52 protein-coding genes (2 of these 52 cut by a window edge) are annotated in these 57671 nt (G+C 69.6%); 23 read left to right on the top strand and 29 right to left on the bottom strand.

The window, feature by feature from the left end; genetic code table 11:
• The 7 genes from IEW87_RS07410 to IEW87_RS07380 form a co-directional block, all read right to left on the bottom strand.
• Positions 1–501: the beginning of an acyltransferase family protein gene (locus IEW87_RS07410; RefSeq protein ID WP_188711628.1), read on the bottom strand. Its footprint begins 1554 nt before the window's first position; 501 of the gene's 2055 nt are visible here — the first part of the coding sequence; its start codon is at positions 499–501; its stop codon lies beyond the left edge, outside the window.
• On the bottom strand, positions 482–1225 hold the full coding sequence (locus IEW87_RS07405; protein ID WP_188711627.1) for an ABC transporter ATP-binding protein: 744 nt from the start codon (positions 1223–1225) through the stop codon (positions 482–484). The genes IEW87_RS07410 and IEW87_RS07405 overlap by 20 nt, the downstream gene beginning before the upstream one ends.
• Complete coding sequence (locus IEW87_RS07400) at positions 1225–2016, bottom strand: ABC transporter permease (RefSeq protein WP_188711626.1); 792 nt, start codon at positions 2014–2016, stop codon at positions 1225–1227. The genes IEW87_RS07405 and IEW87_RS07400 overlap by 1 nt, the downstream gene beginning before the upstream one ends.
• Positions 2013–3929, bottom strand: coding sequence for a hypothetical protein (locus tag IEW87_RS07395; protein WP_188711625.1), 1917 nt, complete (start codon positions 3927–3929; stop codon positions 2013–2015). Before IEW87_RS07395 ends, IEW87_RS07400 begins: the two co-directional genes overlap by 4 nt.
• 16 nt (positions 3930–3945) lie before the next feature.
• Entirely contained in the window at positions 3946–5088 is a 1143-nt protein-coding gene (glf, locus tag IEW87_RS07390; protein WP_188711624.1) for a UDP-galactopyranose mutase, read from the bottom strand.
• Positions 5089–5158: 70 nt separating this feature from the next.
• A complete protein-coding gene (locus IEW87_RS07385; RefSeq protein WP_188711623.1) occupies positions 5159–7462 on the bottom strand; it encodes an LGFP repeat-containing protein in 2304 nt (767 codons plus the stop codon).
• 111 nt (positions 7463–7573) lie between these two features.
• Positions 7574–8815 carry a polysaccharide pyruvyl transferase family protein gene (locus tag IEW87_RS07380; RefSeq protein ID WP_188711622.1) on the bottom strand — a complete coding sequence of 414 codons (1242 nt, stop codon included), beginning with the start codon at positions 8813–8815 and terminating at the stop codon, positions 7574–7576.
• Between the two features lie 131 nt (positions 8816–8946).
• Between IEW87_RS07380 and IEW87_RS07375 the strand changes: the two genes are divergently transcribed.
• A complete protein-coding gene (locus IEW87_RS07375; protein WP_188711621.1) occupies positions 8947–10017 on the top strand; it encodes a glycosyltransferase in 1071 nt (356 codons plus the stop codon).
• Between the two features lie 6 nt (positions 10018–10023).
• On the opposite strand, the gene IEW87_RS07370 is transcribed toward IEW87_RS07375, so the two are convergent.
• The gene (locus IEW87_RS07370; RefSeq protein WP_188711620.1) at positions 10024–11724 is read right to left on the bottom strand and encodes a glycosyltransferase; all 1701 of its coding nucleotides are present in this window, start codon (positions 11722–11724) and stop codon (positions 10024–10026) included.
• Positions 11725–11810: 86 nt separating this feature from the next.
• Between IEW87_RS07370 and IEW87_RS07365 the strand changes: the two genes are divergently transcribed.
• Both IEW87_RS07365 and IEW87_RS07360 read left to right on the top strand, forming a co-directional pair.
• Complete coding sequence (locus tag IEW87_RS07365; protein ID WP_188711619.1) at positions 11811–13112, top strand: UDP-glucose dehydrogenase family protein; 1302 nt, start codon at positions 11811–11813, stop codon at positions 13110–13112.
• Entirely contained in the window at positions 13109–14017 is a 909-nt protein-coding gene (locus IEW87_RS07360; protein ID WP_188711618.1) for a glycosyltransferase family 2 protein, read from the top strand. Before IEW87_RS07365 ends, IEW87_RS07360 begins: the two co-directional genes overlap by 4 nt.
• A gap of 13 nt (positions 14018–14030) precedes the next feature.
• Here IEW87_RS07360 and IEW87_RS07355 read toward each other — a convergent pair whose 3' ends face one another.
• The 13 genes from IEW87_RS07355 to IEW87_RS07295 form a co-directional block, all read right to left on the bottom strand.
• Positions 14031–14792: an ABC transporter ATP-binding protein gene (locus IEW87_RS07355; protein ID WP_188711617.1), complete on the bottom strand. Its 762-nt coding sequence runs from the start codon at positions 14790–14792 to the stop codon at positions 14031–14033.
• Positions 14792–15676, bottom strand: coding sequence for an ABC transporter permease (locus IEW87_RS07350; RefSeq protein WP_229731007.1), 885 nt, complete (start codon positions 15674–15676; stop codon positions 14792–14794). Before IEW87_RS07350 ends, IEW87_RS07355 begins: the two co-directional genes overlap by 1 nt.
• Before the next feature lie 79 nt (positions 15677–15755).
• A complete protein-coding gene (locus tag IEW87_RS07345; RefSeq protein ID WP_229731006.1) occupies positions 15756–17198 on the bottom strand; it encodes an LCP family protein in 1443 nt (480 codons plus the stop codon).
• Entirely contained in the window at positions 17195–17665 is a 471-nt protein-coding gene (gene purE / locus IEW87_RS07340) for a 5-(carboxyamino)imidazole ribonucleotide mutase (RefSeq protein WP_188712695.1), read from the bottom strand. The genes IEW87_RS07345 and purE overlap by 4 nt, the downstream gene beginning before the upstream one ends.
• A gap of 115 nt (positions 17666–17780) precedes the next feature.
• A complete protein-coding gene (locus tag IEW87_RS07335) occupies positions 17781–18902 on the bottom strand; it encodes a 5-(carboxyamino)imidazole ribonucleotide synthase (protein WP_188711616.1) in 1122 nt (373 codons plus the stop codon).
• A 12-nt stretch (positions 18903–18914) separates the two neighbouring features.
• Positions 18915–19430 (bottom strand): PH domain-containing protein, encoded by a 516-nt coding sequence (locus IEW87_RS07330; RefSeq protein ID WP_188711615.1) that lies wholly within the window; start codon positions 19428–19430, stop codon positions 18915–18917.
• A gap of 177 nt (positions 19431–19607) precedes the next feature.
• Positions 19608–20357: a biotin--[acetyl-CoA-carboxylase] ligase gene (locus IEW87_RS07325; RefSeq protein WP_188711614.1), complete on the bottom strand. Its 750-nt coding sequence runs from the start codon at positions 20355–20357 to the stop codon at positions 19608–19610.
• 91 nt (positions 20358–20448) lie between these two features.
• Positions 20449–20652, bottom strand: a complete 204-nt coding sequence (locus tag IEW87_RS07320) for an acyl-CoA carboxylase subunit epsilon (protein WP_188711613.1) — start codon at positions 20650–20652, stop codon at positions 20449–20451.
• Complete coding sequence (locus IEW87_RS07315; protein ID WP_188711612.1) at positions 20649–22244, bottom strand: acyl-CoA carboxylase subunit beta; 1596 nt, start codon at positions 22242–22244, stop codon at positions 20649–20651. Before IEW87_RS07315 ends, IEW87_RS07320 begins: the two co-directional genes overlap by 4 nt.
• Before the next feature lie 281 nt (positions 22245–22525).
• Positions 22526–23524, bottom strand: coding sequence for a hypothetical protein (locus tag IEW87_RS07310; protein WP_188711611.1), 999 nt, complete (start codon positions 23522–23524; stop codon positions 22526–22528).
• Complete coding sequence (locus IEW87_RS07305; protein WP_188711610.1) at positions 23525–24775, bottom strand: sensor histidine kinase; 1251 nt, start codon at positions 24773–24775, stop codon at positions 23525–23527.
• Positions 24768–25421 (bottom strand): response regulator transcription factor, encoded by a 654-nt coding sequence (locus IEW87_RS07300; RefSeq protein ID WP_188711609.1) that lies wholly within the window; start codon positions 25419–25421, stop codon positions 24768–24770. The genes IEW87_RS07305 and IEW87_RS07300 overlap by 8 nt, the downstream gene beginning before the upstream one ends.
• A 5-nt stretch (positions 25422–25426) precedes the next feature.
• Positions 25427–26650, bottom strand: a complete 1224-nt coding sequence (locus IEW87_RS07295) for a class I SAM-dependent RNA methyltransferase (RefSeq protein ID WP_188711608.1) — start codon at positions 26648–26650, stop codon at positions 25427–25429.
• 81 nt (positions 26651–26731) lie between these two features.
• On the opposite strand from IEW87_RS07295, the gene IEW87_RS07290 reads away from it, so the two are divergent.
• Together IEW87_RS07290 and IEW87_RS07285 are read left to right on the top strand one after the other, a co-directional pair.
• Complete coding sequence (locus IEW87_RS07290; RefSeq protein WP_188711607.1) at positions 26732–27367, top strand: Maf family protein; 636 nt, start codon at positions 26732–26734, stop codon at positions 27365–27367.
• A gap of 78 nt (positions 27368–27445) precedes the next feature.
• Positions 27446–29215 (top strand): acetyl/propionyl/methylcrotonyl-CoA carboxylase subunit alpha, encoded by a 1770-nt coding sequence (locus IEW87_RS07285; protein WP_188711606.1) that lies wholly within the window; start codon positions 27446–27448, stop codon positions 29213–29215.
• Positions 29216–29227: 12 nt separating this feature from the next.
• Here IEW87_RS07285 and IEW87_RS07280 read toward each other — a convergent pair whose 3' ends face one another.
• Complete coding sequence (locus IEW87_RS07280) at positions 29228–30658, bottom strand: NAD(P)H-quinone dehydrogenase (protein ID WP_188711605.1); 1431 nt, start codon at positions 30656–30658, stop codon at positions 29228–29230.
• Positions 30659–30707: 49 nt separating this feature from the next.
• Between IEW87_RS07280 and IEW87_RS07275 the strand changes: the two genes are divergently transcribed.
• Positions 30708–31538 carry a purine-nucleoside phosphorylase gene (locus IEW87_RS07275; RefSeq protein ID WP_188711604.1) on the top strand — a complete coding sequence of 277 codons (831 nt, stop codon included), beginning with the start codon at positions 30708–30710 and terminating at the stop codon, positions 31536–31538.
• On the top strand, positions 31535–33190 hold the full coding sequence (locus tag IEW87_RS07270) for a phospho-sugar mutase (RefSeq protein ID WP_188711603.1): 1656 nt from the start codon (positions 31535–31537) through the stop codon (positions 33188–33190). The genes IEW87_RS07275 and IEW87_RS07270 overlap by 4 nt, the downstream gene beginning before the upstream one ends.
• 14 nt (positions 33191–33204) lie before the next feature.
• Here the strand turns inward: IEW87_RS07270 and IEW87_RS07265 are convergent, their stop codons facing one another.
• The 3 genes from IEW87_RS07265 to IEW87_RS07255 are packed head-to-tail and all read right to left on the bottom strand — an operon-like array spanning position 33205 to position 36409.
• Complete coding sequence (locus IEW87_RS07265; RefSeq protein ID WP_188711602.1) at positions 33205–34092, bottom strand: DUF1700 domain-containing protein; 888 nt, start codon at positions 34090–34092, stop codon at positions 33205–33207.
• Positions 34089–34427: a PadR family transcriptional regulator gene (locus IEW87_RS07260; RefSeq protein WP_188711601.1), complete on the bottom strand. Its 339-nt coding sequence runs from the start codon at positions 34425–34427 to the stop codon at positions 34089–34091. The genes IEW87_RS07265 and IEW87_RS07260 overlap by 4 nt, the downstream gene beginning before the upstream one ends.
• Before the next feature lie 59 nt (positions 34428–34486).
• Positions 34487–36409 carry a BglG family transcription antiterminator gene (locus IEW87_RS07255; RefSeq protein WP_188711600.1) on the bottom strand — a complete coding sequence of 641 codons (1923 nt, stop codon included), beginning with the start codon at positions 36407–36409 and terminating at the stop codon, positions 34487–34489.
• Positions 36410–36516: 107 nt separating this feature from the next.
• On the opposite strand from IEW87_RS07255, the gene IEW87_RS07250 reads away from it, so the two are divergent.
• The 7 genes from IEW87_RS07250 to IEW87_RS07220 are packed head-to-tail and all read left to right on the top strand — an operon-like array spanning position 36517 to position 43564.
• On the top strand, positions 36517–36840 hold the full coding sequence (locus IEW87_RS07250; protein WP_188711599.1) for a PTS sugar transporter subunit IIB: 324 nt from the start codon (positions 36517–36519) through the stop codon (positions 36838–36840).
• A 13-nt stretch (positions 36841–36853) separates the two neighbouring features.
• Positions 36854–37120 carry an HPr family phosphocarrier protein gene (locus IEW87_RS07245; RefSeq protein WP_188711598.1) on the top strand — a complete coding sequence of 89 codons (267 nt, stop codon included), beginning with the start codon at positions 36854–36856 and terminating at the stop codon, positions 37118–37120.
• Between the two features lie 2 nt (positions 37121–37122).
• Positions 37123–38772, top strand: coding sequence for a phosphoenolpyruvate--protein phosphotransferase (gene ptsP / locus IEW87_RS07240; RefSeq protein WP_188711597.1), 1650 nt, complete (start codon positions 37123–37125; stop codon positions 38770–38772).
• Between the two features lie 34 nt (positions 38773–38806).
• The gene (locus tag IEW87_RS07235) at positions 38807–40810 is read left to right on the top strand and encodes a PTS mannitol transporter subunit IICBA (protein WP_188711596.1); all 2004 of its coding nucleotides are present in this window, start codon (positions 38807–38809) and stop codon (positions 40808–40810) included.
• Complete coding sequence (locus tag IEW87_RS07230) at positions 40810–41952, top strand: mannitol-1-phosphate 5-dehydrogenase (protein WP_188711595.1); 1143 nt, start codon at positions 40810–40812, stop codon at positions 41950–41952. The genes IEW87_RS07235 and IEW87_RS07230 overlap by 1 nt, the downstream gene beginning before the upstream one ends.
• A 34-nt stretch (positions 41953–41986) precedes the next feature.
• Positions 41987–42814 (top strand): hypothetical protein, encoded by an 828-nt coding sequence (locus IEW87_RS07225; RefSeq protein ID WP_188711594.1) that lies wholly within the window; start codon positions 41987–41989, stop codon positions 42812–42814.
• A 42-nt stretch (positions 42815–42856) separates the two neighbouring features.
• Complete coding sequence (locus IEW87_RS07220; protein ID WP_188711593.1) at positions 42857–43564, top strand: IclR family transcriptional regulator; 708 nt, start codon at positions 42857–42859, stop codon at positions 43562–43564.
• 12 nt (positions 43565–43576) lie between these two features.
• Here IEW87_RS07220 and IEW87_RS07215 read toward each other — a convergent pair whose 3' ends face one another.
• Positions 43577–45439: an FAD-binding monooxygenase gene (locus IEW87_RS07215; RefSeq protein WP_188712694.1), complete on the bottom strand. Its 1863-nt coding sequence runs from the start codon at positions 45437–45439 to the stop codon at positions 43577–43579.
• Positions 45440–45688: 249 nt separating this feature from the next.
• Here IEW87_RS07215 and IEW87_RS07210 point away from each other — a divergent pair, with 249 nt between their 5' ends.
• Positions 45689–47338: a thiamine pyrophosphate-binding protein gene (locus IEW87_RS07210; RefSeq protein ID WP_188711592.1), complete on the top strand. Its 1650-nt coding sequence runs from the start codon at positions 45689–45691 to the stop codon at positions 47336–47338.
• Here the strand turns inward: IEW87_RS07210 and IEW87_RS07205 are convergent.
• A complete protein-coding gene (locus IEW87_RS07205) occupies positions 47335–48720 on the bottom strand; it encodes an MFS transporter (protein ID WP_188711591.1) in 1386 nt (461 codons plus the stop codon). The two genes, IEW87_RS07210 and IEW87_RS07205, sit on opposite strands and share 4 nt — an antisense overlap.
• Before the next feature lie 169 nt (positions 48721–48889).
• Between IEW87_RS07205 and IEW87_RS07200 the strand changes: the two genes are divergently transcribed.
• The 6 genes from IEW87_RS07200 to IEW87_RS07175 are packed head-to-tail and all read left to right on the top strand — an operon-like array spanning position 48890 to position 55338.
• On the top strand, positions 48890–50374 hold the full coding sequence (locus tag IEW87_RS07200; RefSeq protein WP_188711590.1) for a fumarylacetoacetate hydrolase family protein: 1485 nt from the start codon (positions 48890–48892) through the stop codon (positions 50372–50374).
• A complete protein-coding gene (locus IEW87_RS07195) occupies positions 50371–51051 on the top strand; it encodes a GntR family transcriptional regulator (RefSeq protein ID WP_188711589.1) in 681 nt (226 codons plus the stop codon). The genes IEW87_RS07200 and IEW87_RS07195 overlap by 4 nt, the downstream gene beginning before the upstream one ends.
• A 17-nt stretch (positions 51052–51068) precedes the next feature.
• A complete protein-coding gene (gene hpaE, locus IEW87_RS07190; protein ID WP_188711588.1) occupies positions 51069–52577 on the top strand; it encodes a 5-carboxymethyl-2-hydroxymuconate semialdehyde dehydrogenase in 1509 nt (502 codons plus the stop codon).
• Between the two features lie 24 nt (positions 52578–52601).
• Complete coding sequence (gene hpaD, locus IEW87_RS07185) at positions 52602–53759, top strand: 3,4-dihydroxyphenylacetate 2,3-dioxygenase (RefSeq protein WP_188711587.1); 1158 nt, start codon at positions 52602–52604, stop codon at positions 53757–53759.
• 5 nt (positions 53760–53764) lie between these two features.
• Entirely contained in the window at positions 53765–54550 is a 786-nt protein-coding gene (gene hpaH, locus IEW87_RS07180) for a 2-oxo-hept-4-ene-1,7-dioate hydratase (protein ID WP_188711586.1), read from the top strand.
• The gene (locus IEW87_RS07175; protein WP_188711585.1) at positions 54535–55338 is read left to right on the top strand and encodes an HpcH/HpaI aldolase family protein; all 804 of its coding nucleotides are present in this window, start codon (positions 54535–54537) and stop codon (positions 55336–55338) included. The genes hpaH and IEW87_RS07175 overlap by 16 nt, the downstream gene beginning before the upstream one ends.
• A 15-nt stretch (positions 55339–55353) precedes the next feature.
• Here the strand turns inward: IEW87_RS07175 and IEW87_RS07170 are convergent, their stop codons facing one another.
• Positions 55354–56544, bottom strand: coding sequence for a multidrug effflux MFS transporter (locus tag IEW87_RS07170; RefSeq protein WP_268234594.1), 1191 nt, complete (start codon positions 56542–56544; stop codon positions 55354–55356).
• Between the two features lie 150 nt (positions 56545–56694).
• Between IEW87_RS07170 and IEW87_RS07165 the strand changes: the two genes are divergently transcribed.
• Both IEW87_RS07165 and IEW87_RS07160 read left to right on the top strand, forming a co-directional pair.
• Positions 56695–57315 (top strand): helix-turn-helix domain-containing protein, encoded by a 621-nt coding sequence (locus IEW87_RS07165; protein ID WP_188711583.1) that lies wholly within the window; start codon positions 56695–56697, stop codon positions 57313–57315.
• Positions 57312–57533, top strand: a complete 222-nt coding sequence (locus tag IEW87_RS07160) for a hypothetical protein (RefSeq protein ID WP_188711582.1) — start codon at positions 57312–57314, stop codon at positions 57531–57533. Before IEW87_RS07165 ends, IEW87_RS07160 begins: the two co-directional genes overlap by 4 nt.
• Before the next feature lie 3 nt (positions 57534–57536).
• Here IEW87_RS07160 and IEW87_RS07155 read toward each other — a convergent pair whose 3' ends face one another.
• Positions 57537–57671, bottom strand: partial view of an adenosine deaminase gene (locus IEW87_RS07155; protein WP_188711581.1) — the 3' end only. Its footprint extends 999 nt past the window's final position; the window shows 135 of its 1134 coding nt (coding positions 1000–1134); its start codon lies off the right edge, out of view — the gene reads right to left on this strand; the stop codon is at positions 57537–57539.

Here is a 57671-nt window from a genome sequence, read left to right as displayed (position 1 = left end):
GACCACGAGCGGGAAGAGGAAGAAGAACTGCGCCTGCACGGACAGCGACCAGAAGTGCTGCAGCGGGCTCGTTTCCGGCCCGGCCGCGCCGTAGGCGAGTTGGGAGGAAATCAGCTGCCAGTTCTCGACGTAGAGAGCCGTCGAGATGACCTCGATGAGGTTCTGCTCTCGCGTCCACGGCGACAGCACCGTGTAGGACAGCGCCGTGACCGCCAGCAGGACGAGTGTCGCGGGCGGAGCGAGCCGGGCGAAGGTGCGCCCCCACCGCGCAACGATGCCGAGCGGCCGTTCGGTCTGCAAAGCGCGCCCGAGCGAGAGGACGAGCAGGAAGCCCGAGACGGTGAGGAAGACGTCGACGCCTCCGGACACGCGACCGTGCCCGAACAGGTGGAAGATGACGACGAGCGTGAGCGCGATGCCGCGAAGTCCGTCGATTTCGCCGATGCGCGTGGGTCGCGCCGGCGCGGGCGTCATCGTCCGTTCACGAACGTTCGTTGTCACCGTTGTATTCTTCCAGCACCTCGCTGATCGGAGCATCCAGGGCAAGCCGGTGATCACGGATGTAGAGCCCGCGCGTGCAGAACCGCTTCAGGTCGGCCTCTCGGTGGCTCACGAAGAACAGCGTGCGGCCGCCGGCGAGCAGCTCATCGATGCGCGCGTAGCACTTCTCGCGGAACGCCTTGTCGCCGACGGCGAGCACCTCGTCGACAAGCAGGATCGGGTGGTCGAGCTGCGAGACGACCGAGAACGCGAGGCGCACCTTCATTCCGTTCGACAGATGGCGGTACGGAGTGTCCTGGAAGTCCTCGAGTTCGGCGAACTCGATGATCTCGTCGTAGCGATCCGTGACCTGACGCCGGCTCATGCCGTGCAGGCCCGCCGTGAGGCGCACGTTCTCGCGCACCGTCAGGTCTCCGACGAATCCGCCCGTGATCTCGATCAGCGGAGCGACGCCGCCGGAGACCTCGACCGTGCCTTCGTCCGGGAGCAGCACCCCGGCGACGAGCTTCAGCAGCGTGGACTTGCCCTGTCCGTTGCGGCCGACGACGCCGATCGACTCGCCGGGACGGACGGTGAACGACACATCGCGCAGCGCCCAGAACTCGCCCTTGGGCGTGCGCCGTCGCGCGCTCGAGAAGATCGCCTTGATCGACCGGCGTCCGCGCCGGTTGCGGCGGAAGCGCACGCCGAGCCCTGTCACCGAGATCGCGTTCTCCCCCGCCATCACAGCTCCTTCAACAGCGGGCGCTCGAGCGCCCGGAAGATCACGAGGCCGACGCCCAGCAGCACGACGCACCAGACGATGCTCACCACGACCGAGGTCGTGTCCCACAGCTGCGGGAAGAAGGCGGCACGGAACATCGTGAAGATGCCCGCGAGCGGGTTAAGGACGCCGAGGAACCCGAAGCCATTCGGCAGGTCGGGGACGGAGTAGATGATCGGCGTGGCGTAGAACAGTGCGCGCAGGATGAGGCGCGTCGTCCGCTCGAGGTCGCTGTACAGCACACACAGCGGCCCGATGATCAGTCCGAGCCCGACGAGCAGGATCGCCTGCAGGATGACAGCGACCGGGAACCACAGGATTCCCCACCCGAACGACGTGCCGCCTACGAAGATCGCGAACATCGCGAGCACGGGCAGCGAGAACATGAACTCGGTGCCCTTCGACAGCACGATGCGGCCGACCCAGATGGAGCGCGGGATCGACGTCGATCGCACGAGCTTCGCATCCTTGTTGAAGGCCCGAGTGAAGTCGGTCACCGCGGCGTTGAACCACACCCACGGCAGCAGGCCCGCGATGAGGAACACGATGTACGGATCGGCGCCGACATCGCGGTGGAAGATCTGCGTGAACACGAACCAGTAGATCGCGCTCATCACGAGCGGATCGAGCACGCTCCACAGGTATCCGAGCCAGCTCGTCGCATAGCGCACCCGCAGGTCGCGCGACGACAGCAGCCAGAGAGAGTGCAGGTAGCGCCGGGGCGTCCCGGGAGCGCCGACGGTTTCGGTCACGGCGCTTCCTCCTCCGGCCGCGACTTCGAGGCCACACGGCGCAACGCGCGCCCGGCTCGGCCGCGCGCCCGGCGCGCGACCTCCTTCGCGAGCTCGACCGCCGGCACGTCATCGACGCGGGCTCGCTCGTCCGGCCGGTCCTCCTGTTCACCCGCGTGAGCGCGCTTCACACCCTCCTCGGCGATTGCGCGTGCGGCCCGCACGGCCGCATCGAGCGGCACATCGGCGCTCGCGTTGTGCCGGGCGTCGTCGGTTGATTTGCTCGCCGTGCGGAGAGCGTCGAGGTCGCCGATGACGCGCACCCCCGTCGCTTCGATCTCGTCCGCGTGCCGCGCGCTCTCGACGTCGGCGAGCTCCGCCGCCCACCGCGGCAACGTGAGCTTGCGCTCGTCCGCGCCCGGCGTACGGGTGAGGAGCTCGCGGGACAGCGCGATCGGGAGGCGTCCATGGCGCTTCTCGAGCGCCGAGTCCGGGTCCGCGTAGGCGCGGTTGAGCGCGAGCATCAGCGCCGTCTCCTCGACGGTCATGCTGCGGTTCGCCACCGCTCCGGATTCCTCTGCGCCAAGCATCCCGCGCTCGAGCCCGAGCATGTCCTCGAAGGCGTCGGTCTGCTGGTCGCGGTGATCCGGATCCACGACGACCACCGTCACGCGATCACGCCCGAGGATCCGCGCCCAGCGCTCGACGATGCGTCCCTGCTGGGATCGCCGGTGGAACGCCGCGATCTGTCGCTGCGTGAAGCCGTCCGGCGCCTGCTCGTCTGTCAGCGCGTACGATGCCCAGTCCTCGAACTCGTGCAGCATCGTCGACTTGAGGAACTCCTGCCACGTCGAGGCGAGGATCGTGCCGTACTGCCGCACCGAGATCACCGCGTGCAGCGATTCGCCCAGCTCGTCGCGGAAGCGCCGTACCTGATCGTCATCGCTCTCACAGACCCACTCGTGCGAGATCCACACGCGGCGCGAATCGTCCGCCTCGACCCGCGCCAGGAGGTCGTTCCAGTGCTCCATCTCGGGCACGCCTCCGACTTCCGCGATGCGCCGCCCCATGAGGGCCGCGGTAGGAATGAGATGATCGTGCCGCTTCGTGAGCGTGCGCGGGTACAACACGCCGGCGCGCGCGAGTTCGTCCCGCTTGCGCACCGCCGTGCGCTGCAGGGCGGTAGTGCCGGTCTTCGGCAGACCGATGTGGAGCAGCCGTGCGCGTTCCGGCAGGAGCGGCGAAGTCGTGTTCGGCCGCGGCCGGAGCTCGGCCGCGAGCCCGCGTCGCGCGTCGCGCTCAGCGAGCGGTTCCGCACACGCGTAATCGAGCAGGTCGCGCGCGACGAACTCAGCGCGCAGCCGCTCGCCGTCCGCGACCTTCTCGAAGGGACTCGTCGCCGCATCCTGGCGCTGAATGCGGTCGCGACCACCCTGCGCGGCGACCGTCGCCATGATGCCGTCCGCGCGGAGCGTCTCGCTCAGCGCCGACAGGAGCTCGCTCTTGTCGCGGTTCACGTCTGCGTCGTACGACAGGATCCGATACGGCCTGTCCGTCGCTTCGAGAACGTCGGCCATGCGCTCGAACCAGCGGTCGAGGTCGACGGCCCACTCCAGGAACGCGTCGACGTCGATCTCCGGCCGCACCTCGCTCGTGTCGGTGTGGGTCCCGCTCTCGCCGCTGACGTTCTTCTGCACGGAGATATACGCGTCGAGGCGGGAACGCACGAGCACGTACGCCAGCCGGTGCGGCGACGCGACGACGTTCTCGAGCGTGCCGTAGACTCCGTTCGCGCTGAAGACCTCATAGAGTCCCCGCACCTCCGAGAGGTGGTCGAGGCACTCGCAGAAGAAGTTCGTTCCGGAACGCGGCGCCGAGATCACGACGATCTCGGGCAGCCGCGACGCGTCACTCACCTCGGTTGCGTCCGTCATGCCGTCTTCCCCGGTCTCAGACGAGCTTGTTGTTCCACATCGACAGCGCGGACCCGATCGCCATGTGCATGTCGAGGTACTGGTAGGTGCCGAGCCGGCCGCCGAAGTGCACGTCCTTTTCGTTCTTCTGCAGTTCGCGATAGGCGAGGAGCCCGGTGCGGTCCTCCGACGTGTTCACCGGGTAGTACGGTTCGTCGTCGCGCGAGGCAAAGCGGGAGAACTCCCGCATGATCACCGTCTTGTCGTTCGGGTAGCGGTCGGCCCGCTCCGGGTGGAAGTGCCGGAACTCGTGGATCCGCGTGTACGGGATGTCGGCGTCCGGGTAGTTCATGACGCTCGTGCCCTGGAAGTCGCCGACCTCGAGGACCTCTTCTTCGAAGTCGAGCGTGCGCCAGCTGAGTGCGCCCTCGGAGTAGTCGAAGTAGCGGTCGACAGGGCCCGTGTAGATGACGGGGAGCTGACCGACGACGTCCTTCTTGTTGAACGGCTGAGCCGTGTCGAAGAAGTCGGTGTCGAGGCGCACGTCGATGTTCGGGTGATCGGCCATCCGCTCGAGCCAGGCCGTATAGCCGTCCGTCGGAAGACCCTCGTGCGTGTCGTTGAAGTAGCGGTTGTCGTAGGTGTAGCGGACGGGGAGACGGCTGACGATGTCGCCCGAGAGCTTCGTCGGGTCGGTCTGCCACTGCTTCGCCGTGTAGTCGCGGAAGAACGCCTCGAAGAGCGGCCGGCCGACGAGAGCGATGCCCTTCTCTTCGAAGTTCTGCGCGCTGGCGACGTCGAATTCGCCGGCCTGGTCCTTCACGAGCGCGCGTGCCTCATCGGGCGAATAGGCAGCCTGGAAGAACTGGTTGATCGTGCCGAGGTTCACCGGCAGCGGGTACACGACGCCCTTGTGGTTCGAGTACACCTTGTGCACGTAGTTCGTGAACGTCGTGAAACGGTTGACGTATTCCCACACCGTCTCGTTCGACGTGTGGAACAGGTGCGCGCCGTAGCGGTGCACCTCGATCCCCGTCTCCGGCTCGGCCTCGCTGTAAGCATTGCCGCCGATGTGGTGACGGCGTTCGATGACGGTGACTCGGCGGCCCGCGTTCGCGGCTCGTTCGGCGATCGTGAGGCCGAAGAATCCCGAGCCGACGACAAGAAGATCGGTGTCCATACGGCTCATTGTTTCATCGAGCGGCCGTCAATCCTGACAGGCGGGCGCGAATGTCACAGGAAGATCACGGTCACCAGTAGCGGACGGAGACGCCGGCGCCGCGCTCCCACCGGATGCTGCCGCCCTGGAACCACTGCACGCAGCGGTCGCCCGAGGCCGAGCAGTTGCCGTCGCCGGTCGGGTAGCCGAGGCGGCCGGTCTGCCAGCCGCGCTCCCGCCACGCCGTCATGATCGCGCCGGACGTCGCGTGGGCGCCGGTCTTCGGCGACCAGTGGATCCGGCCACCCTCGAACCGCTGCGCACAGCCGCCGCCCTCAAGGACGCATCGCTTCTCGGACGTCGGGTAGCCGAGGCGACCCGCCTGCCAGCCGTTGTTCCGCCACGCGTCGACGAACGGTCCGGTCGTCGCGTGCGCGCCGGTCTTCGGCGACCAGTGAATCCGGCCCCCCTCGAACCGCTGTGCACAGCCGCCGCGCTCGAGACCGCAGCGCTCGTTGTTCGTCGGGTAGCCGAGGTCCCCCGTCTGCCATCCCGCAGCGCGCCACGCGCGCAGGATCGCCCCCTTGGTGATGTTGGCGCCCGTGGCCGAGGTCCAGTGGATTCGTCCGTTCTGGAACTTCTGTGCGCAACCGCCGTTCTCCAGCGTGCAGCGGCGGTCGGAGATCGGCTGCCCGAGGGGGCCGCCTCCGGAGCCCGAGCGCTCCCAGGTCGTGTAAATCGACCCGGTCGTCTGAAACGTCCCGCGGTTCTTGAGCCAGTGCACCTTGCCGCCCTCGAAGGGCTGCGTGCAGACCGACATGCCTGCGTTGCACCACCGCTCACCGGAGGGGTAGCCCAGCGCGCCCGTCTGCCACCCAGCGGCCCGCCACTTGCGCATGATCGAGTTCGTCGTCGCGTGCGCACCCGTCGAGCTTGTCCAGTGGATCCGACCGTCCTCGAACCGCTGTGCGCAGCCGCCGCCGTCCAGGCCACAGCGCGGATCCGACGTCGGGTACCCGAGCCGGCCGTTCTGCGACGACAGTGCCTTCCACCGAGCAGCGATGGCTCCCGAGACGTAGTGCGCCCCCGTCTGCTTCGACCAGACGATCATGCCGCCGTCAAAGGTCTGATAGCAGCCGTTGTAGCGCTGCAGGCCACACTTCTGTGTCGCCGTCGGCTCACCCAGCAATCCCGACTGGCCGTCGAGAGCACGCCACTTCTGCCCGATCTGACCGGGAACCGGGATATTCGGCGAGGGAGCGGACGGTTCGCCGCCGCGCGTGCCGCCGAACCAGTCGGTGTAGTAGTTGTAGAAGTTGCGGTTACCGTAGGCCGAGCACGAGTCGCCGATGCCGTAGCCGGCGTTGAGAGCGGCGCGATTCGGCTGGTACGGCGTGTAGTAGTACATCGCCGCCGTCGCCTTGTTCTCGATGCGCACGGCACCGGATCCGCAGGACGCGTTCGGGTGCCAGCGCACCTGCGAGGTCTTACCGACCGGGTACCAGCTGAAGTACGAGTCCTTCGTATAGCGCTGCAGCTGGTAGGCGGCCATGTACATCTGGTTCTGGAACCCGAAGTAGCGCTCGTCGCACGCGGCGTCGTCCGGGCACGCGTACCCCATCGCGATGTCGTAGCGGAAGTCGCTCGGCCAGGTGTGCGTGACGAGTCCCTGTTCCTTCTGGAGCATGACCACGAGCACCTTCTCGCTGACGTTGCACGCCTTCGAGACCTTCGAGATGATCTGGGCGGCGGTGTCGTTCGCCGCGCCGCGGTACGTCCCCGAGCAGTACGCGTTCGGCGCCTTCGTGAGGGTCTTCATCGAGAAGTCCTTCAGGCACGTGTAGTCCGAATCGCACTTCGGCACCTTCTTGTCGAAGAAGTACTGCATCTGCTTCGCCGACATCGTGCCCGACGTGTACATCTTCGCGTCGCTGATGATGTTGCCCGGGCGGAAGCCCTTGAGGGTGGCCGGCTGGTACGCGTCGATCGTCGCCGAATAGCCGCCGGGATCGGCCTCGTCGACCGTGTTGGACCCGACGTAGTCCCCGTTCTCGGGCGTCGGGATCCGCGCGATCTCGTCATCGAGCGTCTCCGCCGTGTCCTCGGGAGCCGCTGTCTCCTCGGGAGCCGCTGTCTCCTCGGGTGCCGCCGTCTCGTCCGGCGCGGGCGTCTCGGTCGGTTCCGCCGTCGGTGCGGGCGTCGCAGCGGGAGCGGCGTCCGGATCCGGAGCCTCCGTCGGCTGAGCCGTGACCTCGGGAGTCGGTGTCGGCGTCGGCGTCGTATCCGCGAAGGCAGTCGTCGGCAGCATCGCCATGATCACGCCCGCGATGACGGCGAACGCGAACGCGATCCGTCCCCTCCGGGCAGACTCGTAGCCGATTCTGATGCGACGCATGATGCTTAGTGTGACAGATGTGACTGGTTTGCAACACCCGAAGTTCGACTCTTCCGGCGCGTCGCGCGCCGCGTTGCGCCATCAATTAGGTAACGAGAAACTGATCCGAGTTCAGTCGCGACGTCGGAACATGCGCCTGCGACGCCGTGATCGCTCGATCGGGGCGGCGGGCAGGTCGAGCGACGCGAGATAGGCGAATCCGTCCGCCTCCGTCCGCTCGTCCCGAGCGATCGCACGGGCGAGAGACACCTTGCCCGTGGCCGCCACGCGCGCGACCACGGGCACGTCATGCATATTGGCCGACGCGCGTCTCAGCGCGCGCGAAACTCGCCGGTCGGTCTCGCCGTGGGGCGCGCACTCGATGAGGTATCGCACCGTCATCGTTCCGATCTCGTCTGCGGCCGGCCGCGCCTCCGACGAACACCTTTCCAGCAGGTGCGTCAACGCGGCGGGCTGATCGGCAACGAGCTCCTCGACGCGGAGCAGCGCCTGCGCCGCGCTGGCCGAAACATCCTGACCCACCGACCGCGTCACCGCGTCGCGCACAGCGGCCGAGGCGTGCCGAAGGCTCTCGTAGTCGCGCGAGTCCTCCGGGCCGCGCGCGATCCCACCGCGCCACAGATCCCGCGGGAACGCCGCGTCGATCGCGTCGAGGTCCACGATCGGAGGCGGCACGGGACCGAGTTCCAGCGCCTCCTCGTGCGTGGCAGCGAATCGCACGTCGGCGCGCCCCGTCCCGGCGTAGTAGTCGAGATACTTCAGTGGGTGCTCGGCCGCAGGGACGAGCGGCCGCGACGGGATGCCGTATGCGTCGGCAAGTACGAGCGCGTGCAGGGAACTGGCCACGACGAAACCGCTCCCGGCGATGCGCGCCGCGATCTCGCGGGGCTCGCCGACAGGGCTGAGGACATCCTCACCCGGCACGCGATCGAGCTCGTTGAGGTTCGGGACGACGGTCAATCCGCCGGCCCCGTTCGCGGTCACCTCCGGGAACAACCGCGGAAACAGAAGGGCCGGATCTCCGTACACCTCGGGGGCGCGCACACCGTGCCCGAGGAGCACCGCGCGGGTCAACGGCCCGCGCACGGAGCGCACGTCCAGTGGGTATCGCACGCGCTGAAGCACCTTGCCGTTGATTCCCGCGCCCCACACGACATCGCCGGGCGAGGCGAACTGCAGCACGCTTCCGACCGAGAGCAGGCGCGCCGAGCCCTCCTGTCGCGGAGCCGCGCTGAGCAGCGCGCGCACGAGCAACGGTCCGATCTCGTCGCCGAAGTTCCTCGGCGCATCCGGCGCGTCTGGCGTCCAATGCGGCACGCGAACGCCGTCGATCAACTCGTCGGGAAAGGCCACGAAGCTTCTCCTGGGGTCATCATGAGCGGCAGGGTGAGAAACCCGCACACCCCAGGGCCATCATCGCGACAGCTGCGCGGGCGCCGCAAGGCGCGCGCCGGTTTCCCTCCCGAGCCTCCTATCATGTGGGCATGCGTTCCGGCCCCCAGCTGCTCGTCTTTCCCGCCTATCTGAACAACGCGTTTCTCAACCTTCTCCAACTGGCTCCGGCAGCTGGCGGCTTCCAGATCCGCGGTGCGCACACGTACGACGACCTCATGCGCGGACTCGCCGACCTGGGGCGCGGCGACATCGTGCACCTGCACTGGACGACGCCGATCGCGCAGCAGGCCCAGTCGTACGCCGATGCGCTCAGCCGCGTGCGCCGCCTGGATCGCGCGCTCCGAGGCGTCCGTTCGCGCGGCGGGAAGCTCGTGTGGACCGTGCACAACCGGCTGCCCCATGAGCTCACGTTCCGCGAGCTCGAGATTCGGCTGCTGCGCGTCATCGCCGACTCGGCCGACGCCGTCCACATCATGGCACCGCACACGCCCGAGGCGATCGGCGACGTCGTCTCGCTCGACCCGCGACGCATCCGGCAGATCCCGCACCCCAGCTACGAGGGGGTGTACGACACGTCGGTCACGCGGAGCGATGCGCGTGCCTCGTTCGGCCTGACGGACGGCGACACCGCGGCGCTGTTCCTCGGACAGATCCGGCCGTACAAGGGCGTCGCCGCGCTCGCGGCCGCAGCCGCCGAGGCCGACGCGCGTCGCAAGAACGACCTCGTGCTGATGCTGGCCGGCGCGGTCAAGGAGATGTCGCGCGCGGATTTCGCGGCGTCGCTGCCGAGCGGGATGCGCACGGTGACGCAACTCGCGTTCGTGGCGGACGCTGACATCGCGCGCTGGTTCCGCGCCGCCGACGTCGCCTGCTTCCCCTATCGCGCGATCCTCAACTCCGGCAGCGTCCACCTCGCGGCCACGTTCCGCGTCCCGGTCATTCTCCCCGCGGATCCGGGACTGCGCGCGCAGTTCGGCGATCAGCGCTGGGTGGCGTTCTTCGACCCCGAGGATCCCACGGACTCCCTTGCCGAGCTGCTCGCCACGGATCCGTTCGCCTCGGTGACCGACGCCGACTTCGACGACTTCCTCGCGCCGATCTCCCCCTGGGACGTCTCACGCGCCTACGCCGATCTGCTCGCGGAACTCAGCGCCGCCTGAGCTCGATCAGGGCAGGAGCCGGCGAACACCGCGGACGAGCCAGTGGCGTCGGCGGCGCACCACGAGGATCCGGTCGACGACGTCGTAGAGGAACGCGTCACGCGGCGAATACGGCGGCAGCTCGAACGCCGCGTCGATGTTCGTGATGGCATCTCCGGCGACAACGACCGGCGTGAGCGGACGATGCAACGGCAGCGACGCGGCCGGGAAGGCGGCCGACCAGCTGCGCACGCCGTCGGCTGCCGTGCGCCAGGTGACGTTCGCGGCGTCGATCACGCGCCGCTCCCCCGCTGCGAGCGCGGCCTCGCCGTCGAACAGCGCCGGCCGTGGGTCGTCGGCCACGGACGCGGCGTCGGCGGAGACCGTCCCCTCGATGACGAGGAGGTCGCCGCCCGAGACCCGATCCACTCGAGCGCCGATGCGCGCCCGCATCTCGCGGCGCGCGTCGTCATCCGATGGCTCCTGCCACGCGTCGACCGCGAACAAGCGCGCGCGCTCGCCGAGCATGTCACGGGCCTGTTCGACAAGCTGTCGCCACTCGGATCCGGCAGCACGCGGCTGCGCCAGCTGGCGCGAGAGTCGCTCCAGGACGAGTGCGCGCTCCTCATCGCTCCAGGCGGAGTCCGCCGCGAGCAGCGCTCGCCACGTGGCGACGAGGTCTGCGCGTTCTTCCGTGGAATCTGTGCCCTCGGGGTGGCCGCCCGCGACGCGAGCGATGGCGTGGCCAGCGTCGAACTCCCCGCGCGCCGCCAGCTCGAGGGTGGCGCGGCGCAGCGATCCGATGGCGTCGGGGGCGCGCACAGCCTCGAGCAGCGCGTGTAAGGCGGCCGCGACCTCGTCGTCGGCCTCCGACGGGGCCTCCCAGGCGAGCAGGTAACGGTTCACGGCGACGAAGCCGTCGCGGTCCCAGACGAGGTCGGCGTACACCTCTTCGAGCGCGGGGAGAGCCGCCTCGCTCACGAGGCGGGCGCACTCGGCCTCCTGCGTCAGGTAGCTCACGAGACTCGTTCCGGCGCCCGCTCGCGCCGTCATCGACCCGGATCCGGGCCGCTCGCGATAGACGTACACGGCGTCGGCGATGATGTCGATCGACCGGGCGGCGAGAAGCGCCGTGACCATCGGGACGATGTCGTTCGAGCGCGGCACGTCGGGGAAGCGGATCCCGGAGCCCGTCCAAAACTCACGCCGGAACGCGCGGTTCCAGCACGGGCGGCTGTAGATCAGCGTCGGCTCGTCCGCGAGCGAGATGCCCTCCGCCGGACGGTCGAACGCCGGCATTGCGGCGGTCGGGCGCCACGTGTCGACCGCGCGGAACTTGAGATAGTCGCCGACGGCCATGTCAGATCCGGAGCGCTCCAGGCTCTCGGTCAGCGCGGCGTACGCGCCGTCCGGGATCAGGTCGTCGCCGTCCGCGAACACGAGATATCGACCGCGTGCGCGCTCCGCCCCGGCGTTCCGTGCGGATCCGCCGCCCTGGCCGGGCGAGGCGATGACCGTCACGCGGGGATCGCGAGCGGCCACCGCGCCAGCGTCCTCAACCGTTCCGTCGTCGGAGCGATCGTCGACGACGATCACCTCGAGATCGTCGAGCTGGCGAAGCACGGAGTCGAGCAGCTGCCGCAGCCACGGCCGAACATTATGGGTCGGGATGACGACCGACAGCAGCGGGGCGTCGGAGGCGTGCTCAGCGCGGGAAGATCCGGACATATCCGCACCAGGATATGTGAACCCAGCACGTGGCAGGATATGGAGAGCGTCCGGACCGGACGTTCCCCACGAAGGAGATCCTCCAGATGCAGTTGAGTGTGATCGGTTGCGGTTACCTGGGTGCCGTGCACGCGGCGGCGATGGCCTCGCTGGGCCACACGGTCGTTGGCATCGATGTCGATGTGGCGAAGGTGGCGAAGCTGTCGGCGGGTGAGACGCCTTTCTTCGAGCCGGGGCTCGATGAGATTCTGAAGGCGGGCATCGACTCGGGGCGCCTGTCGTTCTCGACGGACTATGCGGCCATCGCGGATGCCGACGTGCACTTCATCGGGGTGGGAACGCCGCAGCGGCGCGATGCGGCGGGCGCGGACATGACGTATGTCGACAGCGCGATCGCGGGGATTCTGCCGCACGCGAAGGCGGGCTCGTTGATTGTGGGGAAGTCGACGGTGCCGGTGGGCACGGCGGCGCGCTTGGCGGAGATCGTGCGTCCGAAGGGCGTGCGTCTGGTGTGGAATCCGGAGTTCCTGCGCGAGGGCTTCGCGGTGAAGGACACGGTGGATCCGGACCGGCTCGTCTACGGCGTCGACGGTGACACGCGTGACGAGGACGTCGCGACGCTCGACGCGGTGTACGCGTCGATTCTGGAGCGGGACACGCCGCGCCTGGTGACCGACTTCGCCACGGCGGAACTGGTGAAGGCCGCTGCCAACAGCTTCCTGGCGACGAAGATCAGCTTCATCAACGCGATGGCCGAGATCGCGGAGGTCACGGGCGCGAACGTCACGGAGCTCGCGGACGCGATCGGTCACGACGAGCGCATCGGCCGCAAGTTCCTCAATGCCGGCATCGGGTTCGGCGGCGGGTGCCTGCCGAAGGACATCCGGGCGTTCGCGGCGCGCGCCGAGGAGCTCGGCAAGGGTGAGTCGGTGGCGTTTTTGAAGCAGGTCGACGAGATCAACCTGCGTCGCCGCGAGCGGGTCGTGGACCTCGTGGTGGACTCGTTCGACGGTCAGCCCTACGGCCGACGCGTTGCGGTGCTGGGGTTGGCGTTCAAGCCGGACAGCGACGATATTCGCGACTCCCCCGCGCTCGACGTGGCGGTGCGTCTCAAGGGTCTCGGCGCGAAGGTCGTCTCGTACGACCCCCAGGCGATGGAGACCGCGCGTCGCGCCCACCCGCAGCTGACCTACGCCGACAGCCTCGACGAGGCCCTCACGGGCGCCGAGACGGTCGTCGTGGCCACCGAGTGGAAGCAGTTCAAGCAGCTCGACGCGACCGAGACGGCGCAGAAGGTGGAGCGAGCCGTCGTGATCGACGGTCGCAACATCCTCGACCCCGACACCTGGCGCGAGGCCGGCTGGACCTACACCGGAATGGGCCGATGACGAACCCCCGCGTCGCGGTCGTCGTCCGATCGAAGAACCGTCCGCGGTTCCTCGATCGGGCGCTGCGCAGCATCGCGGGGCAGACGATGGCCGACTGGGAGTGCGTCGTCATCAATGACGGCGGCGACCCGGCCGGCGTCGACGAGATGATCGCGCGCGTGCCGGAAGAGCACCGCGACAAGGTACGCGTACTGCATCGACAGACCTCGCACGGGCGCTGGGCGAGCGCGAACGCGGGTGTCTCGCTGACGTCTGCTCCCTACCTCGTGCTGCACGACGACGACGATTCGTGGCACCCCGAGTTCCTCGAGCGTGCCACGGCCTACCTCGATCGCGAGGGTAACTTCCAGCGCGGCGGAGTCGTCTCGCGCATCGAGATCGTCTGGGAGCGCGTCGACGGCGGCGACTATGTCGAACTCGGGCGCGAACTGTTCCAGCCCGATCTGACGGCGCCGACCCTCGGCGACACGATGCTCTTCAACCGCTTCGTGCCGATCGGCTTCGTCTACCGTCGCGCGATGCACGACGAGCTCGGCATGTACGACGAGCGACTGCCCGTCGTCGGCGACTGGGACTTCACGATGAAGGTGCTCGCGCGGGGCCCGCTCGAGTACCTCGACGACCGGCCATTCGCATACTGGCACCAGCGGCCCGGACACGCCGGGATCGACGGCAACAGCGTGATCTCGGCCGGATCCGAGCACCGGAAGTATGACGCCGAGGTGCGCGATGCCGCACTGCGCGAATACGTTCGCGAGTACGGGCCCGGTCTGCCCCTGTACCTGACGAAGTTCATCGATCAGCGCTTCGTCGAGGTGGAACAGGGGCTCCGCCGCGAGATCGAGCGCTACAGCCTCCCCGAGCGCACCCTCCGCATTCTGAAGCGGACCTTCCGCAAGGACTAGCGCAGCATCGGAGTTAGTGCGGGGTGGTGCGGATGACTTCGACGGCATCATCGATGGGGCCGTCGAAGAGCACGCGGTGCTCGTGGATGACGATGCCGCGCGAGCAGAGCTGCTGCACCGTCTTCATGTTGTGACTGACGACGAGCATCGTCACGCCCTGTTCGGTGAGCTCGCGCAGCTTCTCGTTGCACTTCTTGCGGAACGGGGCGTCGCCGACCGAGAGGACCTCGTCGACGAGGAGGATGTCGAGGTCGACGTGGATCGCGACCGAGAACGCCAGGCGCATGAACATCCCGGACGAGTAGTGCTTGACCTCCTGGTCGATGAACTCGCCGATCTCGCTGAAGGCGACGATGTCGTCGAAGCGCTCCTCGATCTGCTTCTTCGACATGCCGAGGATCGCGGCATTCAGGTAGACGTTCTCGCGACCGCTGAGCTCGGGGTGAAAACCCGCACCGACCTCGATGAGCCCGGCGACCCGTCCCTTGGTGAACACGCGTCCCTCATCGGGTTCCATGACGCCCGACACCATTTTGAGCGTGGTCGACTTCCCGGATCCGTTGAAGCCGAGCACCGCGACCGACTCGCCCTCGCCGATCTGGAAGCTCACGTCCTGGAGGGCCTCGAAATAGTCGGCGCGCACCTTCTTCCCGCGCGTCCAGTTGACGAACCCCTCCTTGAGGGAATGGGTGTTGCGCTTGAGGAAGCGCTTGGTGACGCCGTCGACGATGATCGCCGGGGTGCGCTCGGAAGTCTGTTGCAGAGTGTCGGTCATCACACGTCCTGAGCGAAGGTGCGTTCGAATCGGCGGAAGGTGAGCTGCCCGATGACGACGAGCACGATTCCGATGAGGATCGCGATACCGATGTGCGTCCCGAAGTGCGGGGCGAATCCGACCCAGCCGCCTTCGTTCGACGCGGAGTACTCGTCGACCGTCGGAACCCAGAAGCCGAAGTGCATCAGCTCGACCGCGACCGTGATCGGGTTGCACAGATAAAGGAACAGCCAGATGTCGCCGAGGTGCTCCTCGATGAGCTGCCAGGTGTACAGCACGGGAGAGGCCCAGGTCGCCAGCTGGCGGATGACCTCGGCGAAGTTGTCGATGTCGCGGAAGCGGACGTTGATGCCGGAGAACAGCAGGCCGAGCCCGAAGGCCACCAGCGCGATGATGGCGAGTCCGAGCAGGATCGCTCCCGCCCCCGCGATGGTCGGGATCCACCCGTAGATCAGCGCGACGACGATCAGGATCGCGAGCTGCGGGAGGAAGTGGATGAACGCGCCCGCGATCGCCGCGATCGGGAACAGCTCCCGCGGCAGATAGATCTTCTTCACGAGCGCCTTGTTGCCGACGACCGAGCCCGTCGCGTTCCCGAACCCCTCGTTGAAGAACTGCACGGTGATGAAGCCGGAGAACAGGTACAGCGGGAAGTTGTCGACGCCACGGTCCATCCCGAAGATGAACCCCATCACCAGGTAATAGATGAAGAACTGAATGAGCGGCTTGACGTACGACCAGGTCCACCCGAGTGCCGAGTTGCGGTACCGCGTCGCCGTGCCCTTGCGGATCAGCAGCGTCAGCAGGTAACGCCACCGGATGACATCGCGCAGGCCCCGCCCGCGCCCCGGAACGTCGTACTGAGACAGGTCGATGTTCGTCACAGGAGCGCGCCTCGCAGGGGTCGAACGCAGAAGGTCACACTGGATCCTACCGCCCGTATGCAGGCGATTCTGAGAACCCTCACTCGACCGGTTCCTCAGTCTCGCCCGCGGGGTGGAGGGCCTCGTCGACCAGCTGGCGGATGGCGACCGCGTCGGGCCACTCCTGGTCGACGCCGGAGTCCGGGTTCAGCTCGATCGACGTCATCTCCTGCGAGCGCGAATCGACCGCGAGCTCGACGAAGGTCGACACGAGTCCCTGTGGCACGTCGGTGGTGATGACGTCGTCGCCGGCACGCGCGACCTCCTGGAAGCGCGCGAGGACGTTCTGGGGCGTCATCTGGCTGATGACCGCCTCCTGCAGCTCGCGCTGGCGCTGCATGCGGTCCCAGTCGCTCGTCGTGTAGCGGGAGCGGGCGTACCAGAGCGCCGTCTCGCCACTCATGTGCTGAGTGCCCTCCTCGATCCAGCCGGTGGCCCACTCGCTCGCGGGCTGGCCCTCATAGGCCGGCCCCGGCCCCTCGGGCAGCCTCTCGTCGACCGTGATCTCCACGCCGCCGAGCGCGTCGATGAGCGCCGCGAAGCCGTGCATGTCGATCGAGACGTAGTACGGGATCTCGACGCCGAGCAGCCCCTCGGCGGCGTCCTTCGTCGCCTCGATCGCCGGCGTGGACGCGTTAGCTTCGGCGTCAGGATACAAACTCTCGCCCGAGTCGTCGCGGCAGAACGTCACGGCGTTCGTCAGCTGGTTGATGCCGCTGCTCCAACCGCAGGCCGGATCCGCGTGCCCCTCGAAGTAGTTCGGGTACAGCTGCTGCATCGGGCTGCCGTCGCTGAACGGAACGTGCTGCAGGTCGCGCGGGATGCCGGTGATCGTCACCCGCCCCGTGTCGGCGTTGACCGAGATCACCGAGATGCTGTCGTAACGGACCGAGTCGCGGCCCTCGGCCGAGTCGGCACCGAGCAGCAGCACGTTGTAGTACCCGTCACTCGCCGGCACGACGGGGCCCGACGAGTGGAAGATGGATCCGAGAGTGCCGCCCGCCGCGAAGAGCCGCGGAGCCGCGAGCGCGCCCGTCGCCCCCTGCAGGAGCATCAGCACGATCGCGAGCAGCGCGATCAGGAACCGCTGCGGTGTGCGCGTCTTGACGAGCCGCACGAGGCGGAGCGTGTCGATCGACAGGATGACCCACAGGATCGCGTACGCCGCCACGACGACCGCCAAGGCGATGAGCACGTACGGCCGTAGCACGAGATCGGCGACCGCCTCGCGCCACAGCAGTGCGCCGAGCGCCGCGATGACGATCAGGAGCCACATGACGAGCGTCGAGGCGAGGCCGAGCTTGGCGAACCGCCTACTGCCGGCGAGCGACTGCGCGGAGCCGGGAATCAGGAACCCGAGGATCACGAGCCACCATCCGCGGCGCGTCATCATCGCCGCGTTGCGGGCGTCGGGCGTGCGCAGCGGGGTCTCGTTGATGACCGGGCCGCGCGGCACCGCCAGGCGTTCGGCGGCAAGGGTCACGACAGGGAGTCCTTCAGCCGCTGATTCTTGTCCTCGACCTGCGACTCGAGCCGGTCTGCATACTGCTCGACGCGTTCCGCGACGTCGGGATCCGCGGAGCCGATGATGCGCGCGGCGAGAAGTCCGGCGTTGGTCGCGCCGCCGATCGACACGGTTGCGACGGGGATGCCCGCGGGCATCTGCACGATCGAGAGCAGTGAATCGAGGCCGTCGAGCGTCTTGAGCGGCACGGGAACGCCGATGACCGGCAGCGGCGTCAGCGAGGCGAGCATGCCGGGCAGGTGCGCCGCTCCCCCGGCGCCCGCGATGATCGCCTTCAGACCGCGTCCACGCGCCTCGCGTCCGTAGCTGACGAGCTTGTCCGGGGTGCGATGGGCCGAGACGACCTCGACCTCGTGCGCGATGCCGAACTCGGTCAGCGCCGCCGACGCGTCCTGCATGACACGCCAGTCAGAATCAGAGCCCATCACGACGCCGACGAGGGGGGATCCAGAGTTGGGAAGCACCCTACGAGAGTAGAGGCTCGACTTGCGGCTGGCTGAGTGCCTCGCCTGAGTCAGCTCAAGAAGTGGCGCCGCCGGCCTACTCGAAGCCCTTGGCGGCTGCGCGGGCGATGTAGGCCGCCTCGTCGATGTCGTCGCTCGTGGCGTTGACGTGGCCGACCTTGCGGCCGGGGCGCGATGCCTTCCCGTAGGTGTGGATCTTCGCCTGTGGGTACGCCGCCATCACGGACGGGAAGCGCTCGTCGATGTCGACGCCGTCGGGGCCGCCGAGGATGTTGATCATGCACGTCGCGTCGACGAGCGGCTCGGCGGATCCGAGCGGCAGGTCGAGCGCCGCCCGCAGGTGCTGCTCGAACTGGCTCGTGATCGCGCCGTCCTGCGTCCAGTGCCCGCTGTTGTGGGGGCGCATGGCGAGTTCATTGACGAGGAGACGCTCGTCCGTAGTCTCGAACAGCTCCACCGCGAGCATCCCGGTCACGCCGAGGCCGTTCGCGATCTCGGTCCCGATGCGCGCCGCGATCTCGATGATGCGCTCCCCCGCGCGGGGGGCGGGAGCGAACACCTCGGCGCATACGCCGTCCCGCTGCACGGTTTCGACGACCGGATACGGCACCATCTCGCCGCTCGGTCGGCGCGCGACCTGCTGGGCGAGTTCGCGCGAGAAGTCGACGAGCTCTTCCACGAGGATCCGCTCGCCCGCGAACGCCTCGAACCAGTCGTCCGCCTCCTCCGCGGACCGGACGACGCGCACGCCCTTGCCGTCATACCCGCCGCGCGGGGTCTTCACGACGGCGCGTCCGCCGTGGTCGTCGATGAAGGCCTGCAGCTCCGCGTGCGTCGCGACGCCAGCCCAGTCGGGCTGCGGCGCGCCGATCTCGGCGAGTCGCGCGCGCATGGCGAGCTTGTCCTGTGCGAACTGCAGGGCGTCGGGCCCCGGGTGCACGGCCGTCCCGTCGGCGACGAGCGCGCGCAGCACCTCTTGCGGCACGTGCTCGTGGTCGAAGGTGACGACGTCCACATCCGCCGCGAACGCGCGCACCGTCTCGAGGTCGCGATAGTCACCGACTGCGGTTGCGGCGAGCGCCGCCGACATCCCCTCCTGCTCCGCCAGCACGCGGATCTCGATGCCGAGTTCCGTCGCCGGAGCGATCATCATCCGGGCGAGTTGCCCACCGCCGATTACGCCGACACGCTTCGTCATGCGCCCATTGTCTCAGGCTGACGGCTGCTCGAGATACGGATCGGCCGCGAGCTGCTGTGCCTGCCGGTGCGCGAGGATCTGGCAGATCTCGATCTGGTCGCTGAGCGTCTCGCGCACGAGCTTCGGGTTCCGCACACCGCGCAGCTCAATCGTCGATCCCGCCCACGTTAGTCGCAGCGTTCCCGTTCCGAACGCGCCTTGCACTGGTCCGCGGAGCAGCTCAACGCCGTACCCCGTCGCGTGCAGGAACTCGCGTCGGCGCCGCAGGAGAAGCCCATGCCGCGCGATGATGCGGCGGGTGGTGACGATGTAGCTGCGCGAGATCCACGTCCACCACGGCAGCAGGACGCCGAAGAAGACGACGACGACCGCCGCGGCGAGGAGCATCCAGTCGTCGAACGGATCCGGCAGATTCGTCAGGAAGTAGCCGGTCGCGCCGGCGACAGCGATGAGCAGGACCGCCGGCCAGACGAGCCATCCGGCACCGCGACGGAATGTCGCGATACGGAGCTCCTGCTGATCGGCCATGCCTCCATTGTGGCCCGGCGACGGCGCCGTGGCGCGTCGGCGCGCGGTAGCCGGAGCAGAGCGCCCGTGCGCCCGAGCCGAGGACTTTTCGCCGACGAGAGGACTTTTCGCACGGATCCGGCAGTTTCTCGGGAGGATCTCCTGCGCTCGCATGGGTGCCCGATGCACCCGCTCGCGTCAGTGATCGGTCGGGGCAGGCCGGAGGTGCACGACGTCCCCGGCGGAGACCGCGTGCCGTGATGCCCCGTCGATCACGAGGCGACCGTACTCGTCGAGGTCGATCGCACGGCCGGTGAGGTGTGTGCCGTCGGGAAGGTGCGCCGTCACGCGGCGTCCCACTGTCACGCACGCTTCGCGCACGAGCGCGCGCACGGATCCGCGCTCGACGAGCGCCGTGAGCTCGCTGAGACGCCGCAGGTAGTCCGCGAGGAGCCGATCCTCATCGACATTGACGCCCTCGCTGGCGAACGACGTGGCGGTGTCGGTGGGCAGTTCCTCGGCCGTCATCCGCGTGTTCACCCCGCTGCCGACCACGACCGTGCCCTCCGTCGCCACCTCGGCGAGGATCCCGCAGATCTTGCGTTCGCCGACGAGCACGTCGTTCGGCCACTTCACCATCGCTCCGGGGATCTGCGACGAGACCGCCTCCGCCATCGCGACGCCCGCGATCAGCGGGACCCAGCCACGACGTTCCGCCGGCACGGCGTCGATGCGCAGCACGACCGACACCGCGAGCGCCGTGCCGGCGGGGGCCACCCAACGGCGATCGAGGCGGCCGCGTCCGCCGCGCTGATCGCGCGTCAGGAGCACGCCGAGGTGGGGCCACGCCTCCCCCTGACGAATCCGCGCCAGCAGATCCGCGTTCGTGGATCCGATGTGCTCCGCGTCGATGAGGCGGGGCGACACGGCTTCGGCGAGCGACCACATGCGTCCGATCCTACGCACGCCGGATCGACGTCTTCCTTCGCGCAGGGTGGCGTGGCTCAGCGCAGCGGGCTGCGCGAGCGGCGGCCCGCGGTCACCCGGCGAAGCCGCCCCACGGGCGGCGGTCGTAGCGACGCAGACGCCGCGACGTCGTCCATGCCCGATTCACGGGTCGGTCGTCGACCGTGGCCGTAGCGGCCTCCTGCGCGGCAGCCTCGGTCACGACGGCGAGCACGGCCGCGAGTTCTTCGTCCGTGGGGTTGCCGCGCGTCACGCGCAGGTCGGGCTCGCCGGTCACAGCGGGATGTTCCCGTGCTTCTTGGGGGGCAGCTCGGCGCGCTTGCGACGCAGCGCGCGCAGCGCCTTCGCGATCATGACGCGCGTGTGCGCCGGCTCGATCACGCCGTCGAGCTCGCCGCGTTCCGCTGCGAGGAACGGCGAGGCGACCGAGTAGGTGTACTCGTCGGCCAGCCGCGTGCGCACCGCGGCGACGTCTTCGCCGTTCTCCTCGGCCTTCTTGATCTCGCCGCGGTAGAGGATGTTCACCGCGCCCTGGCCGCCCATGACGGCGATCTCGGCGGTCGGCCAGGCGAGGTTAACGTCGGCGCCGAGCTGCTTCGAGCCCATGACGATGTACGCGCCGCCGTACGCCTTGCGCAGGATCACGGTGACGAGCGGCACGGTGGCCTCGGCGTACGCGTACAGCAGCTTCGCGCCACGTCGGATCACGCCCGTCCACTCCTGGTCGGTACCCGGGAGGTAGCCCGGCACGTCGACGAGGGTCACGACGGGGACCGAGAACGCGTCACAGAACCGCATGAAGCGGGCAGCCTTCTCGCCGGCCTCGATGTTGAGCGTTCCGGCCATCTGCTGCGGCTGGTTGGCGATGATCCCGACCGAGCGTCCCTCGATGCGTGCGAACCCGACGACGATGTTCGGGGCGAACAGCGGCTGGACCTCAAGGAACTCGCCGTGGTCGGCGATCACGGAGATCACTTCGTGGATGTCGTACGGCTGGTTCGGCGAGTCCGGGATGATCGTGTTGAGACGCTGATCGAGGTCGCTCGTCTCGAACTCGAAGTCCGAGGTGTAGTCCGGCAGGTCCGCCATGTTGTTGTCGGGCAGGTAGCCGAGCAAGGAGCGCGCGTAGTCGAGCGCGTCCTCTTCGTCCTCCGCGAGGTAGTGGGCGACTCCGGAGCGGGTGTTGTGCGTGTGCGCACCGCCGAGCTCCTCCATGCCGACGTCTTCGCCGGTGACGGTCTTGATGACGTCCGGCCCCGTGACGAACATCTGGCTCGTCCGGTCGACCATGATCACGAAGTCGGTCAGCGCCGGCGAGTACACGGCGCCGCCCGCTGCAGGGCCCATCACGATCGAGATCTGCGGGATCACGCCGGACGCGCGTGTGTTCAGCCGGAAGATCTCGGCGTACTTGCCGAGCGCGAGCACGCCCTCCTGGATCCGCGCGCCGCCCGAGTCGAGGATCCCGATGATGGGCATGCCGTTCTGCAGCGCGAACTTCATGACCTTGACGATCTTGTCGCCGGCCACCTCGCCGAGGGATCCGCCGAACGTCGAGAAGTCCTGCGAGTACACGGCGACGACGCGCCCGTGGATCGTGCCGACGCCGGTCACGACGGAGTCGCCGTACGGACGCGAGCGGTCCATGCCGAACGACGTCGTGCGGTGGCGCACGTACTCGTCGAGTTCCACGAAGCTGCCGGGATCCATGAGCTGCTCGACGCGCTCCCTGGCGGTCTGCTTGCCCTTGGCGTGCTGCTTCGTCGCGGCCACGTTCTCGGGCTCGACGACGGCCTCGTGGTAGCGGTTTCGCAGGTCCTGGATCTTGCCCGCGGTGGTCGAGATGTCCGGTTCGGTCACGGATTCCACCCTAATCACGCCATCCGTCCGACCGTTGGCTCACGTGCACAACGCATCGGCGCGTCGCGTGTGCGATCTCCACATGGCGTCCGCGGCTTGTCCCCCAAAGAGCCGACTGCCGCGGCTGCCCGCCGACAACTAGCGTGAGTTTCGAGCGATCGCGCTCGCCGTCTCGTCCGCTACAGGGTAGGCGCACGAGAACGGCTCGCAGAATCGGTTTTCGGGTGACCGCACTGCGTAGTTGACCCGGGGCGGGCTCTCCGCCCCGGGTCTTTTCTTGTCGGGGCTCGTCACCCGCGCGGGATCTCCGTCCAGAGATCCACGTCGCCGTCCTCGGTGCGCCCCGCGACCGTCACGGCGGTGTCTTCGAGCCGCGACGTGCGCACGATGATCTGCGCCGCGCGGGTGCCGGACAGCGTCGCCGCCAGCTGCTCTCGCACGCGGCCGACCGCCGCAGGCTCGAGGTCATCGAGCCCGCCCTCGTCGAACAGGGTCACCGTGCTTCCGTCTCGCCGTCGCTCCTGGAGCGCGGCGCGCACGCGCGCGTCGAGGAGGCGGGCCGCCCGGAGTTCGTCGCGCAGCGTCGCCTCAGCGATCACCGCGTCCGCCCGTTCCCGGTCTGTCAGATGCCCCGCAGCCTCGATGACGCGGGTGAGCACCGGCCCGGCGACCGCGAGCGCGACGCGCACGCGCTCCCGGCGCTCGCGACCGCGCGACTCCTGCGCACGACGCCACGACGCGGACTCCTGCTGGATCGTGGCGAGGCGCACCGTGTCGCGGTACGCCTGATCGGTGAACAGCACGACGAGCTGAGCGACCGCGACCCAGAGCAGGGATCCGAGCAGTCCTGCGACGAAACCCGTCGCGATGCTCCCGACCACGACCGTCGTCGCAACGGAGAACACGGCGATGCCCGCCCACGCCGCGATCGGTCGGCGGCGCGCGCAGACGATCGTGAACACAACGCCGCCGGCTCCCACGAACCACGTCGCGTTCGGCGCCGACGCCGCATCGGTCCCGGCCATTCCCGCTGTCGCGATCACGGGGAGCGTTGTCGCGGCCGCACTCGCGGCCATGGCGGCCCATCGGGGCATCCGCGCCGGGTGAGACGTGTCCGCAGCGGCGCGTCCGGGCACCAGGAGCGCCAGGGTCGTGGCGGCGACAAAGATCGCCACGGCGCCCACCCGCACGACCAGCGCCGTCTGAGCGTCCGGCGCGATGGCGCCGCGGATCGCGAAGTATGCCGCGAGCACGGCGGCAAGCAGCGATAAGACGGTGCGCGCCCGCATCTAGGACGCCTCCCGGTAGATGAGCGAGACGTGGGTGCCGGCGCGCGACGAGTCGATCTCGGCGCGCGCACCCGCCGCGGCCACGCGCGCGATGATCGACCCACGGATGCCGAGCCGGTCGGCGTTGATCGCGTCGACGTCGAACCCGTCGCCGGCGTCTCGCACGTCGATCCGGACGCCCGGTTCAAGCGTCGCGACCTCGACCGCGAGACCGGCGCCCGCCGCGTGTTCGAGCGCGTTCGCCACCGCCTGCGTGGCAGCGAGCACGAGGGCGCGCGCGGCGCGCGCAGGCAATTCGTCGCGAGCGCGATCCGGGAGCGCGATGTGGATGTCGGCGCCGAGCTGGGCGACCGATTCCCGCAGCTCGTGCGTGAGCCGCGCGACCGTCACCGGCTGATTCGTCCCGACGACCATCTCGTCATCCGCGTTGGCGAGCCGTCCGAGCGCGTCCCGCGCCATCGTCACCGCGAGCTCGCGCTCGCGGTCCGTCCGCGCCCGCGCCGCCGCGATGAGCGCCGCGAGAACGCTGTCGTGCATGAGCGAGGCGACCTCGACGCGCTCGCGCTCGGCGGATTCGAGGCCTGTCGCGTCCGAGTATGCCGTCACCGCTTCCGCCCGCGCCGCGTCGACACTGGCCGCGATGCCGCGCAGCGCCCAGGCCACGACCACATAGACGACGCCGAGCAGCAGGGCGATCGACACGTCGTAGAGCACCTGCTCCCAGAACGCCGGTGCGCCGCCGCCGTGCACGAGGCGCGCCGTGGCGAACAGCGTCGGCACGCCGATCGCGAACGCCAGCTGCGCCGCGACCGGGAACGCGATGATCGCCCCGACCGGAGCGACTCCGAGGAGGTAGTACGGCCACGGCTCTGCGGCGGGTGTGACGTCCGCGATCTCGGCCTGCACGAACCACACGACGAGCGACGCAGTGAACACGCACGCGAACCCGCCGCTGGCGAGCCGGGGCGCGCGCCCCAGCAGGCAGGCGAGAACCATCCACGCGAGCACGGCGAAGACCGTGGCGATCATCGGCCACCACGTCGCACCGACGGTCGGATCGTGCAGCGTGAAGATCGCCGCCTGCGTGCCGATGACGGCGGTTCCCACGGCGACGATCACCTGGATGGCGCGCTCGATGCGCCGTCCGGTGTAGCCGTGCGGCGCGCTCGGCGGCACCGGGCGCCGCGAGAGCTCACCCCACGCGCGATCGATCGTCGCGGCGGAGGCGCTCGGCATCAGGCTGTCAGGCACGATGCGTGTCCGGAGACGACATGATGCCGTCCTCGATCGCGCGCCGCAGAAGATCAACCTTGGTGGGCGCGGGCCGCCCGACCCCGACGTACTTGCCACGGATCCGCGCGATGTTCTCCTTGGCCGTCGAGAACGCGATGCCGAGCCGGTCGGCGACCGCCTTCAGCGGCAGCCCCGCGGCGTAGAGCCGGAGCACCTCACGCTCGCGGGTCGACAGCTGTGCGTCTGCGAAGGCCCGGTCGCTCTCGACGACGGCCGCCCATTCGACGTTGTCGAGCGGTTCCCCCGCCGCGACCGTGCGCACCGCCTGGACGACCTCCCCCAGGGGCGACGCCTTGCTGACGACGCCCACAGCGCCCGTGGCGAGCGCCTCTCGCACGCTGGCCGGGCGATCGGCGACCGAGTGGACGATGACGGCCGATTCCCCCGCGAGGCTCGAGACGTTCTCGGCGACCGTCGTGCCGTCGCCGAGCGTCAGGTCGAGCAGGACGATGTCGGCGGGCACCGCGTTCGCGTCGCGCAGGCTGCGCCGGTACTCGCCCACCGTGGATCCGCTGAACACGATCGAGGCACCGTCGTCGACGAGCACGGCGTGCAGCCCGAGGCGCACGGATTCGTGATCGTCGATGAGCGCGACCGTGGTCATGTCGATCAGGATATCGACAGAACGGCGACGGCCTCCACGTGATGCGAGTTCGGGAACAGATCGAAGGCGCGCAGCACGTCGATGTCGTACCCGAATCGACGGAAGATTCCGACGTCGCGCGCGAGGGCGACCGGATCACAGGCGACGTAGACGACGGCCCGCGGTGACAGCTGCGCGATGGCGTGCACGACGCGTTCTCCCGCGCCCGCTCGAGGCGGATCAAGCAGCGCGATGCCGCGGGTCAGGTCGTCGTCAGGCTCGAGCCCGGCGACGAACCGCTCGACCCGCGCGGTGACGGCGCGGACTGGCAGATCGGCGAGGTTCTCCCGCGCGTGGCGCGTGGCGGTCGACGCCGACTCGACCGTCGTGACGCGGGCCTTCTCGCCATGTCCGGCGAGCGCCGCTGAGAACAGTCCGACGCCACCGTAGAGGTCGAGGTGGTGGGCGCCGGGCTCCACCGGAAGGCTCGCGAGGGCGTCGCGCACGGCGGCGTCGAGAACCGTCGCGGCGCCACGATGCACCTGCCAGAACCCGCCCGCGTCGACGCGGAAGGCGCGATCGGCGACGCGCTCGGTCACGACCTCGGACCGCTCGCGGCGCCGGGCGCGGGCATCCGGGCGGCGCAGGATCCGCACCCTCCCATCGGCGGGCTGGACGAGATCGATCCGCCCCGGCTGCTCCCGGCCGAGCGCGAGGGCCGCGTCGGCGACCTCGGCCGTGGCGAGCGGGTAATCGGCGACATCGATGACATCGTGACTGCGGGCCGCGAACGGCCCGACCCGCCCGTCCGCGTCGACATGCAGGCCGACGCGGGTGCGCCACCGGGTGCCGTCCGCGGTCTCGTCGGATCCGGCGGGCTCGACGAGAGTCGACACGGCGCCGCCCGCGAACCGGTCAAACGCTTCCTCGATCACGCGGCGCTTGAGCTCGCGCTGGGCTGCGAGCGCGACGTGCCCGAAATCGGCGCCGCCGGGACGCGCCGCTGGCGGCCGCGAGACGTCGGCCTCGCGCCACACATGCGGGATGCGATCCTCCGACGCGTCCAGCACGTCGAGCGTCTCGGCGCGGGCGAACGAGCGGCGCACGTCCGTCACGCGCGCACGGATTCGCTCGCCGGGCAGCGCGTCCGGCGTGAAGACGACGAGGCCGCTCTCCCCATGTCGCGAGACGAAGACGCCGCCGTGCGCGACGCCCGACACCTCGAGTTCGAGTACATCCCCCGTCTGCATCCCGCCATCTTCCCACGCCGTGCCCGCGTGTCTCCGGCACGTTCGTTGCCCTGAGCAGGAGCTGTACCCGAGACTGGGGGCATGCTCCAGGTGTGTCTCGCGTCGACGTCCCCCGCCCGGCTCATGCTCCTGCGGCAGGTGGGAATCGAACCACGCCTCGAGGCCCCCGACGTCGACGAGGACGCGGTGATCGCCGCCCTCGAGCGCGAACTGTCGCCGGCGGAGCACGTTCTGCTGCTGGCCACGCACAAGGCCGACGAGGTCGCGTCACGACTGGCACGTGAGGGCTTCGAGGGCATTGTCATCGGCGGAGACTCGATGTTCGAGCTCGACGGACACGTCTACGGCAAGCCGCACACTCCCGAGCGCGCCACCGACCGCTGGCGGCAGATGCGGGGCATGACCGGCACACTCCATTCGGGCCAGAGCGTCATCCGGATCGCGGACGGGCGGCTGACCCGCGCCGACGCCGTTTCGCAGGCGGACGTGACGTTCGCCTCGGACGTGACCGACGAGGAGATCGCCGCGTACGTCGCGACGGGCGAGCCCTTGTCGGTCGCCGGCGCGTTCACCGTGGACAGCCTCGGAGGAGCCTTCATCGAGCGCGTCGACGGGGATCCCTCGACGGTGGTCGGTATGTCGCTGTCGACCGTGCGCCGACTCGTGCGCGACCTCGGCATCGAATGGACCTCCCTCTGGGCCACGACGGCCTCGTAGCCAATCGCACACGAAACGCCGGGCATGTTGTGGAGGTCAATCAAATCTCCACGGCCCCCGCTGGATAGGCTCGAATCCATGCCCGCAATCCGCAAGGTGCTCATCGCAAACCGTGGAGAGATCGCCGTCCGCATTATCCGCGCGGCCCGCGACTCCGGAATCGGATCGGTCGCCGTCTACGCCGACCAGGACCGAGATGCCCTCCACTCCCGACTCGCCGACGAGGCGTACGCTCTCGGGGGCGCAACGAGCGCCGAGACGTACCTCGCCATGGACAAGATCCTGTCGGTCGCGCGGCGGTCCGGTGCTGACGCCGTGCACCCCGGATACGGGTTCCTGGCGGAGAACGCCGACTTCGCGCGCGCCGTCACCGACGCCGGCCTCGTCTGGATCGGCCCCGGTCCTGAGGCCATCGAGGCGCTCGGCGACAAGGTGACCGCACGCCACGTGGCCGAGAAGGTGGGCGCGCCGCTCGCCCCTGGCACGCCGGGTCCCGTCGCGGGCGCGGACGAGGTCATCGCCTTCGCCGAGGAGCACGGACTGCCCATCGCCATCAAGGCGGCCTACGGCGGCGGCGGGCGCGGACTGAAGGTCGCGCGCGAGTTCGATGAGGTCGCCGAGCTGTTCGAATCCGCGACGCGCGAAGCGGTCGCGGCATTCGGCCGCGGCGAGTGCTTCGTCGAGAAGTACCTCGACCGGCCGCGCCACGTCGAGACGCAGTGCCTCGCCGACGCGAACGGAAACGTCGTCGTCGTCTCGACGCGCGACTGCTCGCTGCAGCGCCGCCACCAGAAGCTCGTCGAGGAGGCGCCCGCGCCGTTCCTGTCCGAGGAGCAGAACCGGATCCTGTACGACGCGTCGAAGGCGATCCTGAAGGATGTCGGCTACGTCGGCGCGGGAACGTGTGAGTTCCTCGTGGGCGCAGACGGCACGATCTCCTTCCTCGAGGTGAACACGCGGCTGCAGGTCGAGCACCCCGTGAGCGAGGAAGTGACCGGCATCGACCTCGTCCGGGAGCAGTTCCGGATCGCCGCGGGCGGCCTCCTCGAGTACGGCGACCCCGTGCCGGAGGGCCATTCGATCGAGTTCCGCATCAACGGCGAGGACGCCGGTCGCGGATTCCTCCCCCAGCCCGGCCCCATCCACACGTTCAAGGTCCCCGGCGGCCCCGGTGTCCGCGTCGACAGCGGCGTCACGGCCGGCGACGAGATCGGCGGCGCCTTCGATTCGATGCTCGCCAAGCTCATCGTGACGGGCAGCGACCGCGCGGAGGCGCTCGATCGCGCACGCCGCGCCCTCGACGAGTTCGAGGTCAGCGGCCTGCCGACGGTGATCCCCTTCCACCGGGCGGTCGTTCGCGATCCCGCGTTCGCGGCGTCGGACGGAGAATTCGGCGTGTATACGCGCTGGATCGAGACGGAGTTCGCGGGCGAGATCGCGCCGTGGGACGGCGAGCTGCACCAGGCCGAGCCCGCCCCCGAGCGCCATACCGTGGTCGTCGAGGTCGGCGGCAAGCGCGTCGAGGTCAGCCTGCCGGAGCGCGTCACGCAGCCGGCCGCCTCGCGAGGACGACCGGCGAACGTGCCGCCGTCGCGTCGCAGCCACCATGCATCCGGCGTCCCGAGCGGAGCCTCCGGTCACGCCGTCACCTCGCCGATGCAGGCGACCGTCGTGAAGATCGCGGTCGACGACGGTCAGGACGTCGTCGCGGGCGACCTGGTCGTCGTCCTCGAGGCGATGAAGATGGAACAGCCCCTGCACGCGCACAAGGATGGGCGCGTCGCGTCGATCAGCGCGCCGGTCGGTCAGACCGTGAGCGCAGGGCACCAGCTGCTGCAGATCGTCTGAGCCGCGCCGGCGTCACTCCTCGACGCGGACGCCGAGTCCGTGCATCGAGCGCGCGGCGTCGGTGATGGACCCGGACAGCGACGGGTAGGCCGTGAACACGCGCGCGACCTGATCGACCGTGAGACGACGCTCGACCGCCATGGCGATCGGGAAGATGAGCTCGCTCGCCTTCGGGGCGACCACGACACCGCCGACGACCGTGCCGGACAGGCGGCGGGCGAAGAGCTTCACGAAGCCGTCGCGCACGCCCATCATCTTGGCGCGCGGGTTCTCCTCGAGATCGAGCTTGCACTGGATCGCGTGCTCCGCGTCGGAGGTCCAGCCGACCGTGGCGATCTCGGGCGACGTGAAGATGTTGGCGGCGATCTTGTGCTCGGCGAATGGGATCACCGCGTCGCCCATCGCGTGGAAGACGGCCGTGCGGCCGAGCATCGAGGACACCGACGCGAGCGGCACCAGGTTCGTGCAGTCGCCCGTCGCGTAGATGTTCGACACCGAGGTGCGACCGACCTTGTTGACGCTGATGTGACCCGACTTCTCGAGCTGCACGCCCGCCTCCGCCAGGCCGAGGCCTGACGTGTTGGGGACGCCGCCCACGGCCATGAGGCAGTGGGAGCCCTCGATGGTCGAGCCGTCCGTGAGCGTGACGACCACGCCGGATCCGGTGTTCTCCACCGTCTCGGCGCGTGACTTCGCGAGGAGCGTCATGCCCCCGCGCGTGAACACCTTCTCGAGCACCTTCGCGGCATCGGGGTCCTCACCGGGGAGCACCTGCTCGCGGCTCGAGACGAGCGTCACCTTCGCGCCGAGGTTCATGTACGCCGAGGCGAACTCGGCCCCGGTGACGCCGGAACCGACCACCACGAGGTGCTCGGGCAGCGCCGACATGTTGTACATCTGCTTCCAGGTGAGGATGCGGTCGCCGTCGGGCATCGCGCCCGGCAGCTCGCGCGGCGACGCGCCGACCGACACGATGATGGTGTCGGCCTCCAGCCGGTCGAAGTCGGTGCCGTCGGGGCCGGTCGAGACGATGACCGCGTCGTCGCCCTCCAGCCGGCCGTGGCCAGAGATGATGGTCACGCCGGCGTCGAGGAGGCGCTCGCGCATGTCTTCGGACTGCTGCCCCGCGAGAGCGAGCGTGCGCTTGTTGATGGCCAGCAGGTTGATCGCCACTTCCGGCTTGAGCGGTTTACCGGAGTCGCCGCGCGCGTAGAACTGCACGCCCAGATCGCCGGCGTCCTCGATCGCGCGCGCCGCGTCGGCGGTCGCGATCAGCGTCTTCGACGGCACGACGTCGGTCAGCACGGCGGAACCGCCGACGCCGGTGCTCTCGACGAGGGTCACGTCGGCGCCCAGCTGCGCTCCCGCGAGCGCCGCCTCGTATCCCCCCGGCCCGCCGCCGATGATCGCGATCCTCTGGCTGCGTTCGAAGTCGAAACTCATGGGCCCCATTGTGTCACCCTGGCCCAGACAGCGGCGCTATCGTGTCTCCATGACTGATCCGTCGCACCCTCTCGACCTCGCCGCAGATCCGTTCGAGGTCGCCCGTACCGCCGCCGCCGACATCGCCCGCCTGACCGGCGTCGAGCGACACGACATCGCCGTCACGCTCGGCAGCGGCTGGGGACACGCCGCCGAACTGATCGGCGAAACCGTCGCCCAGATCGCCGCCACCGAGGTGACGGGCTTCACGAAGCCCGCACTCGAGGGACACGTCGGCACTCTCCGCAGCGTGCGAATGGACGACGGTCGATACGTGCTCGTGATCGGCGCCCGGACTCATTACTACGAGGGGCACGGCGTGCGCCGCGTCGTGCACAGCGTGCGCACCGCGGCGGCGGCCGGAGCGCGTGTGATGGTGCTGACCAATGGCGCCGGCGGCATCAAGGACACCTGGAGCGCCGGCCAGCCGGTGCTCATCAGCGACCACCTCAATCTCACGGCCGACACGCCGCTCGAGGGCGCGACGTTCATCGACATGACCGACCTGTACTCGTCGCGTCTGCGCGAGATCGCGCGCGAGGTGGATCCGAGCCTCGACGAGGGCGTCTACGCGCAGTTCCGCGGGCCCCAGTACGAGACGCCTGCGGAGGTGCGGATGGTGGAAGCGCTCGGCGGCGACATCGTCGGCATGTCGACGGCGCTCGAGGCGATCGCGGCGCGCCAGGCTGGGCTCGAGGTGCTCGGATTCTCGCTCATCACGAACCTCGCGGCCGGCATCTCGCCGACCCCGCTCAGCCACGAAGAGGTCATCGAGGCCGGGCGCAGCGCCGAGGGACGCATCTCACGGCTGCTCGCGGACGTGATCGGAAAGATTCGATGATCGCGGCCGCCCGCGCGTGGCTCGCGCAGGATCCGGATCCCGATACGCGTGCGGAGCTGACAGTGCTCGTCGAGCGGGCCGAGCGCGGCGACGCGGAGGCGAACGCCGATCTCGCCGACCGGTTCACGGGGCGCCTGCAGTTCGGCACCGCGGGACTGCGCGGCGCGCTCGGCGCCGGCCCCATGCGGATGAATCGCGTGCTCGTGGCGCAGGCCGCCGCCGGGCTTGCGCGCTTCCTCGTCGACCGTTCCGACGGATCCGCCCCGACCGTCGTTATCGGCTATGACGGCCGCCGGAACTCCGATGTGTTCGCCCGCGACTCCGCGGAGCTGCTCGCCGGCGCGGGCGTGAATGCGGTCCTCCTCCCCCGCATGCTGCCTACGCCGGTGCTCGCGTTCGCCGTGCGGCACCTCGGCGCCGACGCGGGCGTCATGGTCACAGCGAGCCACAACCCACCAGCCGACAACGGCTACAAGGTCTATCTCGGCGGCGCCGACGAGGGCGCACAGATCGTCTCGCCCACCGACGCGGAGATCGCCGCGAGCATCCAGGGGGTCGCCGACGGCGGATCCATCGCCGAGCTGCCGCGATCCGATGGCTACGCGATCGCGGACGATGCCGTCTTTGACGAATACGTTCGCCGCACCGCCGAGGTGCAGCCCGCTCCGGCGGGTGCCGCGGGCATGCGCTGGGTCTACACCGCGATGCACGGCGTCGGGTGGGAGACGGTCCGCGCGGTCGTCACGGCGGCCGGCTATCCCGCGCCCGAGGTGGTGGCGGAACAGATCGCGCCAGACGGCACGTTCCCGACGGTGGCGTTCCCGAACCCGGAGGAACCGGGCGCGATGGACCTGTCGTACGCGACCGCCGAGCGCATCGACGCCGAGTTCGTCATCGCGAACGACCCGGACGCCGACCGCGTCGCCATCGCGATTCCCACCACCGACGGCTGGCGGCGCCTCACGGGCAACGACATCGGGCTGCTGCTCGGTGCCCGCGCTGCGCGCGCCGTCGCGCGCACCGCGGGGGCCTCGGACGGTGCGCCGTCTCTCGCCTGCTCGCTCGTCTCGTCCCCCGGCCTGGGGGCGATCGCGCGACGCTACGGCCTCGACTGGCACGAGACGCTGACGGGGTTCAAGTGGATCTCGCGCGCACCCGGCATGGTGTTCGGGTACGAGGAGGCGCTCGGCTACCTGGTGAACCCCGAGACGGTGCGCGACAAGGACGGCATCTCGGCCGCCGTTGCCGTGCTGGGTCTGGCCGCCGAGGCACGCGCCGAGGGACGCACGCTCGCGGACCTGCTCGACGACCTCGCGTCGGAGATCGGCCACTACGCGAGCGGGCAGGTCTCGATCCGTGTCGAGGACGTCGCCGTGATCACCACCGCGATGGCGCGGTTGCGCGCGGAGCCCCCGACGACGTTCGGCGACGTCGCGGTCGAGCGGGTCGACGACCTGATGACGCCGCGCGACGGAGGGCCCGGGGGCGACATCCTGCGGTTCGGCCTCGCGGACGGTTCGCGGGTGATCTTCCGGCCGAGCGGTACCGAGCCGAAGCTCAAGGCCTACCTCGACGTGACGGGCGACACGCCCGCCATCGCCCGCGCACGCCTCGCGGCGTTGGAGCAGGCGGCACACGCCCTCCTGGCCTGAGAGCGGGCACGGGCTCAGCGTCGGCGCGCCCCGGCGAGCGCGCCGACGCCGAGCGCGATCCAGAGTCCGCCCGTGCTCCAGAAGACCAGGAACAGCAGGCCCGGGTCGAACAGGCTGGTCACCAGCACCACGACGCCCCCGAGGGCGACGATGACGTAACCGGCGCGCACGCCGCACGCGAACAGCGCGCCCGCGGCGAGGGTGACGATGCCGATGATCACGACGGCCACCGTCAGATCGACCGTCCCGCCGATGCCGCCGGCGACGCCGAAGAGTCCGGGGAACGCGACAAGGCAGCCGCCGAGAATGCGCAGGGTGATGCGCGCGCCCGACGCGCCGCGGCGTGCGACGGGCGGCACGATGACGGCGGCCCAGGTCACGAACATCAGCGGCATGAACATGATGAGGTTGCCCTGCCACCCCAGCCCGACGGCGACGAACCCGGTCGTCACGATGGCGGCCACGACGGCGGCGAGGTAGCCCCAGGGCCGCAACACGACGAGCGGGAGCGCGCCGAGCAGGATCGGCAGCGCGAACAGCAGCACCTCCACCCCGAGCGCGACGGCGCCTCGCCCGAGCTCCCCGTCCGCGATGAAGGGCATCAGCGCCGCAGAGAGCGCGCCGACAGCGACGGTCGCGATCGCGAGCCATCTCGTCGCCCGGTCGTCCGGGCGTGCACCCTGGTCGACGCCGAGCTGGTCGGCATACTGTCTCGCCACCTCGCGCGGTGTGCCGAGGCCAGCGAGAATCGCGTCGATGTCACGCCCCCGCTCGAGCGCGTCGAGGATGTGCGATTCGACGTCCTCGCCGATCCCGTGCCGCTGCGCGGCCGGCAGGATCCCGAGCTCGCGATCGAGCTGCGTGAGGAACCGGTTCGCGGCGCGGTCCTGAATGGCGTTCATGCTGTCTCCCCGAGGGTGTCGTCGACCTGACGTGAGATGCGACCCCAGACGTCGGCGAAGGTCGCCAGCTGCGCCGTGCCGTCGTCGGTGATCGCGTAGTACTTGCGAGGACGCGAGCCCGCGGGCGCCTCGTGCCGGCTCGCCACCACCCCCGCCTGCTGCATGCGAGCGAGGAGCGGGTACAGGCTGCCCTCGCTGGCGGTGAGATCACGCGCCACGAGCTCGTCCGCGAGCTCGAGACCGTACATGTCGCGGCGCGCGAGCAGCGCGAGCACGCAGAACTCGAGCACGCCCTTGCGGATGTTCGTTGCGATGCGAACGCGTTCCTCGTCCATGTCCGGAACTTTACCTTGCGTAGCAAGGCTTGCATAACAAGATCAGTCGCGGCGCGTCGTCAGCCCTCGTCGATGAGCGTGGCGAGCTCCGTGAGGAAGCTGTCGCGATCGGTCGCGCGGCGCGTGATGCGGCGCGCGTTCGCCGGATCCGCGAACACCTCCACGAACTGCTCGAAGACCGTCTGGAACGCGGGCCGGTCGCTCTCGGAGAACGCGGCCAGCGCGATCACGTGCACGCGGTCGGATCCCCACGGCACAGCGGTCTCGCTGACGGCGACGGCGATCGCCGTGCGGCGGGCCGACATCGTCATCGCGTGCGGCACGGCGAGCGACTCCGTGAAGGCGGTCGAGGAGAGCGCTTCGCGCTCGATCGCGCTGTCGATGTACGACTCGTCGATGATGCCCTCCGCGATGAGTGGCGCGCCGAGTCGGCGGATGATCTCGGCCGGGGTCGCCTCGCCGACGTCGCGCACGAATGCCCCGGGAAGGAACCAGCGGGCCATCTCCTCGCGCAGGCCGCTCAAGCGCCGAGCGCGACGCACGCGGTTCGCGGCGTCGGCGATCCGGTCGGCGTCGCGGTCCGAGAGGAACGGCGCGATCCTGACGACGCGGTCGGATCCGCCCCGCACGGTCGCCGGCGGATCGACCGTCGTCAGCACAAGGTCGGTGGCGAACGCGGCCCAGTCCGGGTCGTAGCTCGTCGACGTCTCGGTGATCTCGACCTCGTGCCCGGCCGCGCGCGCGATCTCGGCCGCGAGCCGCCTTCTCATCTGCTCGAGCCCGGGGCTGACGAGCGCCGCAGACAGCGCTGCCGAACGCTGACGATCGAACTCGAGGGCCGCACCGACGTGCATCGCGATGTCGGCGATCTCATCGTCGGGAATCGCGATCCCGAGCGCCTGAGACAGGTCACCCGCGATCGATACCGCCACGTCGAACAGCATGGGCGAGGCCGCCTTGAGCGACCGCGTCATCGGGTTGCGCGACCACAGCTCCTCCGCCGCCCGGAGCACGAGGTTCTGCACGTGCAGCGCGAGACGCGACGCGAACTGCTCCTGCGCGAAGCGCAGCCCATAGGTCTCCGCCGCGCGACCGACGGCGGCGCGCACCGCGGCGCCGACCCGCTCGTCCACGCCGTGTGCACTGGGCGTCTCGACCGGGTCGACGACGGAGAGCATCACGAGCGACGCGAGGTGGGCGAGGTCTCCGGACCGGAGCTCGACACCGAACCTCTCGCGCGCGATGCGACCGATCGCCGTCGCCACGCCATCCTCCGTCTCGTTCGCGCTCGCGTCAGCGCGAGCCAGAGCGTGACCGCGGGCGACGCGATCCGCGGCAATGGCGATGTGCAGCACGACGTCGAAGACGGCGAGCTCGTTGGTGGCATGATCGAGTTCCCGCAGCGCGTCGCGCAGGTCATGGCCGACCGCGGTGAACGACGCGGTGTCGAGCCCCAGATGGCCCGCCGCGCGGCGCAGGGCGTCGACGTCGACGGATCCCTCGTCCAGCTCCTCGTGGACGAGACGACTCACCAGCCGCCGCCGCGCCAGCTCGGTTCCTGTCACCCGGACGACCGCGGCCTCGCGCGCGAACGACAGCTCCGTCCCCCGAAGCATGCTGCGCACCCGGCGCAGGTCGGACTCGACCGTGTCGCGGGACACGTGCATCTCGAGCGCGGCGTCGAACACGTCGACACCATCGGGCGTCTCAAGCAGGCGGCGCACGAGCGCGTGCGTGCGCTCGCGCGGCGTGCCTCGATCGGGATCCAACTCGGCGAGCTCGACCGTCTGCGCGCGCTCGGTCGCGCGGTACCCCTGCGGCCCCGATTCGATCGCTTCGGGAGCGCGCCGATTGATCGCCGTGACGTACGACCGTACGCTGCGCGCGGTCACGCCCAACGAATCCGCGAGGTAGCCGGCCGTGACCCAGTCCGAGCGGCGCAACAGGATCCCGAGCACCCGCGTCTGCCGCTTGATCGTCACGGCCCCAGTCAACCAGACGTCGTTTTCCGCAGGGAGCGGAAAGCGCCCTCCATTGCCACGGGCGAGCAGACACCCCAGGATGGGGGGAAACGAGGAGAAGTGGGTCGATGAAGATCATCGTGGTGTGCGGCGCAGGCGCCTCGAGCACGTTCGTGGCCACCCGGCTGTCCCGCGCCGCCACGGTTGCCGGCCTCGAGATCGACGCGTCCGCGATCCCCGTCTCTGCGCTCGCCGCGGACCTCGCCTTTGCCGACGCGTTGCTCCTCGGCGCCCACCTCGGAGACGCGGCGCGCGCCGTCCGCGCGCGAGCGCGCGAGCACGGCGTGCGCGTCGTCGACCTGCCCGCCGACATCGCCGCCGACCGCGACGGGGCACGCACCCTCGCACTCGTGACCGACCCCGGATCCGCCACCGCCGGCGGGCCCCGCTGAAAGGAAACACATCATGGCTACTCGCACCGTCACCATCGCCTCCTCCCACGGTCTGCACGCGCGTCCCGCGAAGCTCTTCGCCGAGGCCGCGAAGAACTCCGGCCTCGACGTGACGGTTGCCAAGGGCGACGGCAAGCCCGTCAACGCGGCGAGCATCCTCGGCGTCATCTCGCTCGGCGCCAACACGGGCGACGAGGTGACGCTGTCCGTCTCCGGCGACGGCGAAGACGCCGTGCTCGACGAGCTGACGGCCATGCTCGAGTCCGACCAGGACGCCTGATCATGTCGGCCGAGATTCGCGGAACCGGCGTCGGGCTGGGCAACGCCTCCGGCCCCGTCGCCGTGATGGCGGCGGCCCTCGAACCGCCGAGCGACGCGCCGTCGACGCGGACGCCCGACGAGGAGAAGACGGCCGTCGCCGACGCGGTCTCGGCCGTTGCGGCAGAGCTGAACGACCGCGGCGAGCGCGCGGGAGGGTCCGCCCGCGACGTGCTCGAGGCGCAGGCGATGATGGCCGAGGATCCGACGCTCGAAGAGCTCGTCTCGGCCCGCATCGACGGCGGCGCCACGGGCGAACACGCCGTCTACGCCGCCTTCGCCGAGTTCGCCGAGCAACTGAAGGAGATCGGCGGCTATCTCGGCGAGCGCGCGGCCGACCTTGCGGACGTCGCGCAGCGCATCATCGCGCACCTCCGCGGCGTCCCCGCCCCCGGGGTGCCAGAGCCCGGGCACCCGTTCGTGCTCGTCGCGACCGACCTCGCGCCGGCCGACACCGCCCTGCTCGACCTCGACCAGGTGCTCGCCGTCGTCACGATCGAGGGCGGCCCGACCTCGCATACCGCGATCCTCGCTCGCGAGAAGGGCATCGTCGCGGTCGTGGGCGCCGCCGAGGCCGACCTCACTGACGGCCAGATCGTCATCGTCGACGCGGCGCAGGACCTCGTCATCGTGGATCCGTCGGACGCGCAGATCGCGGAGGCCGAACAGCGCGCCGCCGACCGCGAGGCCGCACGGAATGCCCCGATTACTCCCGGCGCGCTCGCCGACGGGACCGAGGTGCCCCTGCTCGCGAACCTCGGATCCGCCGACGGAGCCGCCGAGGCCATCGAGCTCGGCGCCGAGGGCGTCGGACTGTTCCGCACCGAGTTCCTGTTCCTCTCGAGCGACGAGGCACCGTCGGTCGCCGACCAGCAGGAGAGCTACCGGCAGCTGCTCGGGTCGTTCGCCGGGAAGAAGGTCGTCGTGCGCGTGCTCGACGCGGGCGCCGACAAGCCGCTCCCCTTCCTGACGGACGACGACGAGGAGAATCCGGCGCTCGGCCGCCGCGGGATCCGCGCCCTCGCGTATCGCGAGCAGATCCTCCGCGACCAGCTCACCGCGCTCGCGCACGCCGACGCGGAGACGGACGCCGACCTCTGGGTCATGGCGCCGATGGTCGCGACCGTCGACGAGGCCGAGTACTTCACGTCGCTCGCCAAGGAGCTGGGCCTGAAGACCGCGGGCGTCATGGTGGAGGTTCCCTCGAGCGCGCTGCTCGCGGAGGACATCCTGCGACAGACCGACTTCGCGTCGATCGGCACGAACGACCTCGTGCAGTACACGATGGCCGCCGATCGCCTGCTCGGATCCGTCGCGCACCTGCAGAGCCCCTGGCACCCGGGCGTGCTGCGGCTGATCAAGATGGTGGCCGACGGCGGCGCCGCGAACGGCAAGCCGGTCGGCGTCTGCGGCGAGGCCGCCGCGGATCCGCTGCTCGCCGTCGTGCTCGTCGGGCTCGGCGTCGACACGCTCTCGATGTCGCCGTCGGCGCTCGCCGACGTGCGCGCCGAACTGAAGAAGTACACCCTCGAGGACGCCCGGCGCCTCGCGGAGGCCGCCACGGCCGCATCGAACGCCGACGCCGCGAAGGCCGCCGCTCGCGCGGCCGCCTGACCTCACTCTCCCCTTCCCAGAAAGCAGTCACATCATGTCAACGCAGACAGCAGAGACCAAGGCGCCCGGCGGGTTCCGGGTGCTGATCCAGAAGGTCGGATCCTTCATGTCGGGCATGGTCATGCCCAACATTCCCGCGCTCGTCGCGTGGGGCCTGTTCACCGCGTTCTTCATCGAGAAGGGGTGGACGCCGAACGCCGACCTGGAGACGATCGTCGGCCCGATGATCCACTATCTGCTGCCGCTGATCATCGCCTACACCGGCGGGTTCATGATCTACGACAAGCGCGGCGGGGTCGTCGGCGTCATCGCGACGATGGGCGCGATCGTGGGAAGCGACCTGCTCGTCGCGGTCGCCAACGAGACGGGAGACGGCGGCCTCCCCCAGATCCACATGTTCCTCGGCGCGATGATCATGGGTCCGCTCGCCGCATGGATCATGAAGAAGCTCGACACCCTGTGGGAAGGCAAGGTCAAGGCGGGCTTCGAGATGCTCGTGTCGATGTTCTCGGCCGGCATCTTCGGCTTCCTCGCCGCGATCTTCGCCTTCTATGTCCTCGCGCCCGTCGTGAACTGGCTCACGGGGGTCCTCAGCAACGCCGTGGGATTCCTCGTCGAGAACGGACTGCTGCCCCTCACCAGCATCATCATCGAGCCGGCGAAGGTGTTCTTCCTCAACAACGCGATCAACCACGGCGTGCTGACACCGCTAGGGATCGGCGAACTCGACGAGCACGGCAAATCGATCCTCTTCCTGCTCGAAGCCAACCCCGGCGTCGGTCTTGGCCTGCTGCTCGCGTTTACGTTCTTCGGCGTCGGTGCCGCGAAGGGATCCGCCCCCGGCGCCGCGATCATCCACTTCTTCGGCGGCATCCACGAGGTCTACTTCCCGTACGTGCTGATGAAGCCGTCGCTGCTGCTCGCGGTGGTCGCGGGCGGGATGACCGGCGTCGGCGTCAACGTCCTGTTCGACACCGGCCTGCGCGCACCCGCCGCGCCGGGGTCGATCATCGCGGTGATGATCCAGACGGCGGGCGGCGACTACGTCGGTGTGATCCTCGCCGTCGTCGCCTCCGCGGCCGTGACGTTCGTGATCGCCGCCGTCATCCTCCGCGCCAGCCGAAAGCGCGACCTCGCCGCGGGCGACAAGTTCTCCCAGGCCGTCGCACAGACCGCGAAGAACAAGGGCAAGGACTCCGCGGCGCTGTCCGGCCTCGTCGCCGGGGCCACGACTACCGCCACGAAGACGATCGAGAAGGTCATCTTCGCGTGCGACGCGGGCATGGGATCCTCCGCCATGGGCGCGGGCGTGCTCCGCAAGAAGTTCAAGGCGGCCGGCATCACCGACGTCACCGTGACGAACAAGTCGATCGCGAACCTCGACGGATCCGCCGACCTCGTCATCACCCAGGCGCAGCTCACCGACAGGGCGCGACAGAACGAGCCCGGCGCGATCCACGTCTCGGTGGGCGGCTTCCTCGACGCCCCCGAATACGACGAGGTCGTCGAGATGGTGCGCCGCCAGCGCGAGGACGGCGACGTTCCCGCGGAGGAGACGGAGGCAGCGCCGGCTCCCGACGTCGCGGACGACAGCTCCGGCGGCTCCGATGTCCTCAAGCCCGAGTACGTGCGGATCCATGCCGGATCCGTCACGCGCGACGAGGCGCTCGCCGAGGCGGCGGGCATCCTCGAGGGCGCCGGGGCCGTCACGGGCGACTACGCCCAGGCGATGAAGGACCGCGAGGAGACCGTGTCCACCTTCATGGGCAACGGCCTCGCGATCCCCCACGGCACCGACGCCGCCAAGGACGCCGTCCTCGGCACCGCGCTGTCGGTCGTCCGCTACGACGGCGGGGTCGACTGGGGCGACGGCGACACCGCGACGTTCGTCGTCGGCATTGCCGGCCAGGGCGACGCTCATCTCGAGATCCTGCAGTCGGTCGCCGTGCAGTTCGGCGACGAGGACGCGGTCGAGCAGCTGAAGCAGGCCTCCTCGCCGGAGGAGCTGTACCGCCTGCTCCAGGACGGACTGGCCTGATGAAGGCCGTGCACTTCGGCGCCGGCAACATCGGGCGCGGCTTCGTCGGCGCCCTGCTGGCCGAGGGCGGATACGAGATCGTGTTCTCAGACGTCGCCGCCGACCTCGTCGCCGCGCTCGAGGAGGCAGACTCCTACACGGTGCACGAGGTCGGCGACGGCGGACGCGACATCGTCGTGTCCGGGTTCTCGGCCGTGAACAGCGCCGAGGATCCGGAGCGCGTCGCACGCGAGATCGCGGACGCCGACGTCGTCACGTGCGCGGTCGGCCCCACGGTGCTGAAGTTCATCGCACCGCACGTGCTCGCGGGGATCCGTGCTCGGGACGCGGATGCCGCCCCCGTTCAGGTGATGGCGTGCGAGAACGCGATCGGCGCGACCGATCAGCTGCGCGGGCACATCACGGAGGTTGCGGGCGAGGAATGGGGAGAGCTCTCCCCGCGTGCCGTCTTCGCGAACACCGCGGTCGACCGCATCGTCCCCGGCCAGCCGGAGGGAGCGGGGATCGACGTGACCGTCGAGCCATTCTTCGAGTGGGCGATCGAGCGCGCCCCGTTCGACCAGGCGCCGCCGACGATCCCCGGCGCGCACTTCGTCGACGAGCTCGGCCCGTACATCGAGCGAAAGCTGTTCACCGTGAACACGGGCCACGCCGCCACCGCCTACCACGGCGCGCGGGCCGGCTACGAGCGGATCGCGGACGCCCTCGCGGATCCGGGCATCGAGCAGAAGGTGGCCCGCGCGATCGAGGAGACCAGCGCGGTGCTCGCCCACAAGCACGGTTTCGCCGACGAGGAACTCGCGGCCTACCGAGCGACGATCCTCCAGCGCTTCAAGAATCCCGCCCTGCCGGACACGGTGGGCCGCGTCGGCCGCCAGCCGCTGCGCAAGCTGTCGCGGCACGAGCGCTTCGTCGGCCCCGCCGCGGAAGCCGCCGAGCGCGGCCTCGCCGTCGACGGGCTGCTGGATGCGATCGACGCGGCCCTCGCGTTCGATGACCCGGACGACGAGCAGGCCGCCCAGCTGCGGGCGAAGCTCGCGGCGCAGAGCGCCGACGCGTTCACGGCGGACGTGACGGGCCTGGATCCGTCGCACCCGCTGTACGCGGCGGTGCGCGACGTGGTCGCGGGCCATACGCGCTGAGGAGGTTCCGGGCGAAGCAGGAGAGAATGTCGTCATGAGCACCCCGCAGCCTCCGTACGGCCCGCCCGCGCACCAGGTTCCCCCGGCCGCCGCACCGACGGCGCCCCTTCCGCAGCAGGCCGGATATCCGCAACAGGGCGGGTATCCGCAGCCGGGCGGCCCCGTGCCTCCGGCTGGCGGCCCCGCGGCGCAGGTCACGCCCGCACCCCAGAAGCCGCGCCCCGGCAAGACGCTTCCTGTGCTCGCCCTCGTCAGCGCGATCATCGGAACGCTCGTCGTCTGCCTCGGCTTCCTCAGCTTCATACCCGAGGCCGGACGCGTGACCGGTTTCCTCTCCTTCATCGGCTGGGCGTTCCTCATCGCGGGCCTCGTGATGTCGATCGTCGCGCTCGCGAAGAAGGCCGCTGCCCTGGGCATCAGCATCGCCGCGCTGGCCGTCTCGCTCGCGGGCAGCGTGCTCGGCATCGCCGCGGCGATCGTCGTGGCGGTCGCGGGCATCTTCACCTACACGACGACGATCATCGACGAGTTCGGCGACCTCGTGCCGACGGATCCCGAGGACGGCTGGACCCTCCCCGAGGGATCGGCGGATCCGGACGTGCAGGCTGACTGCGATGCGCTTCTCGCCGCGGGCCCGGGGGCCGCGAGCGGCCCGAGCGACCTCGGTGCGCTCTTCGACTCGCTCGCCGACCAGATGTCGACGGACGAGGTGAGCGAGCCGCTCGACGATCTCGCCGACGCGTACGAGGATCTGGCGGAGGCGCGCTCCGCCGACGACGCGTCTGCCGCCCAGAGCGCGGCCCAGCGCGCGGCGACGCAGCTCGGGGCCGCCTGCGGTTTCGAGCTCGACGACCTGCCGTAGCCGCCGCGGCGTGCGCGCGCCGTCGCGTGGGAGGATCGGGGCATGACGTCCGAGTCGCCAGTCGGCGGATCCCAGACACTGAGTCGCGGCATCCGCATGCTCGAGACACTCGCCGATGCCGACCGACCCTTGTCGATCGATGAGCTGTCGGCCGCGCTGGGGCTGCACCGATCCGTCGCCTACCGGCTGCTGCGCACGCTCGAGCATCACGGGCTCGTCTCGCGCGACGACGCGGGTCGCGTGCGGCTGGCGGCAGGTCTCGCCACGCTCGCGTATGCCGTGTCACGCGATCTCCAGCAGGCGGCCTATCCGCACCTCGCCGAGGCCGCGGACACGCTCGGGATGACCTGCCTCATCGCGGTGCTCGTGGACGGCGACGAGGCCGTCACTCTCACCAGCGCCTCGCCACGCAGCGAGATCACCATCTCCTATCGCCCCGGCCACCGTCATCCCATCACGCGCGGCGGGCCCGGCAAGGCGATTCTGATGGGGCTCGACGCCGCCGACTGGCCCACCACGGTCCCGGACCACCTGCGCGACGAGATCGCCGAGAGCGCGCGCCGCGGCTACGCGCTCAGCGAGAGCGAGGTCGTGCCGTCGTTGCACGCCGTCTCCGTGCCGCTCGAGCTGCCGGGACAGCCGCCCGCCTCTCTCGCCGCGATCCACATCACGCTGCCGCGCCCGGCCGCCGAGATCGCCGAGGCCCTCGACCGGGCCTCGGCGGCGATCTCATCGGCGCTCGGCCGGTGAGCGCGAGCTGCCTCAGCCCATGATGCGGTCGAAATGCGCCGCGATGTCCGCCGTGCTGCCGAGCGGCAGCACCTGCGAGACGTACTGGTCGGGCCGCACGATCACGACCGCCCCCTCGCGCGAGACGCCGCGCCCCTCGAAGATATCCTCGCCCGATCGCGCCGCGTAGATCCGCTCGTAGTCGCGCACCTGGAACGGCCCCACGCGCGGGAGGAACGCCTCGGGCGCGTCGGTGATGTCGAACGCGGAGTGCGGCTGCTGGTAGATCACCTTCACGTCGAACCAGGCGTCGACATCGGCGCCCTCCGGCCGATACCGCACGAGCGGGGAGGCCGGATCCGTGGCGAGCCAATCGGCGAGCGCACGCGTCGGCGACGACTCAGCAGGCGCGGCCGCGTCGGCGAAGACGTAGATGCGCCACCGGCCATCCGCCGTCGCGTGGTGACCGAGATGCACGGGGTTCGCGTCGCAGACCCTCGTGACCATGTGCGACTTGAAGCGCTTGCCGACCGGGAAGCCCGCCGCGAGCTCCTGATGTGCCACGTCGCCCGTGATCATCGACGGCTGATACTCGGTCATGAACCCCGCGGGGAACTCGGCCGTGCGCACGTAGAAATCCTCGAGCTCCGCCGGATCGTCGAACTCCTCCGGGCGCTTCGCCATGAGCGTCGACCATTCGCGGTCGAAGTCGATCAGGTCGACCGCAATCTGCTGGCGCTCGCCCGAGTATGTCTCGAGCAGCTCCTCCCCCGCGCGGCCATCGAGCACGTGGGCGAGCTTCCAGGCGAGGTTCCAGCCGTCCTGCATCGACACGTTCATGCCCTGGCCCGCCTTGGCGGAGTGCGTGTGGCACGCGTCACCGAGAATGAACACCCGCGGATCGGTGTCCGCATCGTGGAACGAGTCGGTGACGCGGTGACCGACCTCGTAGACGCTGCGCCATGCGACGTCGCGCACCTCGAGCGTGTACGGGTGCATGATCTCGTTCGCGCGCTGTTCGACCTGTTCCTGCGTGGTTTCGCGCACCCGCCCGCCGTCGTTCTCGTCCACCTCGCCGAGGTCGACGTACATCCGGAAGAGGTGGTTGCCCTCGCGCGGAATGTGCAGGATGGATCCGCCGTCGTGCGACTGAATCGCGCACTTCGTGCGGATGTCGGGGAAGTCCGTCTCCGCGAGCACATCCATCACGCCCCAGGCATGGAACGCCTGCGCGCCCGTGAGCTCGCGACCGATCGAACGCCGGACAGCGCTGCGGGCGCCGTCGGCGCCGACGAGGTACTTCGTGCGCACCGTACGTTCGGCGCCCTCGTCGTCCCCCGCGGTGCGCCGCAGCGTCACCTCGACGGGGTGACTGCCCGACAGTCGCCGCTGCGAGACGAACTCCCAGCCGTAGTCGGGCTCCATGCGCGAGGGCGCGTTGCGCATGAACGCGAGGAAGTAGTCGAGCACGCGCGCCTGGTTCACGATGAGGTGCGGGAACTCGCTGATGCCGTGCTCGTCGTCGATCGCCCGCCCGCCGCGCACGATGTTGCGCGGGTTGTCGACGTCCGGTCGCCAGAACGCCATCTCCGTGATCCAGTACGCTTCCTGCGTGATCTGTGGGGCGAACCCGAACGCTTGGAACGTCTCGACAGATCGCGCCTGGATGCCGTCGGCCTGGCCGACTTCGAGGCGACCCGGCCGACGGTCAATGATCCGCGCGTGCACGTGAGGGAACGTGGCGAGCTGTGCCGCGGTGATGACACCGGCCGGGCCCGTGCCGATGATCAGCACGTCCATCTCGTCGGGCAGCTCGGCCGGACGGTCGAGTCCGATGCCGGCCGCGGGCTGCACCCGCGGGTCTCCCGATACGTAACCGTGGTGGTGGAACTGCATGCGCGGGGTGCTCCTCACGTCATCGTGTGTGGCGACGGTATCGAATTGTGTGTTCTATATTCGAACACCGTGTTCTGTATGTGACTTCCTTATCGTACGCCCTCTCGGGGCGCGCGACAACCGGCGTCGCAGTAGAATCGCACTCGTCCGACCCTGGCGGGGTCGGTGCCCGAAAAAGGGGCACGAAGCGCCGACGCGCGAGACACATACGGATCCTGTCGCTCCGTTCGTCTCACGAAAGGCTCACCCATGCCCACCGTCGCCCAGCACGTCGCCCACGCCCTCGCCCACCACATCGACCACGTCTTCGGGGTGATGGGCAACGGAAACGCCTACCTTCTCGACGCCCTGCTCAACGAGACCGACGCCGCTTACACTGCGGTGCGCCACGAACAGGGCGCCGTGGTCGCGGCCGATGCGCACTTTCGGGTCTCGCAGCGGATCGCCGCCGCCACCACGACCTATGGCGCGGGGTTCACGAACACCCTGACGGCCCTCGCCGAGTCAGCCATGGCGCGCATCCCCCTCGTGCTCGTCGTCGGGGACGAGCCGACGAGCGGCGCGCGCCCCTGGGACGTCGACCAGATCGCGCTCGCGTCGGGCGTCGGCGTGCGCACCTACACCGTCGGGCGCCTCGACGCCGTCGCAACGGTCACGCTCGCGATTGAACACGCTCTCGCGAAGCGACTCCCCGTCGTGCTATCGCTGCCCTACGACGTGCCGACCCGCGATGCGGGGCCGCTTCCCCGCGAGCTGCCCGCCATTGTGCCGCCCGAGCGCGTCGAGCCGGCCGCGGCCACGCACGCCGCGATCGCACGCACCGCGGATGTGCTCCGCGCGGCGCAGCGCCCCGTGATCCTCGGCGGCCGCGGCGCGTGGCTGGCCGGTGCATCGGATGCGCTCGGACGCCTGGCCGACCGCACGGGCGCCCTCACCGGCTCCTCCACGCTGGGGCGCGGGATCTTCCCCGACGCACGGTACGACTTCGGTGTCACCGGGGGATTCGGCGCGCCCGGCGCGATGGACCTGGTCCGCACCGCCGACGTCGTCGTGGTCATCGGCGCCTCCTTGAACCAGTTCACGATGCGCTTCGGCGAGCTGTTCGCCCCCGACACCCACGTGGTACAGGTCGACATTGCGCCGAGCGCAACCCACCCGCGCGTCAACGCGTTCCTCCGGGGAGACGCGCACACCGTCACCGAGCTCCTCGTCGACGCGCTCGGAGCCGGATCCGGATCCGGCTGGCGCGACACCGTCGACGTGCCGGCGCTGCGCACCCAGGTCGTCGAGGGCGAGTTCGCCGACGACGGGCGCCTCGATCCGCGCGCGGCGGCGTCGCGCCTCGCCGAACTCCTGCCGAGTGAGCGCATCGTGGTGTCGGACGGCGGTCACTTCCTGGGCTGGGCCAACATGTTCTGGCCCGTGGCCTCCGCCGGACGGATGGTCATGGTCGGCACGGCCTACCAGTCGATCGGGCTCGGATTCCCGAGCGTTGCGGGCGCCGCGGCCGCGGATGCCGACTCGGCCATCGTCCTCTCGACGGGCGACGGCGGCGGCCTCATGGCGCTCGCCGACCTCGAGACCGCAGTCCGTACCGCGGGCGGCCGGGGCATCTGCGTCGTCTGGAACGACGGTGCGTACGGGGCCGAAGTCAACCTCTACGGTCTGCTCGGACTGAACGAACGCCCCATGCGGATCCCCGACGTCGACTTCGCCGCCCTCGGCGCCGCGGTCGGCGCCGAGCCGGTCGTCGTGACCTCGCTCGCCGACCTTGATCGCGTCGCGACCTGGGCGGAGGAGCCGGTCGCCGAGCGCCGCTTCCTCATGCTCGATCTGCGCATCTCGGGCCGCATCATCGCGCCGTACCAGCACGAGATCATCCGGGTGAACCTCGGCTAGCGCCGCGTCTCGTCCAACGGCTTCTGCCAGATGTAAATGCCCGTGCGCTGGCGCTCCTCCTGCGTGGGACGCAGGTTGATGCCGTTGCGGTTGCGCAGCAGGAGCGTCGCAACGAGCGCGATGACCGCCATGCCGACGAGATAGTAGCCGATGTTCAGCGCGTCGCCGGTGGCCTCGAGAATCCACGCCGCGATCATCGGCGAGAATGCGCCGCCGACGATCGAACCGATCGCGTACGAGATCGAGACGCCCGAGAAGCGCACGGAAGACGGGAACAGCTCCGTGAACCAGGCGGCCTGCGGACCGTAGGTCAGCCCCAATCCCACCGTGAGCACGAGCAGCGCGACCGTGAGCGCCCACACCTCACCGATGTTGACGACGGGGAAGGTGAGTGCCGCGGCGATGCCGAGCAGCACGTACCCGATGATGTAGGTCGTACGCCGGCCGATGTAGTCGCTGATGATGCCCGCGAGGAGGGTGAAGACGAGCCAGCTCACACCCGACCACGTCACCGCCGCGAGGACGGGTCCGCGCTCGAGACCGAGCTCCGCGGTGCCGTAGTTCTGGATATAGCCGCCGGTCGTCATGTACCCGATCGCGTTGTTGCCGGCGAAGACGAGGGCCGCCAGAAGCACGAGCGGGGTGAACCGCGCGAAGAGCTTGGCAACGGGAGCGGAGGTCTGCTCCTTGCGCTCGGCGATTTCGGTGAACACGGGGCTCTCCTCCACGCCGCGACGGATCCAGTACCCGAGAGCGATGAGCACGATGCTGAAGAGGAACGGGATACGCCAGCCCCACTCGAGGAACGCATCCCCGGGGAACAGCCAGTTCATGACCTGCAGCATGCCGCTCGACAGCAGCAGGCCGATCGGCACGCCGATCTGCGGCATCGACCCGAAGAACCCGCGGCGCTTCGCCGGTGCGTGTTCGACGGCCATCAGGACCGCGCCACCCCACTCGCCGCCGGCCGAGATGCCCTGCAGGATGCGCAGCAGGATCAACAGGATCGGCGCCCAGACCCCCGCCATCGCGTACGTCGGCAGCACGCCGATGAGCGCGGTGGCCACCCCCATCAGCAACAGCGTGATGACGAGGATGGGCTTGCGCCCGATCTTGTCGCCGAAGTGACCCGCGAGGAATGCGCCGAGCGGGCGGAACAGGAAGCTGATACCGACGGATCCGAAGGCGAGGATCGTCGAGATCCCCTCGCCAGCCGGCTCGAAGAAGAGCGCGCCGAAGACGAGCCCCGCGCACGCGGCGTAGGTGAAGTAGTCGTACCACTCGATGGTGGTGCCCGCCACCGTGGCGAACGCGACGCGACGGCGATCGCGCGTGGCCTGGATGGTGCCGGTTGGCGTGAGATGCCTTGATGTGCGGGACATCGCGAACTCCTTCGTGCGTATGTCAGATGGGATTCTGGCGCGAGCTCTCGAACCAGGACGCCCCGAAGGTACTCTCCGAGGGCGGCGAGAAGAAGCTCTTGTGACCGGAGACACGATAATATACGATTTCAGATACACCAAACGTACGAGAGCGAAAGGCAGCGAAGCCATGACGAACGACCGATCCCCTGACCCACGCTTCGCCGCGCTCCCGTTGCGCCCCGGGAAGATCATCGCGGTTCACCTGAGCTATGTCTCTCGCTCCGACCAGCGCGGCCGCCGCCCGAAGCACCCGTCCTACTTCCTGAAGCCGACCAGCTCGCTCGCGGCGTCGGGATCCGCGGTTGCCCGGCCCGCAGGCACGGAGCTGCTCGCCTTCGAGGGCGAGATCGCGCTCATCGTCGGCACCGCCGGCGCGCACCTCGCCCCCGAGAACGCCTGGGACCACATCGGCTGGGTCACGGCCGCGAACGACTGGGGCCTGTACGACCTGCGCACGAACGACAAGGGATCCAACCTCCGCAACAAGGGACGCGACGGCTACACGCCGATCGGTCCGGAGACGATCGATGCGCGTTCCGTCTCCCCGGGCGACCTACGGGTGCGCACGTGGAAGAACGGCGACCTGGTCCAGGACGACACGACCGCCGATGGACACCTGATCTTCGGCTTCGAACAGCTCATCGCCGACCTCTCGCAGCACGTCACGCTCGAGCCGGGCGACATCATCCTCACCGGCACCCCCGCCGGATCCTCGGTGGCCGAGCCGGGCGACGAGATCGAGGTCGAGGTCGACGCTCCCGCGGCGGGCCTGACCTCCGGCGTGCTCGCCTCGCGCGTCGTCGAGGGCGAGGGCGACTTCGACCCCGAGCTCGGATCGCTGCCGTCGGTCGACGACACACAGCGCGAAGAGGCCTGGGGCTCCCGTGAAGCCGCCGGTCTCGAGGACGCACCCGTCCTCGACGCCGACCTCCGCGCCAAGCTCGAGGCGTGTCCCGTCGCCGGACTGTCGCAGCAGCTGCGCAAGCGCGGGATCCGGTCGTGCTTCATCGACGGCGTGCTCCCGCTTGCTGCGGGCGACAAGATCGTCGGCGTGGCCAAGACGCTCCGCTTCGTGCCACTGCGCGAAGACCTCTTCTCGTCGCACGGCGGCGGATACAACGCGCAGAAGCAGTGCTTCGACAGCGTGCGCCCCGGCGAGGTCATCGTCATCGAGGCGCGCGGCGAGCGCCAGACCGGAACGCTCGGCGACATCCTCGCCCTGCGTGCTCAGGCGCGCGGCGCGGCCGGTATCGTCACCGACGGCGGCGTGCGCGACTCCGACCTCGTGGCCGGCTTCGACCTGCCGGTCTTCGCGCAGGGCGGGCACCCCGCCGTGCTCGGCCGTCGCCACGTGCCGTGGGAGCACGGCGTCACCATCGCGTGCGGCGGCGCCACGGTGCAGCCGGGCGACATCATCGTCGGCGACAGCGACGGCGTCGTGGTCGTGCCAGCCCACCTCGCCACCGAAGCCGCAGAGGCGACGCTCGCGCAGGAGGACGAGGATGATTGGATCGCCGCGCAGGTCACGGCCGGCGCCGCGATCGAGGGCCTCTTCCCCATGAACGCCGAGTGGCGGGCGCGGTACGAGTCGGAGCGCCGAGACCGATCATGACGACCACCGAGGCGCTCAGCAAGTCCGAGCTCGCGTACCGCTGGATCAGCGAACGCGTGTCGACGCGCGAATACGGTCCCGGGTACCGGCTCGTGCTCGGCGACATCGCTCGGATCCTCGACATGAGCGTCGTCCCCGTGCGCGAGGCGATCCGTCGCCTCGAAGCCGAGGGACTCATCAGCTACGAACGCAACGTGGGCGCGCGGGTCGCGCTGGCGGATCCGAACGAGTACATCGACACGATGCAGACGCTGGGCGTCCTCGAAGGAGCCGCGACGGCTTTCGCAGCACCGCACGTGAGCGCGGAGGCCCTCGACGAGGCGGCCGCCGTGAACCAGCAAATGCGCGAGCTACTGACCGAGTTCGACCCGCACCGCTTCACCGCTCTGAACGAACGCTTCCACACGCTGCTGTTCGAGACCTGCCCGAACCATCACCTGCTCGACCTCGTGCAGCGCGGATGGATGCGCCTCAACAACGTGCGCGACTCGACCTTCGGGTTCATCCCCGCGCGCGCCGCCGCATCCGTCGACGAACACGACGAGCTCGTCGCTCTGCTGCGCGAGGGCGCCTCCGCCGAGGCGATCGAGCAGGCGGCGCGACAGCACCGACTGCGGACGATGAACGCGTACCGCGACAAGCGCTCCGCCCACCACCCCACGAACCGCTCTTCCTGACGACGAGGAGAATCACCATGTCCAGCCCCTCCCGCCCGCTGCCGCAGAACCTCCCGGAACGGATCCGCCACTACATCGGCGGCCAGTTCGTCGACTCGCTCGACGGCGACACGTTCGATGTCATCGACCCGGTGTCCAACCGTGCGTACATCCAGGCCGCCTCCGGCAAGCCCGCCGACGTCGACCGCGCCGTGCAGGCCGCGAAGAAGGCGTTCGCCGAGGGCCCGTGGCCGCGGATGCTCCCCCGCGAGCGGTCCCGCGTGCTGCACGCGATCGCCGACCTCGTCGAGGCGCGCGACCAGCAGCTCGCCGAGATGGAGTCGTTCGACTCCGGCCTGCCGATCACGCAGGCGAAGGGACAGGCGCGCCGCGCCGCCGAGAACTTCCGCTTCTTCGCGGATCTCATCGTGGCTCAGGCCGACGACACGTACAAGGTGCCGGGACGCCAGATCAACTACGTCAACCGCAAACCGATCGGCGTCGCCGGCCTCATCACGCCGTGGAACACGCCGTTCATGCTCGAGTCGTGGAAGCTCGCCCCCGCGATCGCAACGGGAAACACCGTCGTCCTCAAGCCCGCGGAGTTCACGCCGCTGTCCGCGCAGCTGTGGGCCGACATCTTCGAGGAGGCGGGCCTGCCCGAGGGCGTGTTCAACCTCGTCAACGGCTTCGGCGAGGAGGGGTACGCGGGCGACTCGCTCGTGAAGCACCCCGACGTGCCGCTCATCTCGTTCACGGGTGAATCGAAGACCGGCGAGCTCATCTTCGCGAACGCCGCTCCGTATCTGAAGGGCCTCTCGATGGAGCTCGGCGGCAAGTCGCCAGCCATCGTGTTCGAGGATGCCGACCTCGACGCCGCGATCGACGCGTGCGTCTTCGGGGTGTTCTCCCTCAACGGCGAGCGTTGCACCGCGGGATCCCGCGTCCTCGTCCAGCGCTCCGTCTACGACGAGTTCGTCGAGAAGTTCGTCGCCCAGGCGAAGCGGGTCAAGGTCGGCTACCCCGACGACCCCGCGACCGAGGTCGGCGCGCTCGTGCACCCCGAGCACTACGAGAAGGTGATGAGCTACGTCGAGATCGGCAAGTCCGAGGGGCGTCTCCTCGCTGGCGGCGGCCGCCCCGAAGGCTTCGACGAGGGCAACTTCGTGGAGCCGACGGTCTTCGCGGACGTCTCCCCCGATGCCCGCATCTTCCAGGAGGAGATCTTCGGGCCCGTCGTCGCGATCACGCCGTTCGACACCCTCGACGACGCCCTCGAGCTGGCGAACAACACACGCTACGGACTGGCCGCGTACGTCTGGACCAACGACCTCAAGCGCGCACACAACTTCGCGCAGGCGGTCGACGCGGGAATGGTGTGGCTCAACTCGAACAACGTGCGCGACCTGCGCACCCCGTTCGGCGGCGTGAAGGCCTCCGGCCTCGGCCACGAGGGCGGCTACCGTTCGATCGACTTCTACACCGACCAGCAGGCCGTGCACATCAACCTCGGTGCCGTGCACAACCCGAGCTTCGGCAAAGCCTGACCTCTTCACACGCAAGGACGCGACATGACCAACGAACGTATCAAAACCTCCTCCGGCTTCTTCGTCTCTGAGGCGGCACCGATCGCCGCGGCGAACCCCATCGCGACGCCGAAGGCACCGGCGCCCGACATCCTGCGCTGCGCGTACCTCGACCTCGTCGTCACCGATCTTGCCGCCTCGCGCGAGTTCTACGTCGACGTACTCGGGCTTCACGTGACCGCGGAGGATAACGAGGCGATCTACCTCCGGTCGACGGACGAGTTCATCCACCACAACCTCGTGCTCCGCAAGGGCGAGATCGCGGCCGTGGCCGCCTTCTCCTACCGCGTGCGGACGCCGGAGGATCTCGATAAGGCCGTCGCCTTCTACACCGAGCTCGGGTGCCGCGTCGAGCGGCGAGAAGGCGGGTTCACCAAGGGCATCGGAGACTCGGTGCGCGTCGAGGATCCGCTCGGCTTCCCGTACGAGTTCTTCTACCAGACCGACCACGTCGAGCGACTCTCGTGGCGCTACGACCTGCAGACGCCCGGCGAGCTCGTGCGGCTCGACCACTTCAACCAGATCACCCCCGACGTGCCGCGCGCCGTGCGCCATTACCAGGACCTCGGCTTCCGCGTCACGGAGGACATTCAGGACGAGGACGGCACCGTCTATGCGGCGTGGATGCGCCGCAAGCCGACCGTGCACGACACGGCCGCGACGGGCGGCGACGGACCGCGCCTGCACCACGTCGCGTTCGCAACGCACGAGAAGCACAACATCCTCGCGATCTGCGACAAGCTCGGCGCCCTGCGCCGCAGCGACGCGATCGAGCGCGGGCCGGGTCGCCACGGCGTCTCCAATGCCTTCTACCTGTACCTGCGCGACCCAGACGGGCACCGCGTGGAGATCTACACGCAGGACTACTACACCGGCGACCCGGACAACCCCGTCATCACCTGGGACGTGCACGACAACCAGCGCCGCGACTGGTGGGGCAACCCCGTCGTCCCGAGCTGGTACCGCGACGGATCCCTCGTACTCGATCTCGACGGCAAGCCGCAGCCTGTCGTCGAGCGCACCGAGTCGAGCGAGATGGCGGTCACGATCGGCGCCGACGGCTTCTCCTACACGCGCGAAGGCGACGACGGCGAGATGCCGGACTGGAAGCAGGGCGAGTACAAGCTCGGAAACCAGCTCTGACCGCCATGCTCGACGACCAGCAGATCACCGCGATCGCGGACGAGCTCGCCGACGCCGAGCGCACCCGATCGATGATCCCCCTCATCACCGCTCGCCATCCGGAGATGACGGTCGAGGACTCCTACGCCGTGCAGAACGAGTGGCGGCGTCGGGCGATCGCGTCGGGCCGCCGACAGGTCGGTCGCAAGATCGGCCTCACGAGCAAGGTGATGCAGGCCGCGACCGGCATCACCGAGCCCGACTACGGCGCGATCTTCGCCGATCAGGTCTTCGAGAACGGATCCGTGATCGAGCACGCTCAGTTCACGGGCGTGCGCATCGAGGTCGAGCTCGCGTTCGTGCTCGGTGAGCGCCTCGAGGGGCCGAACACGACCGTGTTCGACGTCATGCGCGCGACGGAGTACGTCATCCCGGCCCTCGAGATCCTCTCGAGCCGCATCGAGCTCGAGGGGCGCACGATCGTCGACACGATCAGCGACAACGCGGCGCTCGGCGCGATGGTCTACGGCGGGAATCCGACGAAGCCGCACGACGTCGACCTGCGCTGGGTCTCCGCGTTGCTGTACCGCAACGAGCAGATCGAGGAGTCGGGCGTCGCCGCGGCGGTGCTCAACCACCCCGCGATGGGCGTCGCCTGGCTCGCCGACAAGCTCGCGCAGCACGACGACGCGCTCGAAGCGGGCGAGATCGTGCTGGCGGGAAGCTTCACCCGCCCGATGTGGGTGCACCCGGGCGACACCGTGCTCGCCGACTACGGACCGATGGGAACGATCGCATGTCGCTTCGCTTGACCCCGACCCTCCGGCACCGCCTCGCGGCATCCGACCGCGCGCTGTTCGGCGGCTGGGTGTGCTCCGGATCCCCCGTCATGGCAGAGATCATGGCGGGATCCGGGCTCGACTGGCTGCTGATCGACATGGAGCACGGGCCGAACACGCTCGAGTCCGTGCAGCTGCAGCTGCAGGCGGCGGCCGCCTACGACGTCACGACGGTCGTGCGCGTGCCGGCCAACGACGCGGTGTGGATCAAGCAGGTGCTTGACCTCGGTGCGCAGTCGATCATGGTGCCGATGATCTCGAACGCCGCCGAGGCGGAACAGGCCGTGCAGCACGCGTCCTACCCGCCGCGGGGGAACCGCGGCGTCGGCAACGCGCTCGCGCGCTCGGGCCGCTGGAACCGCGTGGACGACTATCTGCAGAACGCCGCCGAGCACGTGGCGGTGATCGTGCAGATCGAGACGGCGACCGGCGTCGACAACGCGCGTGAGATCGCGGCCGTCGACGGCGTCGACGCCGTCTTCGTCGGCCCGAGCGACCTCGCCGCGTCGATGGGGCTGATCGGACAGCAGACCCACCCTGACGTCACCGCCGCGGTCGGTCGTGCGTTCGAGGGGGTGGCCGCCGCCCGAACCCCGGTCGGCGTCAACGCGTTTGCGCCCGACGCGGCGCGCGGGTACGTCGACGCGGGCGCGGCGTTCCTGCTCGTCGGCGCCGACGTGGGCCTTGCCGCCCGCGGTTCGGAGGCCCTCGCGGCGACGTTCATCCACGATGCGGACGGTTCCGAGCGCGCGTCGTACTGAGCGCCCGGATCCGCGCTATCGCGTAGCAGGGCGCGGCCGAACCCAGACGACGAGGATCGCGAGTGCGACAACCGTCGTCGACGCCATCGTGACGCCCATCACGATGGCGTCGGCCCCCGCGAGTGCCGCGATGATCGGCGGCACGATCCCGCCGAAGGCGAACTGGAGCGACCCGAGCAGGGCGGACGCGGTTCCCGCGCCGCGGGCGAACGGCGACAGGCCGATCGAGAACATGTTCGCGACGGTTGCACCGTGCGGCATCACAGCGATGACGACCGCGCCGATGAGCACCCACCGCGGCGCGTGGGCGAGGGCCGCGAGCGCAACGAGCACGGATCCGACGACCGCCGCCGAGACGGTGAGAGTCACCAGCGTCCGCACGGCCACGCCGCGTGTGAGCAGCACCCGGTTCACCTGCGTGGCGACGAGCATCCCCAGCGCGCCGCCCGCGAAGACGAGCGAGTAACCCTGCGCGCTCAGCCCGTACTCGTTCTGCAGCACGTGCGAGCCCATCGACACGTACATGAAGAGCGACAGCGCGGCGAAACCGTTCGCGAGCACAACGGCCAGGAACGGCGACCGCGACAGCACGGCGGCGTACTGACGGAACTGCCCGGCCGCGCCGCCCGTCGTGCGGTGCTCGACGCGGAGTGTGTCGGGGATCCAGATCCACACCATCGCCGCGAGCGCGATCCCCGCGATCCCCAGCGCCGCAAACAGACCCCGCCAGTCGGTCCAGAGCAGGAGAAGGCCGCCGAGGGGAGGCCCGAGGATCGGCGCGATGACCGTAATGGCCCCGAGCGCCGAGAACACGCGCGCCGCCTCGATGCCGGTGAAGAGATCTCGGACGATCGCGCGCGCGATCACGAGAGCCGCGGATCCCGCGATCCCCTGCAGCGTCCGGAGCGCAAGAAGCAGCTCGACCGACGGGGCGAGCATGCAGGCGAACGATGACAGGGAGAACGCGACGGTGCCCACGAGCAGCGGCATGCGCCTGCCGACTCGATCACTGAGGGAGCCGATCACGAGCTGGCCGATGCAGAAACCAAGGAAACACGCGCTCACCGTCATCAGCGCGGCAGAGTCGGTCGTGCCGAGATCCTCCGTCATCCGCGGCATCGCCGGCAGATGGAAGTCGATCGCCAGCGGGGGGATGAGCGTCAGCAGTCCGATCAAGAAAACCGTCGATCTGGACTCTGCGCGCACCTGACCAACCTACTCCGAAGCGCCGCCGCCGCCGATTCGGCGCGGGCGCCGCGGAACGTGCGCCAGATGTCAGGCCTCTCAGCGAGGAGACCGACCATCGATTGCAAAGAACTCTTTGCATAGATTGCTTTGCAATGATATCTTTGCGATATGAGCACGAACGACGAACCAGGGCCGCAGCGCAAGCACCGGGTGCTGGACGCCGGGGCGCTGCGCGCGCTCGGCCACCCCCTGCGAGTGAAGATCTACGAGGCCCTCAGCCAGCGTGGACCGCAGACCGCGAGCACCCTCGCGGCCGCCCTCGACGAGTCCTCGGGCGCCACGAGCTATCACCTCCGCACACTCGCTCGTCACGGGCTGATCCAGGAGGACACGGAGCAGCCCTCAGGACGGGAGCGCTGGTGGAGGCGCACCCCCGGCGGCGTCACCGTCTCCGACGAGGCCGTGAAGGGCTCGCCTGCCGGGGAAGCGGCGATGCAGCTCGCCGTCGCGGAACTGCTGCGGCACCGCTATGACGAGGCGATGCAGTTCTTCACCACGCGCATCGACCGCGAGCCGACCGAGTGGCGCGACGCGAGCATCGCCACGACCTCGGGGGTCCCGATGACCGCGGCCCAGGCGAAGGACCTGACCGAGAAGCTCCAGGCGGTCATCGACGCGGCAGCAGACACCTATCGGGAGCAGGTCGGAGACGGCGTGCGCCATGTCACCGTCCGAGCCGATGTCTTCCCCCTGGCGGAGCACAACACGTCGAAGGAGCGGACACCATGAGCGCCGCCGTCCTCCCCCGCCCCGTCGCGGTGACACGCATCGAACGCGCGGCGCTCGCCTCGGCACGCCTCCTCACCGCGTGGGTCGCCGCACGCGCGGCGCGCCGCGAGGCCCGGCGCGACGTTCTCGCCCGACGGATCCATGCCGAGCAGACCGCGACCCGCGACCCCCGGCAACTGACCTACGAGCTCGCGTGCGGCGGGCATTCGATCCGCTGACCTTCAGCGCTCGAAGCCCTCCGTGACGATATCGATGAGCTCCTCGCGCTGCTCCACAGGGAGGAACGCGGCCGCGGCCGCGTTGAGCTGAAACTCGAGCAGGTCGTCGAGGTCGTACTCGAAGGCGTCGACAAGGCG

Origin of the sequence: Microbacterium faecale, from assembly GCF_014640975.1 — a bacterium.
In the GTDB taxonomy this organism is placed as follows: domain Bacteria; phylum Actinomycetota; class Actinomycetes; order Actinomycetales; family Microbacteriaceae; genus Microbacterium; species Microbacterium faecale.
This window is presented reverse-complemented; position numbering and strand designations above follow the sequence as displayed.

Coding starts and splice junctions, on each gene's coding strand:
- IEW87_RS07405 (WP_188711627.1), bottom strand. CDS start 1,225: ATGGCGGGGGAGAACGCGATCTCGGTGACAGGGCTCGGCGTGCGCTTC.
- hpaD (WP_188711587.1), top strand. CDS start 52,602: ATGACCAACGAACGTATCAAAACCTCCTCCGGCTTCTTCGTCTCTGAG.
- IEW87_RS07375 (WP_188711621.1), top strand. CDS start 8,947: ATGCGTTCCGGCCCCCAGCTGCTCGTCTTTCCCGCCTATCTGAACAAC.
- IEW87_RS07260 (WP_188711601.1), bottom strand. CDS start 34,427: ATGGACGAGGAACGCGTTCGCATCGCAACGAACATCCGCAAGGGCGTG.
- IEW87_RS07205 (WP_188711591.1), bottom strand. CDS start 48,720: ATGTCCCGCACATCAAGGCATCTCACGCCAACCGGCACCATCCAGGCC.
- hpaE (WP_188711588.1), top strand. CDS start 51,069: ATGTCCAGCCCCTCCCGCCCGCTGCCGCAGAACCTCCCGGAACGGATC.
- IEW87_RS07365 (WP_188711619.1), top strand. CDS start 11,811: ATGCAGTTGAGTGTGATCGGTTGCGGTTACCTGGGTGCCGTGCACGCG.
- ptsP (WP_188711597.1), top strand. CDS start 37,123: ATGTCGGCCGAGATTCGCGGAACCGGCGTCGGGCTGGGCAACGCCTCC.
- IEW87_RS07295 (WP_188711608.1), bottom strand. CDS start 26,650: ATGCAGACGGGGGATGTACTCGAACTCGAGGTGTCGGGCGTCGCGCAC.
- IEW87_RS07285 (WP_188711606.1), top strand. CDS start 27,446: ATGCCCGCAATCCGCAAGGTGCTCATCGCAAACCGTGGAGAGATCGCC.
- IEW87_RS07200 (WP_188711590.1), top strand. CDS start 48,890: ATGACGAACGACCGATCCCCTGACCCACGCTTCGCCGCGCTCCCGTTG.
- IEW87_RS07290 (WP_188711607.1), top strand. CDS start 26,732: ATGCTCCAGGTGTGTCTCGCGTCGACGTCCCCCGCCCGGCTCATGCTC.
- IEW87_RS07270 (WP_188711603.1), top strand. CDS start 31,535: ATGATCGCGGCCGCCCGCGCGTGGCTCGCGCAGGATCCGGATCCCGAT.
- IEW87_RS07280 (WP_188711605.1), bottom strand. CDS start 30,658: ATGAGTTTCGACTTCGAACGCAGCCAGAGGATCGCGATCATCGGCGGC.
- IEW87_RS07165 (WP_188711583.1), top strand. CDS start 56,695: ATGAGCACGAACGACGAACCAGGGCCGCAGCGCAAGCACCGGGTGCTG.
- IEW87_RS07245 (WP_188711598.1), top strand. CDS start 36,854: ATGGCTACTCGCACCGTCACCATCGCCTCCTCCCACGGTCTGCACGCG.
- IEW87_RS07230 (WP_188711595.1), top strand. CDS start 40,810: ATGAAGGCCGTGCACTTCGGCGCCGGCAACATCGGGCGCGGCTTCGTC.
- purE (WP_188712695.1), bottom strand. CDS start 17,665: ATGGGCTCTGATTCTGACTGGCGTGTCATGCAGGACGCGTCGGCGGCG.
- IEW87_RS07395 (WP_188711625.1), bottom strand. CDS start 3,929: ATGACGGACGCAACCGAGGTGAGTGACGCGTCGCGGCTGCCCGAGATC.
- IEW87_RS07355 (WP_188711617.1), bottom strand. CDS start 14,792: ATGACCGACACTCTGCAACAGACTTCCGAGCGCACCCCGGCGATCATC.
- IEW87_RS07220 (WP_188711593.1), top strand. CDS start 42,857: ATGACGTCCGAGTCGCCAGTCGGCGGATCCCAGACACTGAGTCGCGGC.
- IEW87_RS07325 (WP_188711614.1), bottom strand. CDS start 20,357: ATGTGGTCGCTCGCCGAAGCCGTGTCGCCCCGCCTCATCGACGCGGAG.
- IEW87_RS07310 (WP_188711611.1), bottom strand. CDS start 23,524: ATGCGGGCGCGCACCGTCTTATCGCTGCTTGCCGCCGTGCTCGCGGCA.
- IEW87_RS07195 (WP_188711589.1), top strand. CDS start 50,371: ATGACGACCACCGAGGCGCTCAGCAAGTCCGAGCTCGCGTACCGCTGG.
- IEW87_RS07215 (WP_188712694.1), bottom strand. CDS start 45,439: ATGCAGTTCCACCACCACGGTTACGTATCGGGAGACCCGCGGGTGCAG.
- IEW87_RS07210 (WP_188711592.1), top strand. CDS start 45,689: ATGCCCACCGTCGCCCAGCACGTCGCCCACGCCCTCGCCCACCACATC.
- IEW87_RS07330 (WP_188711615.1), bottom strand. CDS start 19,430: ATGGCCGATCAGCAGGAGCTCCGTATCGCGACATTCCGTCGCGGTGCC.
- glf (WP_188711624.1), bottom strand. CDS start 5,088: ATGGACACCGATCTTCTTGTCGTCGGCTCGGGATTCTTCGGCCTCACG.
- IEW87_RS07300 (WP_188711609.1), bottom strand. CDS start 25,421: ATGACCACGGTCGCGCTCATCGACGATCACGAATCCGTGCGCCTCGGG.
- IEW87_RS07250 (WP_188711599.1), top strand. CDS start 36,517: ATGAAGATCATCGTGGTGTGCGGCGCAGGCGCCTCGAGCACGTTCGTG.
- IEW87_RS07385 (WP_188711623.1), bottom strand. CDS start 7,462: ATGCGTCGCATCAGAATCGGCTACGAGTCTGCCCGGAGGGGACGGATC.
- IEW87_RS07235 (WP_188711596.1), top strand. CDS start 38,807: ATGTCAACGCAGACAGCAGAGACCAAGGCGCCCGGCGGGTTCCGGGTG.
- IEW87_RS07160 (WP_188711582.1), top strand. CDS start 57,312: ATGAGCGCCGCCGTCCTCCCCCGCCCCGTCGCGGTGACACGCATCGAA.
- hpaH (WP_188711586.1), top strand. CDS start 53,765: ATGCTCGACGACCAGCAGATCACCGCGATCGCGGACGAGCTCGCCGAC.
- IEW87_RS07360 (WP_188711618.1), top strand. CDS start 13,109: ATGACGAACCCCCGCGTCGCGGTCGTCGTCCGATCGAAGAACCGTCCG.
- IEW87_RS07265 (WP_188711602.1), bottom strand. CDS start 34,092: ATGAACGCCATTCAGGACCGCGCCGCGAACCGGTTCCTCACGCAGCTC.
- IEW87_RS07335 (WP_188711616.1), bottom strand. CDS start 18,902: ATGACGAAGCGTGTCGGCGTAATCGGCGGTGGGCAACTCGCCCGGATG.
- IEW87_RS07175 (WP_188711585.1), top strand. CDS start 54,535: ATGTCGCTTCGCTTGACCCCGACCCTCCGGCACCGCCTCGCGGCATCC.
- IEW87_RS07225 (WP_188711594.1), top strand. CDS start 41,987: ATGAGCACCCCGCAGCCTCCGTACGGCCCGCCCGCGCACCAGGTTCCC.
- IEW87_RS07275 (WP_188711604.1), top strand. CDS start 30,708: ATGACTGATCCGTCGCACCCTCTCGACCTCGCCGCAGATCCGTTCGAG.
- IEW87_RS07370 (WP_188711620.1), bottom strand. CDS start 11,724: ATGTCCGGATCTTCCCGCGCTGAGCACGCCTCCGACGCCCCGCTGCTG.